The sequence below is a fragment of the Bradyrhizobium sp. SZCCHNR1093 genome (assembly GCF_032381175.1).
Taxonomy (GTDB): domain Bacteria; phylum Pseudomonadota; class Alphaproteobacteria; order Rhizobiales; family Xanthobacteraceae; genus Bradyrhizobium.
Genome location: NZ_JAUHJJ010000019.1, coordinates 1 through 55,111, shown reverse-complemented (window position 1 = coordinate 55,111; position 55,111 = coordinate 1). Strand labels below are relative to the sequence as shown.

Genomic DNA, 55,111 nt, shown 5'->3' with positions numbered 1-55,111 from the left:
CTCGTCGTGCATTTCCGGTGGCCGCTCATCATGGTGCCGGTGATGTTCGAACGACAACAACCCATCTGATTGCAGGGAGGTTCTATGACTCCACCTCCGTACCAGATCCGCTGAGTGCGACGGGACTCGCTTCGGACCATCGCATAGCGGCAAATCACGAACGGCACGCCGGGTCGCGGCTTAGTGGGCTGCATCAGCGAGGCATGGCCCCTTGCCCGCCCGGCGCTGTGCCGTCCATCTGGATCACTTCAGCGCGAGCTTGGTAGCTATCATTCGGGAGCGGCGGCTCGAGACCCAACACTCGGGCTGATACTGCGCAACGCGAACATTGGAACGTGTGATCAGCCGATCGCGTGCGATCAGGTGACCAATGCCAGCCGAGATATCGGCTCGCGGCATCGCCGCATTCCCAATGTCCCCGAAACGAAATCCATCATCGGCTGATGCGCGGCGGGCGCAGGCGTCACCCGCCGCCGACGCAATCTGCCGCAGCTACTTGCTGTAGTCGTAGAAGCCCTTGCCGGTCTTGCGGCCAAGCTGGCCTGCAGCCACCATTTCCTTCAGCAACGGCGCCGGACGATACTTCGGATCGTTGAAGCCGTTGTAGAACACCTCCATCACCGAAAGCATCGTGTCGAGACCGATCAGATCGGCCAGCGCCAGCGGACCGATGGGGTGATTGCAGCCGAGCTTCATGCCCTCGTCGATGTCGGCGGCGGTCGCGATGCCTTCCGAATATGCGAAGATCGCCTCGTTGATCATCGGGCACAGGATACGGTTCACGGCAAAGCCCGGGCTGTTCTTCGCGGTGATCGCAACCTTGCCGATCCGCTTGGCGAATTCGGCGGCGGCCGCATGGGTCGCATCCGAGGTCTGCAGGCCGCGGATCAGTTCGAGCAGCGCCATCATCGGCACCGGATTGAAGAAGTGCATGCCGATGAAGCGGTCGGGCCGATCGGTGGCGGTGGCGAGCTTGGTGATCGAGATGGAAGAGGTGTTGGTCGCGATCAGCGCCTCGGGCTTCAGGCCGGCACAGAGGTCCTTAAGGATCTTGAGCTTCAGCTCCTCGTTCTCCGTCGCGGCCTCGATGACCAGGTCACAGCTCGCCAGCTTCGCCTTGTCGGCAGTGCCGGTGATGAGCGACAACGCCCTGTCCTTGTCGGCGGCCGTCATCTTCTCCTTCTTGACCAGGCGGTCGAGGCTGGAGCCTACGGTCGCGAGCCCGCGCGCCACCGCCTGCTCCGAGATGTCGACCATGACGACCGGAACGCCCGCGGCGGCGCAAACCTGCGCGATGCCGTTGCCCATGGTGCCTGCTCCGATGATGCCGACCGTCTGAATCATTGCCGCTTCCTCTCAGTCTCGTATCCGCGGGGACCGCCCCGTCCTGCGCCGTTGCTTAACAGGCTATCGCCCGGCCGGGTAGACCCAACCACGACGAGCCAGACCGGGCCGGTTGCCCCACGGCTCGCCGGCGTCTGGAAGCGGACGCGTTGCCCGAGGTTCGTCCGCATGCGCAGGAACGGATGCAGCTTGCTCTGGTTGGTCTCGTGCTCGGCGAGATGAGCCGCGCCGGGCGCGGCAGCGGACCGCTGAACAGGAGCCACTGACCGATACGCAGGCACGGGTGACCGGGCGGTCGCCCCGCCGTCGCGTGTCACGCGGGAGCGCCACGCCAAATCCGTCGCCGTCATCGGAACGCCCGGTCAGGCCGACGGTTCTCCACGCAGCAACTGGCCGTGCCCAATCGAGGAGACCCCCGTGGCGACCGCCGAAACCACCGACCTTCCCCGCAGCCGACGGCGCAGATCGCACGGCATCCGATCCACCCGATGCTGGTGCCATTCCCTATCGTCTGCTTCATCGGAGCGCTCGTCACCGACATCGCCTATTGGCGGACCGCCGAAATCATGTGGGCGGATATCTCAGCCTGGCTGCTGCTGGCCGGACTGATCATGGGCAGGCTGGCCGGCATCGCCGGCCTCATCGACTTCCTCGAATTGGGCGCGGAGAAACGGAGGACGACATGGGACTGGCTCAATACGCCATCGTTGCAGTGAACGATCATTGGAGCGTGCTGCACGACGGCAACGCGCACGGCGACTATGCCACCAAGGAAGCAGCGTTCGAATCGGCGGCATCAGCCGCGACGCTTGCCATCAAGCAGGGTCATGAGGTGCATCTCAGCGTTCCGGGGAACGACCCAGATCGATCAAATAACTAATCAGCACGGCATCCTTGTTGTTGGTTCCAAAATGACCTCCAGGGATAGTGAATTGCACGGTAACGTGTGTTAGCGACGTCACAGGCTCGGCGCCGCACACTTCTGTTCAAAAGGAACAGGAGTTTCGCCATGAAGGTCAACCGGAACCGGCGCAAGCAGACAGCGTCGTTCGGCCAGCGGCTGCAACCGCTGCCCGCGAGGCGGCAGCGCGTCTTCCCGTGGGCCCCGAACGCGACATCATGCTGAATGCTGAAGAAGGCGATGCAGGCCGAGACGGCGGCGCATATCAACGAGCTGTTGAGTGCGCCCGTGCTGCACGCCGCGGGGCGTTAGGACACTCGCCTCGTCATCTGCCGCGACTGCGAAAGGAACCCGAACGCCGTCACGACGCTTTGCTCTCGAGTTCTTGTCTCGGCGAGAGGACGATGATGGCCCGGGTCGTGGTCGGCACATCGGGATGGCATTACGGGTCCTGGCGCGGCGCCTTCTTTCCGCAGGGCCTTCTGATCAGGCACCAGCTGCCCTACTACGCCAGCCAGTTCGAGACCACCGAGCTGAATGGCGTGTTCTACCGGACGCCGACGGAAGCCGCCGTCCGCGGCTGGCGCGATCAGACCGGCCCCGATTTCGTTTTTGCCTGGAAGGCCTCCAAGTTCATCACGCATTGGAAGCGCCTGTCCGCGCGCTCGGTCAACAGCATTGCGCTGATGGAGAGCCGGCTGTCGCTGCTCGGCGACAAGGCCGGCCCCGTGCTGTTCCAGCTGCCGCCGCAATTCGAAGCGAATCCCGAGCGCCTCGAGTCCTTTCTGCCGCTGCTGCCGAGGCACCGGCGCTACAGTTTCGAATTCCGTCACCCGAGCTGGTACACGCCGGCCATCATGCGCCTGCTGAGGGACGCGAATATCTCGCTCTGCCTGTCGGACCATCACGATGCCCCGGCGCCGTGGAAGCGCACGGCCGATTTCGTCTATGTGCGCGGACACGGCCCCGACGGCCGCTACAAGGACAACTATACCGACGCAACGCTCGCGACCTGGGCCAAACGCATTCGCGCCTGGGCGACGCACGGGATCGACGTCTACGTCTATTTCGACAACGACCGGAAGAGCGCGGCGCCCGCCGACGCTTTGCGGCTGCGCCGGTTGCTCGCGGCGTCCCCTCACCGGACACACAGCGCGGCGCGCGCGAGGTCGACAGAACATCGTGGACATCTCTCGGTTTAGGCCGCAACCAACGAGAGGAACCACCCATGCGACGCACACTCAGCACGCTTGGCTGCCTGGTACTCGCCGGCCCTGCCCTCGCCCAATCAGTCTGCGAAAAGACCGGGGTGAATTCGGCGCTCGGCATTGCGCCGAGCACGGAGGACTTCGTCAAGCAGGTCGCCATCAGCCGGCATTGCTGCGCGACGCCGCGGTCTCCTTCTCGATCAGTCCCGCTGCATTGGTGAAATACGCCTCGACCGCCTCAGACATCGCCTGCGCGACTTTCGGAGGATTGCCGAGTTGATCAATGCTCGATTCGATCCCGTTCGCGATCGACCGCGATCCGGCCTTGCGCGCGATCGATGCTGGAGTACTCGACCGCAGCCAGCGGGCGCTTGGCGCCGATCGCCGGGGCCCCGAGAACACAGGCAAGCGCCGTGATTGAGAGCATCGACACCGCAAAGAGCTGACCGACTCGCATGATGCATTTCCAGTTGATTGTTTTGATCAACTTAGGAAGCGGAGCCTGAGGGGGTCTTAAATCCGCTGACCTGGCGTGGCGCCAGATCGTCGCCGCTTCGCGTCGATTCCCGTAAATCAACGGGCTTCGACGGTGGTCCTCATCAGTTTTCATGAGAGTTCCACGACAGAGGCGCGAAGGGTTGGTCGGGATCGCGCGATGTTGCTCGTGCTTCAAGCATCGCTTGGGAGCACGGGCAGCGCAAGAAGCCGCGGCAATCTCTCCGACTCCGGGCCCGCGCTGGTTCCTCATGCAGTCCTCATGCAAGTGTAGAAAGATCCAGCGGTCAACGCGGTACAATGCTAACATAAGTTATTGAAGTCGCACCACATGGAACCCCAATAAACTAACTCGGGGGAACCGCTCTTTGAGTCATCTGGTACGCAAGCTCGAGAATTTCGTCCGCCTCTCTGCGGCCGACCGCCTGATGCTCAACCGCGCTGCGGCTCAGCGGGTAAGGACCTTCGCGCCACGCACCGACATCGCGCGCGAAGGCGAGAAGCCCAAGGACGTGCATCTGATCCTGAATGGCTGGGCCTGCCGCTACAAGCAGCTCGAGGACGGCCGCCGCCAGATCGTCTCGTTCTTCCTTCCTGGCGATATCTGCGATCTCAACATCTTCATTCTGCGCGAGATGGACCATTCGATCGGCACCATCACGCCGGTGTCGATCGCCGATCTGCCGCGCGAGTTCTTCGACGAGATCAGCGCCGGTTATCCGCGCATTGCGACGGCATTCTGGTGGGAGACGCTGGTCAATGCCGCGATCCAGCGCGAATGGACCATGAATCTCGGGCAGCGCACCGCGTCCGAACGCATGGCGCACCTGTTGTGCGAACTGTTCTTCCGGCTGCGCCTGGCGGGTCTCGCCGACGACAGCAGCTGCAGCTTCCCGCTCACCCAGGCCGATCTCGCCGAGGCGACCGGCCTGTCGAAGGTCCACGTCAACCGCACGCTGCAGGAACTGCGCGCCAGCAACCTGATCGTGCTCAAGGGCAAGATGCTGGTACTTCCGGACCTCGAGCGCCTGATGAGCGCAGGCCTGTTCAACGCGAATTACTTGCATTTGGACCGCGAAGGCCGTCAGCTCGACGCGAATGAGTGAGAGGTTCGGAGCGGCGCTTGCGCTATGCTGACCGGCTCGGCACTCTGCCGGGGAAACGGCGATGGTCGAACAGCGCATGGTTGACGGACCCTTCGAGCAGGAGATCGTGCAGCGCCTCGGGCTGATGCCCAACCTGTTCAGGTCGGCGCCGTCAGCGCCTGAGGCGACCCGACAGCTCTGGCAGTTCGCCAAATCCGCCTATCTCGACACCCCGCTGCCGGCCCTGTTCAAGGAGCGGCTCGCCGTCCATCTGTCGCGCCTCAACCATTCGCCTTATTGTCTGACCCGGCATTTCGGTTTTCTGGTCGGATTGGGCAAGCCCGCGGGCGACTCGGCATCCCGCCCCGAGACGATCGATCGGGCGCGTCAACTGCTCGCGCGGCCGCTCGCGGATCCCGTGCGCACCGCGGCGGCGCTGGGCCGGCTTGAGATTCTCCAGCCCCCGCTCGACATCCCGGAGCCGGGCAGCGACGGCGAGGCGGACCTGTTCGAGGCAGCGTCGGTGCTGTTCATGCAAAGTGCTGATTCCGACCGCTCGCGGCGCGCGATCCGACACGCGTTCGGCAACACCAGGTTCGATCTGCTGGCGGCCTTCCTCGCCTATCTGCGCACAGCGCATTTCTGGGCCGATGCTCACCTGCTCACGATCGATTCCGATGTGCTTGCCCTCGCACAGGCCGATCCTGAGCTCGCCGTCTGCCTCGGCTGCAGCGAGCTGCCGGACGCTGGGCCGCCCGCACAGCAGCCGCATTCGAATGGCGGCGATGCCAGCGATCATCGACTGCGCCGCCTCCTCGAGATCGATTCGGTCGGCGTGCTGTTCTTCGATCATGCAGCCGGCACCCTGATCGACGCCAACGAGGCCTTCTTGGCGATGACAGGCTATTCGCGCCAGGAGATCAACAGCGGCGAGCTGACCTGGAAGAGCCTGACCCCCCCGGAATGGATGCGCACTTCGAGCGACCAGATCGAGCTGCTGCGGCAGACCGGCCGGCTCGGTCCCTATGAGAAGCAGTATTTTCGCAAGAACGGCGAACGCGCCTGGATGATGTTCGCCGGCCGTGACCTCGGCGACGGCACCCTCGTCGAGCTCGTGATGAACATCGACGACCGCAAGCGCACCGAGGCCGCGCTGCGCGACAGCGAGGCGCGCTTCCGCCAATTCGGCGAAGCGTCCTCCGACGTGGTGTGGATCCGCGATGCCGAGACCCTGCAATGGGAATATCTCAGCCCCGCATTCGAGACGATCTATGGCGTCCCGCGCACCGCTGTGCTCCGCGGCGACCATCTCGCATCGTGGACCGAGCTCATGCTGCCGGAGGACCGGCCCCGCGCCCTCGAGAGCCTGGAGCGCGCCCGGCGCGGCCAGCGCGACAGCCTGGACGTCCGTATCATCAGGCAGCCGGACGGCGTCACGCGCTGGCTGCGCATCCGTAGTTTTCCCATGGTCGACGAGGTGGGACAGGTGCAGCGCATCGGCGGCATCACCCAGGACATCACGGCGCTGGTCTCGGCCTCCGAGCACCAGAAGCTGCTGCTCGCCGAGTTGCAGCACCGCGTCCGCAACATGCTCGCCGTGATCCGCTCGATCATCCGCCGCACGGGCGACTCGAGCGACAGTGTCGAGGATTTCGCCAGTCACCTCGAAGGCCGCATCACGGCGCTGTCGCGCATCCAGGCGGTCGTCACGCGCGATCCCCTCGCCGGTTTCGATCTGGCCGAGCTGATCGCCGATGAGCTGCGCGCCGGAGCCGCGCGCGAGGACAGGCAATTCTCGCTGTTGGGCCCCCAGGTGCGGCTGAAGCCGAAGGCGGCCGAGAGCATCGGGCTTGCCATGCACGAGCTCGCGACCAATGCGCTGAAATATGGCGCGCTGACGGTGCCGCGGGGCTTCATCAGGATCGAATGGCGGCTCGACAAGCACGACGCGGTCGACTGGCTGGTCATCGACTGGACCGAGACCGGCATGTCCGGACGCACGCTGAGTGCGCAGCGCCAGGGCTTTGGAACCGTGCTGCTGGAACAGATGCTGCCGTACGAGGTCGGTGCCCGCGTCGTGCGGCGCTTCGAGCCGAGCGGCCTCTGCTGCGAGATCCGGCTGCCCACCGACGACATTCTCAAGCGTTGACGGGCCGATCGAAGCTTCATTTCGCGGCACCGGTCGGCAACAATGGCCGGGATCTCGTCGGCGCGGAGAAATGCTGTCGGCATAGCCTTCGCGGTGCATTCGGGGTATGCTCCGCCTGCGGCCAGAGGTGGAGGTCGCATGGGTCGCGCAACCGCCATGTCTTCGCCTTGGTTTGGGCGGATATGACCAAGTGTCGATGAGATTGGGAATCGGCCGAGCGTCGACGCGACGGAACGATGATGGGACGTTCCTGAGCATGCGGCTCTGGCCAAGATGAATCACCGTGAACATGCAGGTGCGTGGGCACGAGGGACAACCGGTATCCAGGTTCTGTGCTGATGCGGCCGAGAGGCCGAGCGTCCTGTGGCGCCGTCGTCATCCGACGTTGGTGTCACGAAGCGTAGGTACGATGCAGCGTGAGTACGCGGAGCATTGGTGCACGAGGGCGTTGGTTAGGACGACACATCGGTACAGAGCCGAGCGCCGCCTGCGAGGCGGACGACAACGGAGGACGGAGCGTCAATGCTTGCAACGACGACCAAAGACGGCGATCAGCAGCCTCATGCCATGATCGATCCCGAGATCGTGCTGGCGGCCCGCGCGGATCGCACCGCCGCCGAAGCGGACAGGCGCAGCTCACAACGGCCGCCGGATGTCCCCTTGCCGAAGATCGACCCTGACTACAGGACGCAGGCGACGAGCGACCTCGCGGTCACCGGAGAGCGCAGCACGTTCGCCACCTGGGCCGTGCGCACCATTCTGGCGGTGCTGTTCGCCGTCGGCAGCGCGGTCGCCGCGGCGGCCTGGCAGAGCTATGGAGACCAAGCCCAGGAGATGATCGCGCATTGGATGCCGCGGATCACGCTGGCATCGAACGCCGACAAGGACGCCGCGGCACAGCCAGCCGCGACCGCGCCCCAGCAGACGGCCGCCGAAGCGCCGGCTGAGGCGCAGGAGCACGCAACGAGCGCGGTTGGCGCGACCGCGTCGCAGGAGCAGTTGCTGCAATCGATGGCCCACGACCTCGCTGCCTTGGGCCAGCAGATCGGCGAGCTGAAGACGAGCCTCGCACAGTTGAAGGCCGGGCAGGAGCAGATGGTCCGCGACATGGCGCGGGTCGCCGAGGCCAAGTCCAGCGACAGGCCCGCCGAGCGGTCGAGTGAGCGGACCGCGGAAGCGCGGTCGTTCGATCCGCGCGCCATCGAGCAGACGATCCGGCCGCGCCCGGCCCCACGCCCTGCGACCGCGGCCGTGACCCCGGCACTGCCTGGTGCAGCAGCTGTGCACCGGCCGCGCACGCCGCCGCCGGCCGCAGCCGGCATGGCTCCTCCGCCGCCTGCTCCGATGCCGCTGCCGTCGGCGCCGGTCGATCCGGACCAGCCCGTGGTGCGTCCGCCAATGCCGGTGCGCTGAGGGATCCGCACAGGCGCCCGCGCTGGTCCGCGCCGATCGACGCGGCGGTGATCGATTTCGTCGATGCACTTGTCGCGACGCGGCTTTCCGAGCTAAGGAACTGCGCCTGACAATGCGCATCGCCGAGGGGTTCATGAGCCTGACCGATCCGACCGTCCTGTCCGCCTCCGACCTCGCAGACCGCATCGCGATCCTGCGCGACAACATCCGCCAGATCACCGAGCAGGCCGCTTCGCAATCGGGTGCGGCCGACGAGGAGCGCAACGCCGACCGCCTCGCGCAGCAGAGCGAGGAGCTCGACGTTCTGCTCAAGGAGCAGGAGCGGCGGCTGAACAAATAGCCGGCCGGCCCCTTCGATCATTTCGCGCGTGCTGCACTGCGCTCGTTGTTGCCCGCGCGTCGCCCACAGGCTAGCCTCGCCGAAAACAAGCGGGAGGTAGCCAGAGGATGCGAAACGGTCTGCTTTACACGTCAACCCTTGCGGCATTGACCACTGCGGCATTGCTGGCGGCCCTGACACCGGGCAGCGCCGAGCCACGCCATATGTATACGACCATGGTGCTGGAGGCGTTCGCTACCAAGGTCGAATGTCCTGGCGTCGATGTCGTCTATCAGGATCTGGTCCAGAAGGCGCAGGACATGAAGATGCCTGACGGCACGACCGAGAAGGTGCGCAAGGCGATCGCCTATATGCACACCGGCGGCAAGATGGGCGAGAAGCAGGACGACGATCTGATGGCGGAGGTGGCCGTCGCCACGCAGGCCATCGACATGGATCAGCGCCGCCTCGGCATGACGAACTGGTGCGAGGAGCAGAAGAAGACGCTGGCTGGCTTCATCCGTCCCAAGGGCTGACCCCGGAGCGGCCTTGGGGCTGCCAACGGAGCGGAAAGACCGCACGGCACGTTTGCCGGCCATGGCCGAACGACGCGGCGTTCGTCGGTCTGCGCACCGCCATAGCGGGCACGGCACAGCCCCGCGGCGGGCAGGAGCCCGGATGACCGCTGCCGCTTGGCCTTGCAGCTGCTACGCAGCAGACATCCAGCCCGGAGCGAGCCATGCGCATCGAAACCGCTTTCCTGTTCGACCTCGACGGCACGCTGGTCGACAGCGTCTATCAGCATGTGCTCGCCTGGAAGACGGCGCTGGATGCGGAGAACATCGAGCTCTCGGTCTGGCGCATCCACCGCAAGATCGGCATGAGCGGCGGCCTGTTCACCAACCAGCTGCTGCGCGAGACGGGTTTTGCCATCGAGCCCGATCGGATCGAGCGGCTGCGGAAAGCGCATGCCGCGGCCTATCAGAAGCTCGGAGGCCAGGTCCGGCCCCTGCCCGGCGCACGCGAGCTGCTCGGCTTCTTGACCGATGCCGGCATCCCCTGGGCGATCGCGACCAGCGGGAGAATGGAAACGGCGGCCGTCAATCTCGCCGCGCTCGGCGTCGATCCCAAGACCAACGCTGTCGTGACACGCGACGAGGTCCGCTACGCCAAGCCTGATCCCGATCTGTTTCTCGCCGCCGCCGCCCGCCTCGACGCGCCGATCGAGCGCGCGGTCGTGATCGGCGACAGCATCTGGGACATGCTCGCCGCAACCCGCTGCCGGGCGCTCGGCGTCGGCCTGTTGAGCGGCGGCTATGGTTCGGAGGAACTGCGCCAGTCCGGCGCCATCCGCGTCTACGAGGATCCGGCCGACCTGCTCGGCCACATCGACGAGGTCGGCGGCCGGCGTTAGCCGGTCAACTCTGCGGGCCCGACAGCGAGATGTCGCGTTCGGCGCGGAACACGTTGGCATAGAGGTTGGCGATCCACTGGCGCCCCGTCGATGTCATGTTGAGATAGCGGATCTCGGTCTGGATGTGCGGGGCGACGCTGTTCCAATAGAACTGCGGATAGCGGTTGACGATATCGGCCGGTGACTCATAGCCGAGCTGCCGGTTGATGCCGACCTCCTCGAACTCGTAATATAGCGCGTTGGCCTTGCGGATGTAGTTGGGGTCGCCGAGCTGTCCGATCAGGTCGGCGGCGCGCACGATCGACTGCTCCTCGTCGAACTGCTGGCCGGCGAGCGGCGGAAAGCGCGTGCCCTCGATGGCGCGGGCGATGCGATCCTTGTCCAGCGGCGCCATGCCTTCGATGCGGTTGATCACGTACAGCTTCGAGCGGTCGACGTGATACGGCATCAGGCTGGCGTCGGAGGCGCCGCGCGGCAGGCAGATCTTGCGGCCGCCGCGATCGATGACGAAGCCGTCGACGTCGTCTTCCCTGAACAAGCCGCGGACATAGCCGATGTCGTGGAGCAGGCAGGCCAAGATGACGTGGACGTAGTCGTCCGCCGTCATGTGGCTGTGCAGCGCGCGGCCGCGCAGGATCTCGTGGCCGGCCAGCGTGACCAGCAAGGTGTGCTCGACGTTGTGATACAGCGCATCGCTGTTGCCGATGCATTCCAGCGCGATGCGCGCAGCCGCCGGAAGCATCTCGGTCAACTGGGTATGAGACGATCCGAAACGGCGTCGCATATAGGAGCTGAGGAAACGCTCCAACGCCGCTGCCGCGAGCTCCGGTAAGGTCATCATCGCCGCTGCCCCGCCTCAGACAGCCCAAACACAACGTCAAAAGACATAACGCCCGAAAACACAATCACGATAGCGCGGCTCGCGGCACGACTGAGACGTCAGGACGACACGGCTCAGGACGGCCAGCTTCGCACGGACACGCGCGAGATCGGCCCCCCGGAGCGTTCGAGCACCTTGACCGACGAGCATAGCCCAGGTTGCGGATATCGGCCACACCCGGACGAGCACACACCGGAAAACTGCGGGCCAAGCGACTGAATCTGACGCGATCGAGGTCGATCGCTAACGTCCCCGCACCGGCACCGGCGGCCGTGGCGGTCGTGTCTCACCGCGATAGGCCGGTCGCCGCGCAGGGGAACGGCGGGCCGGCGCGGCCGCCGGCGCATCGACCGACTGCAGATAGGTGCTCAAGGCCGACGCGGAGTCGTCGCTGCTGGTGTAGTGCTTCTGCAAGAACAAATAGAGCGTCAGGCGAAAGCGCCCCTTGGCGAGCCCACGTGCCGAGCGATGACAGGTGGCGCAGCTGTCCGCAAACAGCCGCGCGCCGGATTTGCCGGCATCGAGATCTTCCGCCTGTGCACTGCTGATGACAATCAGCAGCAGCGCGGCCGATCCAACAAGCCCCAGCCGCGCCCCGGCGCGCCCGCGCGCGTGGACGCGCTCAGGCGACATCAGCCCGCGGGCTTTCCTCCGCCTGCACACCCAGCGCATCGAGATCGACCAGCGCCGGATCGTCCGGCATCGGCTCGCTCTGCTGCTGTCCGCCGCCATGGACGTGCATCAGCGTCTGCACCCGGCGCGCGTTGAGATAGTCGACGTGCTGATGCGCGAGCGCCAGCGGCAGCAGGGCCTTCGGCAGCGCGGTCATGGTGAACGCGGCGACGCGCTTCACCTCCTCACCCTCACGCCAGGTCAGCGGACTCAGCGTGTAGATCATCTGACGGTCGGTCTCGGGCGCAGGCAGTTGCCTCACCTCGGGCGGCGCCAGCAGGGCCACATTGATGTTGCCGGCCCGCGTGCGGCTCGCGGCCGCGCGCAGCTCCCAGCAGATCAGCTCCGCGGCGGACAGCACCTCGCGTCGGATGTCATCGACATCGGACGCGAAGCGGCTGGCCTCGCTCAGCGCCGCACGGCCGCGCGTGACCGCATCGACGAGCGCCGCCGCACCGATCTCGAAGCGAGGAACCGCCTGCTCGATTGCGGTGGCGACGGCCTCGATGTCGTTGGCGGCGCGGTCGCGGTCGCGCTGTGCCACCGCGTCGGCGAAGGCGCGCTCCGCCAGGATGATCTGCTCGTCGCATTCGGCGACCGATGCGCGCAGCGCCTTGGCCTTCTGCTCGACCGCCTGCATCTTCGATTCGGCACGATCGAGCTGCCCGTTGCTGGCGCCTGCCTTGGCGAGCCGCTCCGCGGCGACGCGCTTCTCGTCCAGCGCCGCCTCGGCCACCCGGAGACGATCCGTCAGCCGCCGCCGCGCGGCCTGCTTGTCCTTCAGCGCACGCTCGAAGATCTCGACGGGGCTCAGCTCACGCTTGAAAAAGACCATGGCAATAATCCCTGGACGGCGGGCGCGCCGGCAACGTCGGTCAGCGGCGAATCCACTGCCGAATCATGTTGCCCGATTCTTGCGTGGAAAATGGGTCGGAAACCAGGATGAGATGCAGCACACGTTCCCCTTGACGAAACGTATCCACCGCCGGCTGCGGCCGGGCAGAGTCGAGCGAGGCCGCCGGAACGCGCGGCATATTCTAAAATTGGGATCCGATGTCAGCTCTGATGGGGACCGCGCATCATCCTCATGGCGTCCGAGATGTGGCGCCATTCGCGGGCCTCCTCGGCCTCGCCACTGGCCTCGCATTGCTGCGCCTTCTGCGCAGCTTGTGCGACAGCCGAGGCGCCGTGCATCTCGAGCATCTGCCGGGCGATCGCGTGGATCTGGACTTCAGACATCATGTCGAGCTCCTGTCGCCGGATCGAATGGTCCGCGACAACTTTCTCTACACCGATGCGTTCCGTGAGCTGGATCACCGCACGTCCGGTTCCACCGGCTCAGACTGCGCCCCGTAATTTACCTTACGTGATCAATCCGATTTCGCGCACGCCGCCGCACTGTTACTTCTGACTGAGATTCGCCGGATGGCGATTTGAGGAGACGGACATGACGCAGGTCTTCTTCCACTGCTCCAATCCCGATGAGTTCCTCGTCGATCGGCGTGGAACCGCGGTCATCGATCTCGCCGAGGCCTGTGATCACGCCGAGCGCGTCATGCATTCGCTGATCTCCTCCGAAAGCGACGAGGATTGGCGCGACTGGGTGCTGCACATTTCCGACGATCTCGGCGAGGAAATCATCGCCATGCCGTTCGCGTCGGTGCTCGGCCCGATGCATTGAACGGAGCTGCGCGCCCTGCCGCGGCGCTGAGACATTGTGTCCGCATTAGGGTTACTGGCTCCCTCACAGGTTCCGCTCCTCGCATTCTTATCGCCACATTTGTCCGCCATTTCGGCGCTGATGCGACGGAGGGGACATCTCATGACCAGACTGCTGGCGACCGCGGCCTTGGCGCTGACACTGACGGCATCGGCGGCGATGGCCGACGAGCACCGCGGCGGCGATGCCGCACTGGGCGCCTTGTCGGGCGCCGTCGTATTCGGACCGGTGGGAGCCGTTGCCGGCGCCGTCGTCGGCTATACCGCAGGTCCTTCGATCGCGCGCTCCTGGGGCTTCCGCCGCTCGCGTGCAGCCCGGTCGCAGCAGGTCCGGCGTCCAGTCAGGGACAGCCAGGCTGCGATGACCGAGCCTCAGCAGCAGCCGCAGGCCGCGCCGCGCAGCGCACCACCGCCTGCACGGACCATTGCTGTCGCTCCGCCGGCGCCGCGCGGCCCGGTGGCGCCGCCGGTGCAGACACTCGAGTAGACCGCTGGTAAATCAGTAGCCGCGGGCGCGATCGACGACGTTCAGCAACGTCTCTCCGCGCAGCAGACGCCGCGCATTCTCCGCCACCTGCTGCGCGATCACCTCCCAGGAGGCGATCGCCGCCATGTGCGGCGTCACCAGCACGCCCGGCTCGCGCCACAGCGCATGGTCCGCGGGCAATGGCTCATGCTCGAAGACGTCGAGCACGGCGCCGCGCAGATGGCCGCTGCGGAGCAGCGCGACCAGATCCTCCGTCACCAGATGCTCGCCGCGGCTGCACAGGATCACCGCGGCACCCTTGGGCAGCCGGCCCAGGCGCCCGGCATTGAGCAGGCCCACGGTCGAGGCCGTCAGCGGCAGCAGCGAGACCAGGATCTCCGTCTCACCCAGGAAGTCGTCGAGCGCATCGGCGCCGCTATAGGTCCGCACGCCGGCGAGCGCCTTGGGCGAGCGCGACCACGCGCTCACCGCGAAGCCCAGCTCGACCAGACGGATCGCCGCCGCGGAGCCGAGTTCGCCGAGCCCGAGAATGCCGACCCGACGGTCCTTCGCGGCACGCTGCTCGTACCGACGCCACACGCCGTTGCGCGCATTGCTGACCACGCGATCGAAGTCGCGGTGGAAATACAGCGTCCCCCACAGCACGAACTCGGTCATGGCCGCGGAGATATCGGGATCGACGATCCGGCACAGCGGCACATCCGGCACGGTCGGATCGGACAGGATGTTGTCGACGCCCGCCGCGATCGAATGGATCAGCTTCAGCTTCGGCATCGTCGCGAGCGCGCCGGGCTCCGGCTTCCAGCACACCGCAAGCTCGGCATCGCGTGCCGCCGACTCCGGCCATGACGCGACGGTCACGCCCGGCAGCTCGCGCGCGAGCAGCGCCTGCATCGGATCCATCAGTCCGGGACGGCTGAGAAGCGCGACCGTGATCATGCCGGCCGCAGTCCGCACCATTGCGCGACGAACATCGCAATGGACAGCGTGGTCTTGCGCACGCTGTCGAGATCGACACGCTCGTCGAACGCGTGCGGACCGATGCCATAGGGCCCGTAGCACAGCGCCGGGATGCCATAGTCGACCTGATAGTAGCGGGTGTCGTTGACCGCCGTAGAGAGCCGCACGTCGAGCGGCTTCTCGAATACCCGTGCATGTACCTCGGCCAGCGCGGCCTCGGCGGCGCTGCCGGGCTCGCACACCGCAGGATCGGCCTGGAAGCCGCTCCACACCAGCTCGACCGGATTCTCCGACAGGAAGCTGTCTGCGGCCTGCGCCTTCGCGAGACACTGCTCGATGCCGGCCATGGCCTGCGCCGGCGTCTCGCCCGGCAGCACGCCGAGCCGGCAATCGAGGTCGCACCAGGCCGGCGTCGAGCTCGCCCAGTCGCCGCCCTTGATGATGCCGACGTTGAACTTGATCGGATCCTTGACCGCAGCGAACCAGGCGTTCGACTTGGCACGCGCGTTGATCTCTTTCGTGTGCTCCTGGAAGGCGCGGATCAGATGCATCGCCGAGAGGATCGCATTGGTGCCGGTCTCGGCATAGGCGACGTGCACCGGCGTGCCGCGCACGCGCAGCCGGAACCAGATCGCGCCGACCTGCGCGCGGGTCAGCGTGTGGCCGGTCGGCTCCGGGATCAGGCAGGCGTCGGCCGTATAGCCGCGCATCAGAGTCGAGAGCGCGCCGTTGCCCGTGCTCTCCTCCTCGGTCACGGTCTCCAGATGGATGCGCCCGTCCGGCACGAAGCCGGCGGCCTTGATGGCGTCGAGCGCGAAGATCATCGCGGAGACACCGGCCTTCATGTCCTGCGCGCCGCGACCGATCATCCAGCCGTCACGCACGATCGCCTGATACGGTGGATCGTTCCAGAGATCGGTCGGGCCCTCGGGCACGACGTCGATGTGGCCCTGCAGGATCAGGCTGCGTCCCTTGCCCGCGCCGTCCAGCGTCGCCACCACCTGCTTGGAGCCGTCGAGTGCGATGCTGTCCATCGGCGCCGCCTTGGGATGGCGCATCAGGTCGACGTCTTCAAGGCTGAAGCGGTCGACCTGATAGCCGCGGGTCTCGAACTCGCCGGCCAGCCAGTCCTGCACCGGCGCCTCTTCGCCGCGCAGGCTGCGGAACTGGACGAGTTGCTGCAGGAAGGCGACCTGCTTGGCGAAGTTGGCATCAACAGCGGCGGCGAGCCGCTCCATCACGTCATTCGGCACAGCCGCCGCAGCGTCAGTCACGTCTCAAACCTCCAGCCTTCCCATTCACCTCGGCCGCGCGTCAGGCGGCCAGGCACTTCTCCAGGATCGCGAGCCCTTCGTCCACGATCTCGTCGGACGCGGTCAGCGGCACCAGAATGCGGATGGTGCTCGCGGTGACGCCGCAGGACAACAGGATCAGTCCGTTCTCGTGTGCGACGCGGGTCACGCGCTTGGTCATCTCGGAATCCGGCTCGTCGCTGCCGCGCTGCTTCAGGATATCGAATGCAACCATCGCGCCAGGACCGCGCGGCCCGGAAACCGGAACCAGGTTGTTGGCGCGCGAGAAGCGCTCGATCGCCGCGCGCAATCGGTCGCCGATCGCATTGGCGCGGTCGAGCAGCTTCTCCTGCTCGAACACGTCGAGCACGGCGAGCGCCGCCGCGCAGGCCAGCGGATTGCCGCCGTAGGTGCCGCCGAGGCCGCCCGGCTCCGCGGCGTCCATGATCGCGGCACGTCCGATCACGCCGGACAGCGGCATGCCGCCGGCGAGACTCTTGGCGACGCAGATCAGGTCCGGCTGCACGTCGTAGTGCTCCATCGCGAACATCTTGCCGGTGCGGCCGAAGCCGGTCTGCACCTCGTCTGCGATCAGCACGATGCCATGGGCGTCGCAGATCCGGCGCAGGCCCCGCATCAGCTCCGGCGGCGCCTGGTGGAAACCGCCCTCGCCCTGCACCGGCTCGATGATGATGGCCGCGACCTGCGAGGCGTCGATGTCGGCCTTGAAGATGAAGTTGATGTAGGACAGCGTGTCCTCGACCGACACGCTGCTGCCGGCGATCGGGAACGGCGCGTGCCAGACCCCGGGCAGCGGCGGTCCGAAATGCTTCTTGTACGGCATCACCTTGCCGGTCATGGCGTTGGCGAGCGCGGTGCGGCCGTGGAAGGCGCCGGTGAAGGCGATGATGCCGCTGCGCCCCGTGGCCGCGCGCGCGATCTTGATCGCGTTCTCGGTCGCCTCCGCGCCGGTCGTCAGCAGGATCGACTTGGCCGGCCCCCAAATCGGCGCCAGCGCGTTGAGCCGTTCGCTCAGCCGCACATACGGCTCGTATTGCAGCACCTGGAAGCAGGTGTGGGTGAAGCGGTCGAGCTGCGCGCGGATCGCGGCAACGACATGCGGATGGCAGTGGCCGGTGTTGAGCACCGCGATGCCGCCGGCAAAGTCGACATAGCGCTTGCCCTCGACGTCCCACACCTCGCTGTTGAGGGCGCGGTCGGCAAACAGCGGCGTCGCATAGCTCACGCCCCTGACGACGGCCTCGTGTCGTCGCGCCAGCAGGTCTTCGTTCGCAGCCGAAATTACAGCCATGGCTCAACTCCTCGTGGGAAAAATCGAGCAGAAGGCTACGCCGAGAGCCGTCGCGATCAATCAGCTTGTTCCCGATGACAAGTGCCTGCAATGCACCAGACCCAGCGGGATGAGCGCGCGGCTACGCGGCGAGCACCTTCTTCAGCCACGCCCGCAGCGCCACGATCGCGGGCTCGTCCCAGCGCTCCCGGAGCGCGACGAGCTGATAGGCTCCCATGTGGAGTGCCGAGGGGATCACCTCGACCAGCGCACCGCTGCGCAGATCATCGGCGACCAGCACCTCGTTGGCGAGCGCGACGCCCTGGCCGAAGCGGGCGGCTTCGATGGCGAGATGCGCGTGCCACAGCCGCTGCCCGCGCAACGTGACCGGCTCCCGATACCCCGCCAGCTCGAACCATTGCTCCCATTGCGCGGTGGATTCCTCGTGGATCAGCGAGGCCCTGGCGAGGCCCGGGAGTGTCGCGATCGCCGGAAACCTTGCCAGATAGGCCGGGCTTGCGACCGGGAATACACGTGGGCGCACCAGCTCCTCGGCGACCACGCCGCCGCCCCGGTCGATCGCCTCGGCATAGACGATCTCCGCATCCGCTTCGCCGCGCTGCAGGTCGGGGTGCGCCAGCGTCGGCTGCAGATTGATGTCCCAGTTGCGCGGCGGGCCGCTCAGCTCGGGCAGCCGCGCCAGCAGGCGGCGATTGGCGAGGCCTGGAATGCACCAGATGTTCAGGGTCGGACGCGCTGCGGGCCGCACCGAAATTGTCGCGCGGGCGATGATGTCGAAGGCCTGGCTGACCTCGGCATGAAACTGGCGCCCGGCCTCGGTCAGCGCGAGGCCCCGCCCCTCGGCACGCACCAGCGCCACGCCCAGGCTGCGTTGCAGATTCTGCAGATGACGCGAGACCACGGTGTGGCTGACGGCGAGTTCGTCGCCTGCGGCGCGCACGCTGCCCTTGCGGCCGACGGCCTCGAAGGCACGCAGCGCGATCAGGGAGGGCAATCGAGGTCTCGTCATGCTCGCACAGTTCTCAGCCTGCGCGATCCCCCTCCCCGCCCTCAAGCGGGAACCGCCACGATCCGTCTGTCGCGCGGCTGATGTCGGAGCGCCGGCTGCCTTGGCGGCGTCCGTTGACCGCACGAGGCGCTCCGGGCGGAGCGCCGCATCGCGGTCACGAGGGCGCTTGCGCGCGTCATGCCGCTCTTACCGTCAGCATCGGCGCAACGCCAGCCCAGAGAAAGCCACACTCGCGGGAGCGACCTCCGCGGACGTCTTAACGTGGCAAGCCGCGTCGCAAACGATCCTTAAGCCTGCGGCCATGGCAGTCCGCCGTTTGCCAAAAAGTTTCCACAATTCGACTTTGAATCGGCAGTGCTTCGAGCAGGAGAACCCCCAAGATGCGGATCAGCCAAATGATCTCCGTCGGTTCGCTGGCAGCCCTCGTCGCGACGGCCGCCCCCGCACTGGCGAAAAGCTCCCAGACGCCCAAACCGGATGATCAGGCCACATCGTCCCTGCCGTGCCGCGCCTACCAGCAGGCTCCCGACGGGACATGGATGGAGCGGCCCTGTCAGGGCCAGGGCGCAAGCGCGCCGGCGCGTCAGCGCGCGGTCACCAACGGGGCCGGCAGCGCGGAACAACGTTAGCGGACTTGGTTAGCGGACTTGTGGTTAGCGGACTTGTGGTTAGCGGACTTGGCACGAGAGCCGGAGCGCCTGCGCTGGTGCCGCGCTCAGTAGGGCGGCGCCCTGCGCGCCCGCTGCTCCCTGCCCGCCTCGACCCACCACAACAGATCGTCGGCAAAGCGCGGAAACGCGCGCTCCAGCGCCTGGCCGGAATCGCCGGTCGGCTTGCCGTCGGCAGATAGCGACTGACCGATCGGGCCGACGGCAAGCGTGCTCGACACCACCACCATCCCCATCTCCGACAACGTGCCGTGCCACGCGGTGGCGGCGCGTGCCCCGGAGAGCCGGCCGGCGGAATAGCTCGCGATCGCCGCCGGACGCCAGAACCATTCCTCGAGAAAGTGGTCGGTGAGGTTCTTCAGTCCCGGCTGCATGCCCCAATTATATTCGCCGGTGACGAACACGAAGCCGTCGGCGGCACGGATCTTGGCCGCAAGCTCGGCCATGGCCGCTGGCGCCTGGCCGGGCGGATATTCCTTGTACATGCGGTCGAGCATCGGGAGGCCGACCGCCCTGGCGTCGATCAGCTCGACGTCCTGGTCCTTGGCGCGCAACCCGTCCACGACGAATTGCGCGAGCCGGATGCCCATCCGGTCGGAGCGATAGGAGCCGTAGAGGACGAGGATGCGGAAGCTCATGGCGCGTCAACTCCTGGCCGGACGATCCGCGCCAGACTACCACGCCGCATTGCCATCGAGGTCATTATGGTCACGCCGCGGAACGCTGGACCGGCGGCGCGTGGTTGGCGGAAACGAGGCTTGGCACGCTCAGCGCGTCACCGTGGCCGAAGCGGAGCGCTCGGATGGCCGGCCGAACACGCTGCGGCAACCGTCGCTGAGGCTGGCGCGCTGCTTCATCATGCAGGCAATGATGCGGTCGCGATCGGGAATCTCCGACGAGCACAGCCGGAACACGTCGCCGGTGCACAGCCGCCGCTGGTCGTCCTCCGTGAAGGCATGGCCCGCGCGCGGGCTGGCGACCATCGCCAGCGCAAGCCCTGCCATTGCCACATTCCAATTCCGCATCCTGAACAGATGAGTTCGCATCGCCGTCCCCAATTCGCCCGCTGTTTGTCCGGTTCACCCGCTGCTTTCGCTGATGTCGCGAAGCAGTTGCCGCCGCAGAATCAAATGATGACACGTCGCGGCGCGCCTTCAACAAGCGCTCTCGTTCCTGCACCACAATTTTGCGGCCTGTTGCATCTTCGACTCCTTTTGCGCTGCCGGACCCCGTGAGACGCCGCCAAATTGTCATTAGGCGAACGCAATCCGGCCCAGCCGCGCTCACACTCTCACGGCGTAGTGGCGGCGTGCTGATGGTGCTTCGGACCATCACGTGTCCCGAGTTTAGGTGTGGGAGTCAGGTTCATGGCGTACACGATGGTGGCTGAGCGGGAGCAGCAGACAATCCGCAAGCAGCGCGAAAGCGCCCTCATCGTTCTCGCCAACGCACAGGTGATGGAGGCGGAAGGCTGGCAGGTCGTCATCACCGACGAGGACGGCAACAGCCTGCCGCTCGCCGAGTTCGAAGCTGGCATCTCGCAGAAATTCTCGTCCTGGTACAAGGCCAAGCAGCGGCCGGTGGTGCCCACCACCATCCCAGCCCCCAACCTGTTCTCGACGCCGGCCAATGACGACGCCGAGCCGGAGGCCATCGTGGCCGCCGAACTCGCCGCCGAGCAGGTCGAGACGGCCGAGGTCCAGGAAGCTGCGGTCCAGGAGATCGCCGAGGACGATTTCGAAACGGCCGAGACCGCCAACGCTCCGACGGCCGAGAAGGCCGAGCGCGAGGAGATCGCACTCGACGCCGCCGAGATGGCCGACTGATATCGCCGCCGCGCCGCAGCATCAGCGAGAGTCACTCGCCGCCTTCGTAGAACAGCTCCAACGGCAGCCCGACCTGGGCCTCGCCGATCCATTGACGCGCAATGATGTTGGACGGCCCCGCGCGTGCACCGCGGTATACGCATGCGATCGGCCAGCGGTGTCGACCGTAGCCACAGCGACCGCCGCATCAAAGATCAAGCCAGCCGCAGACCTTGCGCCACGATCTTGCGTCCTTGGATGGCGCGGCTTCCTTGCGCGATTGGCCTGCGCCGGGCGACTAACAAATACGCTCGCATCGCGGCTCTCGGTCGAACAACGATCATCGCAACGAAGAAACCGGTTGCCCGCCGGGCAAATCAAGCGGCATTTCCATCTGACGGCGTCGCTCCAGAGGCTGAATCGACGAGAAGCGCGATGCGCGCAGAAGCGATTTTCAGCAGGCCCATCAAGCTGATTTGGCCTGTCCAGTCCCATCGTCAGAAATATTCCGCTTTTCCTAAATCGGATTCAGTGCTTTTGTCGTGCCATCTCTCGCTCGCAAGAGGGGCGTATCGCGGTCGTCACGGACGTGGAGCGGGAGGAGCGGTGGACGCGATGGCAGCGCAGCGCATCTTTGCGCCGACGAACGCTGATGTCGCGTACGGTCAAGTCGCGTGGTCCTGGCATCCCGACGCTGATGCCCCCACGGTGGCGCGCCCAAAGCGCGTTGTCGTGCACGGTGACCAGAAAGCCCGGCGCACCGGGGAGCGCGCGAAGCAGCCGTTAAGATCATCGCGCGGGGAATGCCGGTTGCCCGGCGGAACCTGTGGTGACTGCCGCCTGCTTTTTTTCTGCAGGCGGGCCATGGGTTGCGGCCAGCATCCCGGCATTCCCCGCGCCCTCTGCCGTGCGGAGGGCAAGACGAATGGAATCACTCGGACGCAGGATGCGTCGCGAGATCGCGAGATCGCGAGATCATGGGTGGATGATGGCGGATGGCGGGAGGCGCTTGTTCGCGAGGCGCCTCAACACACACGTCATCACTCCGGGGCGCAGCGCGAGTCCGGATCCATATGCCGCAGCAGAACTTATGAAACGAGATGGAGTGACCAGCATGCCTCACATGCCCGCTCTGGATTATGGATGCCGGGCTCGCGCTACGCGCGCCCCGGCATGACGATGGAGCGAGGTCATGGCCCATCCCACGGCTGTCATGCCCCGCGCAGGCGGGGCATCCAGTACGCCGCGGCCTTTCGGTCGATCACTGCCGTCCCGGAATACTGGATCGCCCGGTCGAGCCGGGCGATGACGCCGAGCAGGAATTCTCAGCCCGGAAGGCCGCGCGAGGTCGTTGTCTCAAACGCGTCTCGTCTGCATCACAACAGCTTCGCGCTCACGAACAGCGTGCGCACGGCGTTGGTGGCCTGCACCGTCATGATCGCGTTGTCGGCCGCGGCCTGCAGCGCGGCCATGGCCTGGTCGTGCAGCGACTTGAACTCCATCCACTCGACGGCATTGAGGCTGGTGAGGAACTGATGGGCCTGCCCGACCGTCGAAATCACGACTGGCTTGCCGTTCACCTTGATGTTGAAGGTGGTACGCAGACGCGTTTCCGAGTTTGCGGGATCAATCATGGGGACCTTCCGGAAGATGCGACGGGCGTCACCGCCGAGGTCGCGCCGAGGCCCAGCAACAAAACGTCACTCGGTCTTTTGCGCGGTCCGCGTCGGGGTGCCAGCCTCGAGCCCGACGACGACAACGAGTCGGTTGAACTCGCCGTCATCATACGCCTTCAGGAAGCGATCGTAATTCTTGATCGAGACGCAGCCGTTCGAATCACCCTCCGGACCCAGCATATAGGGGTGGGTCAGCAATCCGCTCCGGCCCAGGGTCGATCCTTCCACCACGTTCATGCGCAGGGCGCGCACGCCGTGAAACGGTTTTTCGCGCGGCTTCAGGTCATAGGTGGCGGGTGGGGTCGCGCCAACCATGCGCTGATTGACGTGCTCTGGGTCGTCGCGCAGGCTGCCCATGCCGGAATGGGCCTCGAGCCCGATGCCGGACGGCAGATACACCATCCTGGCCTTGATGTCGTACACGGCGGTCTTGTCATAGCCGAGCGCGCCGAGATCGATCCCGGAGCGCACGATGCCGCTATCCGGACCGAGCGAGGCGAACTTGGTCGGGCTCGGCAACAGGTCGGACAGCTTCTGCAGGATGGAGCGATCGTCGACACGTCCGACCGCTTCAGGCGCACTGGCCGAAACCAGGCTGGTCGGCAGGTTGGCGACGGACGGGCGCGGTCGTGGCAGCGGCACGCCCGGTGCAGGCATCGTGACGGTATTGCCCTCCGTCAGCATCGGCCGCCAATCGCTGTTGCTGGGGTCGCGTCCGCCCGAATCGCGCGCTTCCATGCCCTTGACCAGCGCGGCCCGGGCATCGAGCAGTTGGCGGTCGATCGCGCCGCGAAGGGCGAAACGGTCGAGCGCGCGAATCGCGTCTTTTTCCGAATAGGCCGTGGCCGAGGCAGAGGCCGGCGCGAAACGTGTCTCGAAGGTGATGGACGGCGCGCCGGCGGCCGGCAGCGCCGCGGTCGCAAGCGACGTCTCCTCGCTGTTGGCGCCGACCCATGCAGCCGCGCCCGCCGCGATCGCAAGTGCTGCAAGCACGAATGCGATCGCTTCGGAGCGCCCGAAGCGGCCTTGCGACAACAGAACGTCTACGCTTGCTTCACTGGAAGCCATCACGTCCCCGATATACCCCCTTTTTCGGACCACCCGGGAAAGGTGCCCGACCCCAAGGGGTACGATTCGACCCGTCATGACATAGGATGGCAAGAGTGCGGCATAATCTAGACAAACGCCAGCCCGGAGTGCCACGGCGCCTCCGGGGGATTGGGCCCGCCCTGGCGCCGCCATGTCTTCCCAGAACAAGAAATTACCTCGATCATTCAAATATTTGGAGCAGCCAATGAAGGCGGATTGTGATGCTCTCGGCCGATTTGTCGACGCACAGAATTCGATTTATTCGCGTGTGACCGCCGAACTTGCGGCCGGCGCCAAGCAAAGCCACTGGATGTGGTTCGTGTTTCCGCAGGTCGAAGGGCTCGGCCACTCCGCCATGGCCCAGCGCTACGCGATCCGCTCCCGTGCCGAGGCCGAGGCCTATCTGACGCATCCCCTGCTCGGCCCGCGACTGCTCGAATGCACCCGTCTGGTGCTCGCGGTGCAGGGCAAGTCGCTGCGCGACATTCTGGGTGTCCCGGACGATGCCAAATTCCGCTCCTGCATGACGCTGTTCGATTCGATCAGCCCGAACGGGATCTTCGCTCGGGCGCTCGATCGCTATTGCGACGGTGCGCGGGACCCGGCGACGCTCGCGTTTCTGCAGCACCGCACCGCATGAGCACACGGTTACCGCAGACGCGCATCTCGGCCTCATCCGGCCGACACGGCAATGAACCAGCTCTGCCGTGCGGCCGGATTTCGGGTGACAAGCCCGAACAGGAAACTTGATCGCGCCAAGATTTGCGGCTCCCATCCGCCGCGTTGTTTGTCCCAAGGAGACACACTCATGAAGAAGTTTTTCCTGATTGCCGCGCTCGCGACCTTCGCCGCCGGATCTGCCTTCGCCCAAGACAGCTGTGAGACCAAGGCCGTGGGCAAGGACGGCAAAGTGCTGGCCGGCGCCGCCAAGACCTCGTTCATGAAGAAGTGCATGGCCGAGACCTGCGAAACCAAGGCGGTCGGCTCCGACGGCAAGAAGCTCTCCGGCGCGGCCAAGACCAGCTTCATGAAGAAGTGCGAGGCCGGCGGCTGACGCGCTGGCGGCTGACGACACTGGCGCCCCGCCATGATGCTTGGCGGGGCAAGCCATGCCGGCGGGGTCCAAGCCGTTCGACATCGAGGTGCTCGCCTCCCCGCGTCGTAGGACCGGCACACTGTTGAACCGAGGGGAACCCGCAGGACACCACTGCATGTCGCCCGCCCTGGCGGGCCCATGCGAGATCATCATGCTCACCGCATCCGCCCTGCTCTGGACCCGTGTCGCCGCCGGCATCTTCGGCTTTCTCGCCCTCAATTCCGGCTACGGACTCTGGCTTCAGCGCAAGAAGACCAGCGGCGGCCGCGACTGGCCGGTCGTCGAGGGGGAGATCGTGGCCTCGGCGGTGTCTGTCGCGGCGACGCATCGGTCCGCAGATGACACCGATGCCAAGCCTGACATCCGCTACCGTTACGAGGTGTTGGGCAAGAGCTACGAAGGTCGCCGCATCCGTTTCGGCAGCCCGAGCCGCGTCACGCGCCTGCAAGCCGACGAGATCGCCGGCAAATATCCGCAAGGCGCGAAGGTTCGCGTTTTTTACGATCCGAAACGCCCCTCGCAATCGGTGCTCGAGCCCACCAATGCCAGCGGCACGGCGGCGCTTGTGGCGCTGTTCGTCGTGCTGTCGGCCGTGACCGCCGTGTTGGTGGCGCATTCGCTCGCCGGCAAGGTGCTCACGACCGAGGCTGGCGTGCCGTTGTTCGCCTTCCTGATGCCGTTCGCCCTGTTCGGCTTCGGAGCCGTCGCACTCGCCTCCTATTGGAAGCTGCGGCAGGAGCGCCTGGCGAGCCGCTCCTGGCCGACTGCGCCGGGGCGCATCACGCGCTCCGGCGTGACGATGGAGATCACACGACGTGAGGACGATCGCGGACGAGAAACGGAAGAGGAGCGTTTCCGGGTCACGATCGAATACAGCTACACGGTGAATGGTCGCTCTTTCCACAGCACGCATTGGAACTGGGGCTGGACCGCGCTGCATTCCGACAGGTCGAGCGCTGAAGCCGTCGCCGCCAAATACCCGGTCAACACCGACGTCACCGTCTACTACGATCCGTTACAACCCGAGACGGCCGTGCTCGATCCCACAAACAAGAGCGGCGTCACGGCGCCGCTCTGGGTCGGCATCTTCGTGATCGCGATCGGCGCGCTGTTCCTGTTCGTCTTCACCCACGTCCAGATGAGCTAGCTTGGGATGATGCGAACAAAGCGCAAGCAGAGCACGAACGACGAGTATGGCCGCGTCGTCAGCTGCGCAGGCCCGGCGCTTCGTGGCCGCTGCGGGCGACATACTCGGTATAGCCGCCGCCATACTGATGGAGGCCGTCAGGGGTCAGCTCGAGCACGCGGTTGGAGAGCGCGGCGAGGAAATGACGGTCGTGCGAGACGAACAGCATGGTGCCCTCGAAGCTCGACAGGGCCGCGATCAGCATCTCCTTGGTCGCCATGTCCAGATGGTTGGTCGGCTCGTCCAGCACCAGGAAGTTCGGCGGATCGTAGAGCATCTTCGCCATCACCAGCCGCGCCTTCTCGCCCCCCGACAGCACCCGACATCTCTTTTCGACGTCGTCGCCGGAGAAGCCGAAGCAGCCGGCCAGCGCCCGCAGCGAGCCTTGACCAGCTTGCGGAAACGAATGCTCGAGCGACTCGAACACGGTCTCGTCGCCGTCCAGCAGGTCCATCGCATGCTGGGCGAAGTAGCCCATCTTGACGCTGCCCCCGATCGCCACCGAGCCGTCATCGGGCTCGGCGGTGCCGGCAACCAGCTTCAGCAAAGTCGACTTGCCGGCGCCGTTGACGCCCATCACGCACCAGCGCTCGCGGCGCCGGATCATGAAGTCCAGCCCGTCGTAGATGCGGCGGCTGCCATAGCTCTTGGACACGTTCTTCAGCGCCACCACGTCCTCGCCCGAGCGCGGCGCGGGCAGAAAGTCGAACGCCACGGTCTGGCGCCGCTTCGGCGGCTCGACCCGCTCGATCTTGTCGAGCTTCTTGACCCTGCTCTGCACCTGCGCCGCGTGCGAGGCCCGCGCCTTGAAACGCTCGATGAACTTGATCTCCTTGGCGAGCATCGCCTGCTGGCGCTCATATTGCGCCTGCTGCTGCTTCTCGTTCAACGCCCGCTGCTGCTCGTAGAAATCGTAGTCGCCGGAATAGGTCGTGAGCTGGCCGGCGTCGATCTCGATCACCTTGTTGATGATCCGGTTGATGAACTCGCGGTCGTGCGAGGTCATCAGCAGCGCGCCCTCGTAGCCCTTGAGGAAATGCTCCAGCCAGATCAGGCTCTCGAGATCGAGATGGTTGGACGGCTCGTCGAGCAGCATTACGTCGGGCCGCATCAGGAGAATGCGCGCCAGCGCGACGCGCATCTTCCAGCCGCCGGACAACAGGCCGACGTCCTTGTCCATCATCTCCTCGGAGAAGCCGAGGCCAGCCAGCGCCTCGCGGGCGCGGCTGTCGAGCGCGTAGCCGTCGAGCTCCTCGAACCGCGCCAGCACCTCGCCATACCGCGCGATGATGTCGTCCATCTCGTCGGCACGGTCCGGATCGGCCATGCCGGCCTCGAGCTCCTTGAGCTCGGCCGCCACCGACGACACCGGCCCGGCGCCGTCCATGACCTCCGCCACGGCGCTGCGACCGGACATCTCGCCGACATCCTGGTTGAAATAGCCGATCGAGACGCCGCGATCGATCGAGACCTGCCCCTCGTCGGGCTGCTCGCGCCCCGAAATCATCCGGAACAGCGTCGTCTTGCCGGCCCCATTCGGGCCGACCAGTCCGATCTTCTCCCCCTTCTGAAGGGCGGCGGAGGCTTCGATGAAGAGAATCTGGTGGCCGACTTGCTTGGAGACGTTATCGAGGCGGATCATGAGGGCTCAGGCGGTGGACAGGTTGCCGCCGCTCTTAGTCGATGCGCGCCGCCGGTGGAAGGCGCAATTTTGCAGCGCAACTCACGCCTTGAGCGGAGCCGGTCAGCGGCCTGGAGGCCGAAAATCCTGGTTGCCGAACGGCTTGTCGGTCGGAATGCGGATCGCGACGTAGCCCCGATCCATCGACGCGTGGCATGCGTTGCATCCCGACGTCAATTCGGTCACGGCGGAAGCGAAGCGCTTGCCATCCTTGGCGGCTATGGCGTCCGAGATCGACTGGATCGGCTGGCCGAGCGTGGTGACGTTGTCCACCGGCAGGCCTGAATAGAAGACCGCAGCGTCAGTCAGGCTCTGCCTCAACTGGGCAAGCTCATAGGACGCGAGATCCCAATTCTTGGACTGTCCCGCGAACCAGAGCTTCGCGTGTCTGACCTGAATCAGATTCATGATGTCGCCGAGCCGCGGCAGATATTGTTCTGCATTGGACTGCGACTGCGCTGCAGCCAGGGAGATGGCCGAACAGGCGACCAGAACGCCTGAAACCCACTTGCGATAGCTCATTCCATGCCCCGCTTCCAAACAAACCGCTACGGAAGACATACCGCTGCGATCGAAACCGGACTTGCGATTGATCAAGGCCAAGGCCGCCTCCGATCGTTCGAGCCCGCCAGACGAATGATCCGCCGAAGCGGCTGCCTCGGCGGATCATCATATCAGCCCCCGGCCCCGGGGTGTTGTGTTCGGCGTCTTAGGCTGCGGCTTTCGCGCCGGTCGGAACCATCGCGATCGTCTTCAGGACCTGAGACGCGATCTGGTAGGGGTCGCCCTGGGAGTTCGGACGGCGGTCTTCCAGATAGCCCTTGTAGGCGTTGTTCACGAAGGAATGCGGCACGCGAATCGAGGCGCCGCGGTCGGCCACACCCCAGCTGAAGGTGTCGATCGAGGCGGTCTCGTGCTTGCCGGTCAGGCGCATGTGGTTGTCCGGACCGTACACCGCGATGTGGTCGGCACGAGCTTCCTTGAAGGCGTCCATCAGCTTCTCGAAATACTCCTTGCCGCCGACTTCGCGCATGTACTTGGTCGAGAAGTTGCAGTGCATGCCCGAACCGTTCCAGTCGGTGTCGCCGAGCGGTTTGCAGTGGAACTCGATGTCGATGCCGTACTTTTCGGTCAGGCGCAGCATCAGATAGCGGGCCATCCACATCTGGTCAGCAGCCGTGCGCGAGCCCTTGCCGAACACCTGGAATTCCCACTGGCCCTTCGCCACCTCGGCGTTGATGCCTTCGTGGTTGATGCCGGCCGCGAGGCAGAGGTCGAGATGCTCTTCGACGATCTTGCGGGCGACGTCGCCGACGTTCTTGAAGCCGACGCCGGTGTAGTACGGGCCCTGCGGGGCCGGATAGCCGTATTCCGGGAAGCCGAGCGGACGGCCGTCCTTATAGAAGAAGTACTCCTGCTCAAAGCCGAACCACGCGTCTGGATCGTCCAGGATGGTGGCGCGGGCGTTCGACGGATGCGGGGTCTTGCCGTCCGGCATCATCACTTCGCACATCACCAGCACACCGTTGGTGCGGGCGGCGTCGGGATACACGGCAACCGGCTTCAACACGCAGTCGGAGCTATGGCCTTCGGCCTGCATCGTCGACGAGCCGTCGAAGCCCCAAAGAGGCAGCTGTTCCAGGGTCGGAAAAGAGGAAAATTCCTTGATCTGTGTCTTGCCGCGCAAATTCGGCACCGGCTTGTAGCCGTCGAGCCAGATGTACTCGAGCTTGTATTTCGTCATTGAGCCTCTCTGTCTTATCGAAAGGTGGGAGCCCAGCAATCGAAGGCTCCCCGCTTACCCGGCCACGATCGGCCAGCGCACTCTTAAGCATGGAACGTGCCAAATCCCGCGACGTCCCGTCGCGTGGACGGAGACCAATCGGGGCGGAGCCGGCGGCGGATTTTGCACGTCAGGGGTGCGGCAAAGCAGCGCGACCGGGATTGCACGGAGCGCATGGCGGAGAAAAGAGCCTGTCGAAAACCCGCTTGATTCCTTAGCATTTGCGGCGATGCGCAAGAGAGGCCGAACAAGCCGTCAGCACCTCCCGGACATTTTCGAAAAGACTTGAGCTCCGCTTCGCAACCTTTGGTCCAGCCCAAGTGTTGGTCAGCGGCACGTTGCTGCGGAGGGAGCACAAGAAAAAATGCCTGTAAAACGCGCAACATGTGATTTCGTTTTGATCATGTTGCATTCCCTCCGGGCAGCACTGATATCGAGACTGGTCACCACAAGACAACGAGTCGGGCGCAACCTGATGTGTGGCCCGCTGGAAGGAGACTGAGGAATGGACACAAATGTGGACGAGGGATCCGCCAGGATCTACCAATTTCCGCGCGGAGGGCGAGCGGGTCTTGCGCCCCGCCAATCCGGATCATCGCCCGCGCCGCTGATCGCGCCGTCGATCCAGCCGACGATCTATAGCGGCAGCTGGTATCATGACGAGGCGATCCAGGAAGCCAAGCCGGCGTGGGATCGCTGATGTCAGTCCGTACCGTGACGCCATCACGCCTTTGCTGAAGGGTCGGACCGACAAGGTTCCGGCCCTTTTTCTTGCGCTGCCGTCTGCATGTCTCTCGCCGCTCCTGACGGTCGCCGGCGGACTCGACCTGCCGGGTTAAACAAGCCGCCGTCGTGACCCGTTTCATGGTCTTCCCTGTCCTGTCGAAGGGCTGTGCCTGCGGCGTCGCGTCCGTCGATGAAACAGCGTTTCACATCGAAGCCCGCGTCCCCTAGAACAAGACGATGTCCGCCTATCCACTTCGCCATCTCGGCCTTCACGGCGCCAGCAACTTCAGAGATCTCGGCGGATATCCCAGCAGGGATGGCCGGCACGTGCGATGGCGGCGGCTGTTTCGGTCGAACCATCTCGGACAGCTGACCGAGCCCGACGTCGCGGTCCTGCGGGAGCTCGGCATTCGCGCAGCGTTCGATTTACGCGGTCGCAACGAGCGCGCGGCCGGCCTCTGCACGATCGCCGAGATCACCGTGCACTCCGTGCCGATCGAGCCGAGCGTCGTGCCGGCGCTGCGGGCCCTGGCGACACGAGGACAGCTCACGACCGACCATGCCTTGGAGCTGATGCGCGAGTCCTACCGCAACTACATCCGCAACTACACGCCGCGCTTCCGCGCGCTGTTCCAGCATGTTCTCAATGAGGACGTCCCGTTGGTGATCCATTGCACGGCCGGCAAGGACCGCACCGGTGTGGCCTGCGCGCTGGTCCTACACGCGCTCGACGTTGCGGATGACGTCATCCTGGAAGACTACCTGCTCACGAACCAGCTCTATCGTCGCGAGACCGCGGCTCACCCAGATCTTCCCGCTGATGTCGTCCAGACGATCGGGATGGTCCAGGCGTCGTTCCTCGCAGCTGCGTTCGACGCCATGCGTGATGACTTCGGCGACGTCGACACCTACCTGCGCGACGGTCTCGGCATCGACGACGCAGCGCGGAAGACGTTACAGGAGCGCTATCTCACGCCGTAAGTCGGTGTGGCGCGAATACGCTTGAGCCCGATCAGGCCGCTTCGATATCGGCTGTCTCGGCGGCTTCCATTGCGTCGAGATCGGCAATCACCTCCTCGAATGCGGAAATCGCCTGCTGAACCGCCGCGATCTGCATCAATTCCCAACCGGTCACCGGACCTGCCCGGTTCTGCAGGGCGACCACCAGATCCCGCCGCTGCTCCTTCAGTTGCACCAGCGGCAAACCATGGTCCGGCAGATGTCTCATCATGTCAAAGCTCCAACGCCCCTCAAGCGGCATAGCGACAGGCTAGCGGGCTGCGCTGGCAATCCACTTACGAAAGTCCGGCAAATTTTATCGATCAGGCCAGCGCAACCGGCACCGTCAGGATGGCGCTGGCCAAAACGTCGCTGATCTTCGCGGTGGCGGCTTCGCTCACATGCAAGCGGTCACCGTGCCCGTCGTCGAGCGCCGACAACGGAATCTGGCCGGCCTCATACCAGCTCTTCATCAAATTCCAGCGCCCGAAGAGGTTGACGTTGGCCGCAGACGTGACCTTCTCGATCCGTCGCTGAATGTCCTCGGCACGCGCCAGCCTGTTCGGCACCGTCACGATCGCAGCCGTGTACTGCAGGTCGATCACGATGACGTCGATGGACAGCGCCGTCAGCCATCGAACGCCGACGCGCAGCGCCGCCTCGACGTCATCGGGACTGTAGACCTCGGGTCTGTAGGCGGCGTTGGTGCCGACCTGCCAGATGACGAGCGAGGGCTGCTCCGCAATCACGTCGCATTCGAAGCGCGAGAGCTGGTCCGGGGATTCCTGTCCGCCCACACCCCGATTGAGGACGTCGATCATGCAGCCGAAATTGGCCTTGCGCAGCGACTGCTCGATCCGGGCCGGAAAAGCGATGATTCCGTTGGTGCCCGCGGTGGAAGATGAGCCCAGCGCCACGATCCGGGTCTTGCGCTGCGCATCCAGACTCTGTCTGAAACGTTTGATTGGACAAGAAAAACTGGTGGGGACGTCAGGAAATTCGAGAGAGCCTGTCGCGGTCATGGTCACCTCTGACGAACCACGCCTTCTGATTGCAATTCCATGCCCCGGCCGCCCGGCCATTGCAACTCATCGGCAGGATCATAGTATAGCAAGCGGCGCTGTGGGGCGCGTCAACGGAGACCAGGGACGGAATGAACGGAGCAGTGATTGTCATAACGGGTGCGCAAGGGGCGCTCGGGCGCAGCGTGGCCGATCTCGCGCTCGCACGGGGCGCACATGTGGCCGGGATCGACCATGCCCAGGCCGAAATCCCGGCGAGTGACGACCGCATCGAGCTCGGAGGCGTCGATCTCTCCGACCCCGAGCAGGCAAAGGTCGCGATCGACTCCGTCGCCGCCCACTTCGGCACTCTGGATGCGCTGATCAACATCGCCGGCGCGTTCGCGTTCGAGACGACCGCCGATGGCGACGATTCCGTCTGGGAGACGATGCATGCGCGAAACCTGATGACCGCGCTGCACGCATCGCGCGCGGCTATACCGCATCTCGTCCGCTCCAACACGGGCCGCATCGTCAACATCGGCGCCATGGGCGCGCTCCAGGCCAGTGCCGGCATGGGCCCCTATGCGGCCTCCAAGTCGGGAGTGCATCGCCTGACGGAAGCGCTCGCGGCCGAATGGAAGGGCAAGATCACCGTCAACGCCGTCCTGCCGTCGACGATCGATACGCCGGCCAACCGCGCCAGCATGCCCAAGGCCGATTTCGACAAATGGGTGACGCCGCAGGAACTCGCAGAGGTCATTCTGTTTCTAGCCAGCGACGCCGCGAGCGGTGTGACCGGCGCACTGATACCGGTTATCGGCCGGGTGTAGCGAAGCCAGCCGGTTACCCCGACTTGGCGCTGACATCACGGGACTCGGCGGGCTAGACTCGCGCGCGCGCTGAGTCGCACACATCGGACGGCCCCTTGGAAACCGCGCTCTACCTTCCCGTCAAACGCTTCCTCGAAAACCTCGGCTTCTCGGTCAAAGGGGAAGTCGGCGGCTGTGACGTGGTGGCGCTCAAGGGCGACGACCCGCCGGTGGTGGTCGTCTGCGAGCTGAAGCAGGTCTTCAACTTGGAACTGCTGCTGCAGGCGGTCGACCGGGCCGGTGCCTGCGACGAGGTCTGGATCGCGGCGAAGCTGTCGGCACGCGGCAAGGGCCGCGAGAGCGACGCACGCTATCGCAATCTGTGCCGCCGGCTCGGCTTCGGCATGCTGACCGTGACCTCAGCCGGAGACATCGAAGTGCTGGTGCAGCCGCCCACCACCGCGCCGCGCAAGAATCCCAAGAAGCGTTCGCGTCTTGTGATCGAGCATCAGCGGCGCAAGGGCGACCCCGTCGCGGGCGGCTCGACCCGCGCACCCATCATGACGGCCTATCGGCAGCAGGCGCTGGCCTGCGCTTCGGCGCTGTCGGACGGGCCGAGACGCGTCCGCGACCTCCGCGCGGACATTCCGGATGCGCCGAAGATCTTGCAGCGTAACGTCTATGGCTGGTTCGACCGCGCCGAGCGCGGCGTCTATGTCCTCACGAAAGCCGGGCTCGCGGCCTTGCGCCGCTGGCCCCAGGATATCCACATGACGCAGGCAGCGTTGCCCGATCGCGACATGGTGAACGCATAGCTGGGCTGCCTCGCGGAATATATATTGCAATGCAACAATCCTGCTTCTAGGTATCCGGGACGATTCACGAGGCCCCCATGAGCGAAGATTGGAACACCAAGTACGGTCCGCGTCGCGTCAGGCGTGATCCCCCGACTCTGGAGGAGGCGATCTTCGCTGCGTCAGGGATCACCGACGACGTCCAGGCTCAGGCCGAGATCGCGTCGGCGCTGATGGGTCTGCCGCTCGAGCAGGTGCTCCCCGAGGTCAAGAAGGCAGTCCGCGTTGCCGCGCGCACCAACACGCGCGTCATCACGGCCGACCAGGGCACGCAGCAGCGCGCCGTCGTGGTCGAGCGCCGCACCGTGCGCCGCTTCAATTTCGACAAGCGCACCGGCACCTGAACGCCCTCCGGGGCGCATCGGCCAATGCAATCAAACGAAAAGGCGCGGCAGCGGTGATCGCTGTCGCGCCTTTGTCGTCGCAGCAACGGCTCGGCTCAGGCGGCGCGCTTGTCGCCGTACATCCGGGTCACGAGCTTCCAGCAGGCGCGATTGAGGGTGAAGAACGCCCGCGCTGCCGCGATGGGTGCTTCGATCACGAGCTTCGCCAGCTCATCCTGGGGCTGCTCGGTCAGATCGATCGTGCCGGTCGATTCGCCGTGACGGAACGCCAGATGCGCACCGAACTTGGCTGCCAGCGCCCGCATCGCATGGTTCTGCGATCCGGTCGTCACGCGAAGCTTGCGATAGCCCTTCCACCGCGCCTCCGAGATCACGCGCTGGAATAGCAGGCTGCCGACCCCACGGCGACGCACGCAAGCCTCCACGCTGAACGCAATCTCCGGAAGCCCGTCCTCGGACTGCTCCGGCGGATGCAACTCGGCGGCGCCGCGCACCAGGCCGTTTTCCATGTAGGCGACGACGATCGTGCCGTCGGCCGCACAGCGGGCCGCGTAGCGTTCGATGAAACTGTCATCGAGGAAGCCGTTGAATCGATCGTGCCGGCTTTCCGCATCGAGCCGCAACAGATGATCGCGCAGCAACGGCAGTTCCTCGTGCTGGCTGAGCGTCCGCACATAGCCGAAGCCCGGCCGGGGACGAAAAGTATCTACCTGTGACACTGCCTGAGACTCCTCTCGAGAGCCCTCGCACAGACGTCTTTCCCTAGACAGGAGCTATATTGTGCATCGCAACATTCATTTCAAGCCCCATGCTCTACGGAGAGAACATGCGGCCATGCAAGGATCGCGTGAGTTAACGATTCGTTTGTGTACGAATCATCACAGCACGAGCTGAGTCTGGGTCACGATCGCGACCAGACGCCCGTCCTCGGTTTCCACCCGGGTCTGCCATACCTGGGTGCGGCGGCCGCGATGCACGGGCGTGGCGGTTGCCGTCACCACGGTCCCCTCCTTGGCGCCGCCGATGAAGTTGGTCTTGCTCTCGATCGTGGTGGTGCCCTTGGCATCCTGCGGCAGGTTGATCACGGTCGCGGCCGCGCCGACCGAATCCGCCAGCGCCATGACGGCGCCGCCATGGATGGTGTGATGCAGGGTGCAGAGATCCGGCCGCACCTGCATCTGCGCCACGACGCGATCGGCGCTGGCCTCGGTGAAGGTGACGCCCTTCAAGTCCGCGAACGGCATCTTCATCGCATTGATCTTGTCGAGTGGCGTCATGCCTTCCCTCCCCCGTTTGATCGGACGACCCGTCTTCGCGGGTCAGCGCCGCATCTGGATGCGCCGGGCTTCGAACCCGAAGCAATGACCTGAAAGGTCATTGCTTCAGTCCGATCGTACCGCCGCTCAGGCCTTCTCGACCCCGCACCACTCCGCGATGAACAACGCCATGGTCTTGGTGGCCCGGCGCAGCGAGTCGAGCTCGACATATTCGTTGAAGCCGTGCATCGCGGCGCCGGTCGCGCCGAAGCAGAGACTGGGGATGTTGTAGTTGAGCCCGTAGAAGCGGGTATCCGTGAGCGCCGTGAAGACGAGATCCTGGACCTCGCCGCCGTACACGGCGGTGAAGGCCTTGCCGAACGCCGCCTCCGGCTCAGCCGAATTGGTCAACTCGTAGCCCTCGGACAGAAAGCCAGACCACTCGACCACTGGCGGGTTGTTGGAGAGAAAGCGGTGATCGCGCGAAGCCGCGGCGACGCAGGCGAGGATCTCGTTCTGGCAGTCCTTGACCGACCAGCCCGGCAGGATGGCGATGCGGCAATCGACGTCGCACCAGGCCGGCACGCTCGAGGCCCAGTCGCCGCCTTTGATGATGCCCGGATTGAAGTTGATCGGATGATTGAGCGTCTTGAAATGACGGTCGCTCTTGGCGCGCTTGTTCCAGTCCGCCTCGAGCTTCTCCAACGCATGGATCAGATGATAGCTCGCCTGGATCGCATTGGCGCCGACGCCGGCCTCGAACACATGCGCCGGGAAGCCGCGCACCTTCAGGCGGAACCAGATCACGCCCACCTGCGAACGCACCATCTTGCCGCTGGTCGGCTCCGGGATGAAGCAGGCATCCGCGCGGTAGCCGCGCTGCAGGGTCGACAGCGCGCCGACGCCGGTGCTCTCCTCCTCGATGACGGATTGGATGTGAATGCGCGCCGTCGGCTTGAAGCCGGCAGCCTTGATGGCATCGAGCGCATAGAGCGCGCCGATGGTGCCGGACTTCATATCGCAGGCGCCGCGGCCATACATCCGGCCGTCGCGGATCACTGGCGAGAACGGCGGCGTCTCCCACATGTCGAGCGGACCGGCCGGCACCACGTCGCAATGCCCCTGCAGGATCAGCGACCGCCCGGCCGACGTCGCCGGCCGGTAGGTTCCGACCACGCTGCGTGCTCTCGAGAAATCGTGCTCGATCGGGCCGTAGCCGCGCATCTCCTTGAGATCGTCGAGATCGATGTGCCAGTCGTCGACCTCGTAGCCGCGCGAGCGCAGGAGATCGCTGAACATGTCCTGGCACGGCCCTTCGGCGCCGCGGGTCGAGGGGATGGCGACGAAGTCGCTCGTGGTCGCAAGCTGCCGGTCGAAGTCGGCATCGACGGCGTCGACGATGCGCTGCGTAATGTCCTGGGTGATCATGCCTGTCGAGGTTCCAATTGCCGATGACTGCAGCAAATCACAATCTCATGCAGAGTTGCACCGGATTCGCCGCTGCTTTCAGAATCGCAAGGCCGCCCGTACATTCGCGCATACGAAAATGACCGCAACATACTTTGGAATTTGGCATGTCGGATCACCGCAATATCCTTTATTTCCTCCTCGGCATTCTCAGCGCGGCGATCATCGTGCTCGGCTACAATTTCTATCAGGCCAAGAAGCAGCCGGAGGGTGTCCAGATCAATATCGGGCCCAACGGCCTGAAGATCGAAGGAAAGTGATGCGTTCTCAAATCTCCTCGTTCGCGAATGCCGCAGCGCGCCCTCTCGGCGTCCTCGGTCTCCTGCTTTTGGTTGCCGCACCCGCGCAGGGGCAATATGTCGGGCGCGAGCAGGACGTCACCGATCTCCGGCTTGGCCAGCGCGTCCTGGTCGATGACGGCACCTGCCCCGCTGGCCAGGTGAAGGAGGTCTCCGGCTCCAAGATGGCCGAAACCGGTATTGTCCGCACCACGAAATGCGTGCCGCGCTTCGGGCCGAAGAAGAAGTAGCTGATCTCGTTTGATGCGGCTCTCGCCGCCGACCTCCGGCGCGTGACCTTCCGCACAGTCCCGTAGCCGCGCATCGATGATGCTCCTGCCCGTGGACAAGCGGGGACGCAGCATGTCGATGTCAGCGGTGCAGGATCACGGCTTCTTCGAACCGGCCGACCGGCCGCAGCCGGTCAAGGCCGATTTCAGCCGCTACGCCCTGCTCGGCTATCTCTCGGTGGCGCTGGTGTTCGGCGGCTTCGGCGTATGGGCCGCCTACGCCCCCCTCGATCGCGCGGCGATCGCACCGGGCACCGTGTCCGTCTCCGGCGATCACAAGGTCGTCCAGCACCGTGAGGGCGGAATCATCCGGGACATCCTGGCCAAGGAGACTCACGCCGTGCATCGCGGCGACCTGCTGTTCCGGCTGCAGCCGACCGAGGCCCAGGCCAACACGGATCTCCTGCGCAAGCAGATGGATGCCGCACTCGCCGAGGAGGCGCGCCTGCTCGCCGAGCGCGGCAATGCGCGGATGATCACGTTTCCCGACGCGCTGCTCAACCGCCAGAACGTGCCGGAGGCGGCGCTTGCCATCGCCGACCAGCAGCGGCTGTTCGTCGAGCGCCGCAACGGCCTGATCAGCCAGATCAACATCCTCAACTCGCAGATCGCCCAGCAGCAGCAGGAGCTCGCCGGCCGCGACCGCCAGCGCGCCGCGCTCTCCGCGCAGCTCGCAAGCTTCGAGACGCAGATGAACAATGTGCGCCCGGCGGTCGCCGCAGGCTACTATCCGCGCAACAAGTTCCTCGAACTGGAACGCGAGCGCGCCCGCGTCGAAGGCGATCTCGGCCAGGCGCAGGCCGACGTGGCGCGGCTGACGCAGACGGCGGCGCAGACGCGCCTGCAGATCGATCAGACGCTGCAGAAATATCTGACCGAAGTCGGCCAGCAGCTCGACGGCACCCGTGCCAAGCTGTCGGACCTGCGCGAGAAGCTCGTCATCGCCGAGGACGTGCTGCGCCGGGTCGACATCCGCGCCGAGCGCGACGGCATCGTCATGAACATGAAAGTCCACACCGTGGGCGCCGTCGTGAAGCCCGGCGATACGCTCGCCGAGATCGTCCCGGTCGGCGAAGGCGTCGACGTGATGGCGCACGTCTCGCCGCGCGACATCGAGAGCGTCGCCATCGGCCAGAGGGCCGAGGTGCGCTTCTCCAATTTCTCCTCGCGCACGACACCGACGATCTTCGGCAAGGTCTCGAGCGTCTCGGCGGATGCGATGTCGGACGAGGCGAACAAGCAGAGCTACTACTCGGCGCGGGTCGTGATCGACTATTCGACCATCCCGCCCGAGATCGCCGAGAAGATTCTGCCGGGCATGCAGGCCGACGTCATCATCTCCACGGGAGAGCGCACCGTGCTCGAATATCTGGTCGGGCCGCTGCTCAACACGCTCGCCAAGACGTTCCGTGAGAAATGAGCCGAGAGCACCTAGGCCGACGGCACCGGTGGCGCGCCCGCGACGACAGCAAGGTCGCGGGCACGCCGCACGCCGATGGCGTCCAGCTCGCTGCCCTGCTCCGGATCGGCAAGCCTCTCACGTATCGCTCCATCCAGATCAGCAAGGCCGGCTGCAGTCGCCACGCCCCCGGACATCGCGAGCTGCCAACCTCTGGTCTCCGCCAATTCAGCCAGACGCGCCGGCCACTCCGTCCCGAGCCCGAGCACAGCCACCTGCGACGTGCGTCCAAGGGTCAGTTGCCCGACGACGATGTCGCCAAGGTGAGCACCAATCGTCAACTCGACGGGCCGACCGATCTCCGCAGCGATCTTTTCGTTGACGCGATCCATGACCACGTCCATGGCGCTGATCGCCTGCAGCGCATCGCGGCAGCCTTGTTCTGCTCCCTGCTCCTCGCCGAAGATGGCGAGCACGCCATTGCCGAGGAAGCGATCGATGCGCCCGGAATGGGCTTCGATCGCCCTGCCAATGGCGCCGAAGATCTCGTTCATCATGAACCCGAGGTCGGCGGGCAGCCGGTCGCGCGCAATGGTCGCAACCGGACGGACGCGGACGTGGACCAGGCATACCGCACAGCGCTCGGCGGGAAGGTGGTCGACGAGGGGCGCCCTCTCCGCTTGATCGCCGCCGAGGAGACGCGTGATCGTCAGCGGCGCCACCGGGCGAATCTGGCAGGCCAGCCGCACATTCGCCGGTGCCGCCAAGTCGGCGAGCATGACGCGCTCCGCGTGGCCGGGCGGTGCCAGCGTCTCCGCACCTTCATCAACGCGGACGCGACAAAGACCGCAGCGGGCACGGCCGCCGCAGTCGGACCGCTGCGAGAGCTCGTTGCTGCCGATGATCTCCAGCAGCGTCGGACCGACCGCGGCCCGCACCGTCGCGCCGCCCGTGAACGCAATAACGATCTTCGGCGCCGCGAGCGACGCGACGTGGCGGAACACGATGATCGTCACGCCTGCAACGAGCAGCGCGACGACTGTGATCTGCGTCGAAATTTGCAGCAAGGCGATCCACCTCCCGTCGAGTTCGCTCGGCCAATGGGTGACCTGGCGCATCTGCTCGGCCATGCCGGGATTGCCGAGCAACGCGGCGACGGCGCGCCCGGACACCACGAAACCCATCAGCGCCGCCATCGGCAGCGCGACGGCGAGGACAAACAGCAGCGGCTGGACGAGGCGGTACCAGCTCCGGAATTTCAGCCAGTGATGCAGGCCGACGCAGCCGTGGATCCAGACCAGCAGCAGCAGAGCGGTCTGAATCCAGGCCGCCTTGGGCCACATCAACGCCAGCGCATAGAGGTAGCCATCCTGAACGCCGAACAGCGCATGAGCGATGTGGGTCTCGATGACGTGCGGCAGCAACAATAGCGGGATCGCAAATCCCGTGGCGATCTGAACAAACTCCCAGGAGGACAGCCGCCACGTGCCGCGCTGAACCGTCTTGACGAAAGCAAGCACGGCATGCGCGAGCAATGCCGCCGCCAGCACGATCATCCCCGGCCACGATCGGGTGACGACCAGCCGCCATTCCTGCACCGCGTCCATCGCCTCGAGGCTGAACAGACCCACCGCATGGTTGAGAAAATGCGTCGCGGCGAACGCAAACAGGACGAGGCCCGACACGAGCCGGATGTTCTGGGACGTTACGGCAGGCATGAGGTCACTGTGATTCAGGCAAGCTGCGAAATCTGAGCACGGCTGATCCATCCGGTAGCGGCTGCAACCGGCCAACTCAAGCGCTGGCAGATCAGCCTCGAGCTATGTGAGGTCAATCACGGTCGACGACGGGCGCCCCAGGCGAAGTTCTCCAGCACCATCGCAAGGGGATCCGACATGACGAGCACCACCCGAAGCCCGCTGGGAACCGCGCTCCGCGCCTGCTTTCCCGCGCTCACCGCGACCTTCGTGCTCAGCCTCTTCATCAATGCGAGCATGCTCGCCTCGCCCCTCTATTCCATGCAGGTCTACGACCGCGTCCTCACCAGCCGCAATCTCGGCACGCTGGTCATGCTGACGCTCATCGTCGGTGTCTTCCTGGTGCTGTATGGCGTCCTCGAATTCGCCCGTTCCGGCGTTCTGGCCCGGGCCGGCGTGCAGTTCGAAGGCACGCTGCGCCACCCGCTGTTCGAGACGATGATGAAGGCGGAGCTGTCGCCGCGGCATCGCTTCGGCCAGCAGATCATCCGTGACGCCGAGACCATCCGCGACTGCATCTCCAGCGGCACCGCCGCCATCGCCTGCGATCTGCCGTGGACCCCGGTGTTCGTCGCGCTGTGCTTTCTGCAGCACGCTTATCTCGGCATCCTCTCGCTGCTCGGCGCGATCGTGCTGTTCTCGCTGGCGCTGCTCACCGAATTCTACACGCGCGCCAGCGTCGAGCGCACCAACGCGCTGGCCAACGAGGCCTCGCGTTTCGTCGCGGCGGCGCTGCGCAACGGCGAGGTCGTGCGCGGCCTCGGCATGGGCAACATCGTCATGGACCGCTGGAGTTGCCGTCAGTCAGCGATGGTCGAAGCCCACAGCACCCTCGTCGAGCGTGGCGCGGCGATGCATTCCGTCACCAAGTTCGCGCGCATGGCGGTGCAGACCTCGCTGCTGTGCATCGGCGCCTGGCTCGCGATCGAGCAGCAGATCTCGCCCGGCGCGATGATGGCGACCTCCATCATCATGGGCCGCGCCCTGGCCCCGGTCGAGCAGGTCGTTGGCCAGTGGAAGCGCATCATCGCATTCCGCTCCGCCTATCGCAGGCTGGAGGAGCTGTTCCAGGCCTTGCCGGTCACGGCTGCACCGACGGCGCTGCCGACGCCGCGCGGCGAGATCGACGTCGAGAACGCCGTGGTGTGGCCGCCGGCGGCTGGCCGCCCCTCGGTCAAGGGCGTCAGCTTTTCGCTCAAGGCCGGCGAGAGCCTCGCGATCGTCGGCGCCTCCGCCAGCGGCAAGTCGAGCATGGCGCGCGCCATGGCCGGGGTCTGGCCGCTGCGCGAAGGCGTGATCCGTATCGACGGTGCCGCCTACAGCCAGTGGGACCCAAACCGGCTTGGCAAGCATATCGGCTACCTGCCACAGGACATCGAACTGTTCTCAGGCACCGTCGCCGACAACATCGCCCGGCTCGCGAAGGTGGATGAGGCCGCCGTCGTCGCTGCCGCCAAGGCCGCCGGCGCGCATGAGGTCATCCTGCGCCTGCCCAACGGCTACGACACTCCGATCGGCGAAGGCGGCGTGGCGTTGTCCGGCGGCATGCGCCAGCGCGTCGGCCTGGCCCGCGCGCTGTACGGCGATCCGCGGCTCTTGATCCTCGACGAGCCGAACTCGAACCTCGACGAGGACGGCGAGCGGGCGCTGGCGCAGGCCATGGCCCAGGCGAAGGCCGCCGGCCGAACCGTGATCGTCGTCACGCACCGTCCGCAGCTTCTGGCGCATGTTGACCGCATCATGGTGATGGCCTTCGGCAAGACGCTGGCATGCGGCCCGCGCGACGAGGTGATCGCCAAGATGCGCGGCCAGCGTGTCGTCGTCGCCCACGACCGGGCGACGGCCAGCGCCGCGGCCTGAACGGACCGCAATGCAGATCGCACACCGCAAGGAGCCAGCCATGATCAAGTTCACATCGCACGCACGGACACTCCAGCTGGCGCTCGCGACCGCCGTCCTGCTGCCGATGTCGGCTTCGGCGGAGACACCGATGACCGCGCGTCAGATGCTGGCCCACGCGCAAACTCAAGCTCTCAACGTTCCCAGCGATATCAGGAAGCCCGAGCTGGACCGCAGCGAAAAGATCACCAGCGAGGCCGCCTCCGCAGGCAATGCCGCCATCGCCGCCCCGCTTCCGGTGATCGAGCCGCCGGCGCCGATCTCGCCGCCAGCCCCGGCGCTCACCGCACTGGCTGCGCCCGTCCCGGCGCCTGAGGCAGCTTCGTCGCAGACACGTACCAACTCGCTCACGGCCGCCGTGCCCGTTGCTGAAGCTGCCAAGACGTCGAATCCAGTGCTCGCAACTCCGCCCGTGGCGGCCACCACTGAAACACGCCCTGTGGCACCGGCCGCGACGCCGCCCGCCACGGCCGCAGCTTCACCGGCCGTCGTCCCCGCAGTCGCTCCTGCTGCCGCGCCGACCCAGCCCGGTCTGACGGCCGCGGCGCCCACGCAGACGACGCGGACGAAAGCGGCGACCTTGCCATCCGCCGAAAAGACTGCACTTGCGCGGCATCAGCCGACGAGTGCCGATGCGTCAGCGGGCCGCCCTGCTCCCAAGCCGCGTGCGAGATCGTCAAGGCACAGCGACGACGACGCCATCAGCACGCGGATCTCGCGCATCATGCGCCGGCCCGAGGTGCAGTCATTGATGTCGCAGTATGGCCTGGACTGACAACCAGCACCGCCGGACGATGGACGCCGATCGACGTCAGGTCCGGCGGCTGATCAGTTGGCCGGATCGAACATGCACTGCAGGGCAGGCTTCGCGATCTTGGTGAACGTAGGACCGATCTCGGCCTGCTTCGGTGCGGGCAGCCAATCGGTCTCGATGGTCGGCACGCCGGTCTCACTGATGCCGCGCAGCAGCGCCTCTCGCAAGTCGGCATCCTCCACCATCGCGGCCGCATGATCATGCAGGCAGGAGCAGACAGCTTCAGGATGCGCCCACCGGTCAAGCATATGAGGCGCACATTGCCGTACGAACTCGCTGCGCAGATCGGACAATCGGGTCGTTGTCCGCGCCTCGACGGAGGACCAGAAGAGGCACGACAGCACGGCAAGCGCCGCAGCACCCAGTCGAAAACGCATGGTGGACCGCTGGTATTTGTTTTTCGTCATGTCATCCACGCGGGCCCGGACGACACGATTCGCATGTCGCTGACGCCAGCATCGGTTTCATATCCGCTTCACGTTTCAAGCGGCCTGCGGCACAGGCCCAAAATGGTTTCATGGCCCCGCCGCTTCGTTTCATCGCGACCGACCCGACGACACAAAATACAATCAAAACGAGAGTGATCTAAAACCCCAAGCAGAAGAATGTTTCACTTGCCTTGGGCGAGCCAGCGCCCTCCGGGGCAGCCGTCAATTCTGCCGATGGCGAGCTTCTTAACGACCTTACATTAACTGTGGCAGGGAGAACCTCCCAGCTCACCACGGCAACCCAGCAGCGCGCGGCGCGTTGGGAGACGACGTTGCTCCCTCAGGGTCACCATGGACAAGCGCTCGCACACACCCAAACCGAAGGTATCACGCCGCAGCTCCCTGGCTGCACCGATGGCGCAGCAGCGAACCGAGAGCTACGCCGGCTCGACGCCACAGAGCCTGGTGCGGCTGATCGGCTGCCACGATCCTGCCAAGCACAAATTGCCCGGCAAGGCTTTCGGCAGCCGATCGTCTCTTGGCAGGTCCCTTATTGAATGAAATCGCCGCACTTCTGGACCACGCCGTCGTCGGCTTTGCCCCAAGGCATGACCGGAACGGAGGAGGTCGAGTTCTTCGGCGATCCCTCGATCAGCCTGTCTGAGTAAACCATGTAGACGAGCACGTTGCGCTTGGCGTCGCAGCCGCGAACGATCTGCATCTTCTTGAAGAACAGCGACCGTCGCTGCCGGAACATGTCGTCGGCCTGTTCGAGCTTGCGTTTGAACCTGATCGGGCCGATCTGCCGGCATGCGAGCGAGATGTCGGAGACTTCCTCGGCCAGGCCCAGCCAACCGGCATAGCCGCCCTTCTGCGGCACCGTGAAGTGGCAGGCGACGCCCTCTACCTCTGGATCATCAACGCCATAGGTCGCGAGCTTGTCATTCGGGCTGAGCAGTTTGAACACGGTCGACCGACGGAAGATCAGATCCGGCTCGTCTGCGGCGTATGCTGAGATCACAGGCGAGGACAATCCGATAAGCAGTAGGCAAACGAGGGTTTTCAGCCACAGATCAAACCGTTTGGTGGCTCTGAACGACATGTCGGTCTCCGTTATACCGCCGATGCTCGGCATACCGCCCATGTAGGGACACAAATGCCTGCAAGGAAGGCGCTCCAGCCCCTGACCTTCCACTACCCGTTTAACGGGATGTGAGGCTTTTCTGCTACGATTGGAACGAAATCACGCAGGGCAGAAGCCCAAGCTGGTGAACGCAGACTCCGTCTGCGACACTAAAGACCAGATGGTTCTTGAGGATTTGCCGGAATGCTCTGCGTTCGTGCAGCCGCCAGGGGGCGGTTCTATTGTGCCGCAATCGTTTCAGTCCCGCTTGCCATAGCAGTGACCTCACAGGCTGGCGCAGCGTCTTATTACTACTGGAACGACGCGCAGCCCATCACCATTGCTCCGACCGTACGCCCGGCCGCTCCGCGCAAGCCCAAGGCGCGCCACCTTGAGATGCTGACCAAGACCGAGAAGGAGGCTGCCAAGCCGCAAGCGCCGCTCACGATCGCGGTGTCGATCAACAAGCAGCAGCTGAAGGTCTACGACGCAAACGGCCTGTTCGCGGAAGCACCCGTCTCGACCGGCATGAAGGGGCATTCCACGCCGATGGGCGTGTTCAGCGTCATTCAGAAGCAGAGATACCATCGCTCCAACATCTACAGCGGCGCCCCGATGCCGTTCATGCAGCGCATCACCTGGTCCGGCGTCGCGCTCCACGCGGGCGTGCTGCCGGGCTACCCGGCGTCGCATGGCTGCATCCGCATGCCGGCAAGCTTTGCAACCCGCATCTATGGCTGGACGCGGATGGGATCCCGGGTCCTGGTCACGCCGAGCGAGGTGGCTCCTGCGAGTTTCTCGCATCCGATGCTCGCTGCACTGAAGGCGCCGCAGCCGAGCGCATCGGTGCACCCCGATGCGACTGCGCCCGCAGCGATCAAGTCGGACAAGGGCACCGCCGTCACCACCGCGATCACAGTCGCGACGACGGATCTGCGCGCCACGATCGGTCATGCCGAGAATCCGCGCTCCGGCGAAGGATCGCCAACCGCGTCGGGCCAGGTGCGGACCGCCGATGCCAGCAACGCCAATGGGCTGCCACCGAAGATCTCGGACGCTTCGCCAAGCGCCGAACCACCGCGTTCACCCGCGGCGGAGGTTCGGAGCGATGCTGCCGATCTGAAGCCCAGTGTCGCCGAGACCATGATTGAGCACGCGACCGCCGAAGCAGAGGCCAAGCCAGGCGCTCCGGCCGCGGCCAGGATCGAGCAGCAGGACGAGGCCAAGTCTGCCCCCAGCGACGTCGCTCCGGCGGGTCAGCCCACGACTGCTGCGCAGGTGGCCGCTCCGGCTATCGAGAAGCCGGCTGAGGCGTCGGCGAATGCCGAAGCCACCGGTTCAACCGAACTCAAGCCTGCTGAGTCCAAGTCGGCAGAGTCCAAGCCTGCCGACGCCGCGATCGCGGACCAGCCTGCGTCGCCGCCTCCAGTGGCAGCAGAGGCACCGGCGAAGCCAGTCGACCCCAACGATCTCGCCAAGGATCAGTCGCGTGTTGCCGCGCCGGACAAGCCGATTGCGCCCAAGCCCGAATTGAAGCGCAACAGCCAGATCGCGATCTTCATCAGCCGCAAGGATTCGAAGCTGTACGTGCGGCAGAACTTCGCTCCGGTGTTCAACACCCCCGTCACCATCGCACCGGGCGACAAGCCGCTAGGCACCCACGTGTTCACCGCGACGGCTGACAAGGCCGATCCGGCGACGATGCGCTGGTCGGTCGTCTCGCTGCCCTCCTCGGCGCGGAGCGCCGCGGCGACCGATGTCGCGGCCAAGGCGGCCCGGCGCGGTAAGAGGTCCGCGGGCGCCGATGCCGAGCTGAAACAGGTCGTTCCGCTGAGCAGCGCAGCCGAGGCGCTCGATCGCATCACCATTCCCGCCGACGTCATGGCGTGGCTCGGCGAAGCCCTGTCGACCGGAAGTTCGCTGATCGTCTCCGATCAAGGCATCAACCAGGGCGAAACCGGCGAGGGCACGGAGTTCATCCTTTCGCTGCGCTGACGACCGACGACGTCCCTCTTTCCGCCCCACGGCAGGGGTATCCCGTGCCGGAACGCAGTCTGATCCAGCGCCACGTCGCGGCCGTTCAAGCAGCGGCCGGTCGAGCGCGGGCACATTCATGCTGACGGGGCTGGCTCTGCTCAGGGAGATTCACAATGATCGATCGCAGGATGGTTGTTCTCGGCATCGGCGCCTCGTTGTCGGGCGCGACGCTCACGTCGCAGGCCGCTCATGCCGACAATGCGGTGAGCAAGATGACCGCCTATCGCTTCTCCTTCCCCGCGCTGGCCGGTGAGCCGATCCGGCTCGCCGATTTCGCGGGCAAGCCGGTGCTGGTGGTCAACACGGCCTCCCAGTGCGGCTACACCCCGCAATACACCGGCCTCCAGAAGCTGTGGAGCGAGTTCCATGAGCGCGGGCTGACGATCGTCGCCGTGCCCTCCAACGACTTCAACCAGGAGCCCGGGATCGCGGGCGACATCGCCGAGCTGGCCAACAAGGAGTACGGCGTCACCTTCCCGATGACCGCAAAAGCGGTGGTCACCGGTTCCAACGCCCACCCATTCTACCGCTGGGCCGCCGAGGCGCGGCCCAAGGAAACGCCGCGCTGGAACTTTCACAAATATCTGATCGGCCGTGACGGCTACATCGCCGACGTTTTCGCCTCCTCGGTCGAGCCGACGGATACGCGGGTCAAGACCGCGGTCGCCCGGCTGCTGGCGGACGGCTGAGCAACACTCGGCAGGAATGCGGCGGAAGCCGGCAACTTCCCCCGTGTTTTTGCCTCGTTTCCTTTTGGCGCCCATCCGGCAGCTGGGCTAGTATCCCCAACCGGATAACGGAGCGACTCTCGACGCTGGCGCTCCCGTTGCAACAACCCCGAGGAAACACGATGCGGATTGCAGCAGGATTGGTGTTCGCGAGTTCTTTGGCGGCTTCGCTGTTGACGTCTGGCGCGGCCTGGTCGCAGGCGCAGCGCACGGCGGCGGCGCCGACCCCGGCTGCTGCTGGTCCCGCACCGGCCCCTGTTCCCGCCGTGGCCGCCCAGACGCAGCCGCCGCGCGCACCCTGCATGAACCCCGAGGCGCTCGGCGTCGGCCGCACCGTCGAGATCGACACGACAGGCGGTCCGGGATTCGGCTTCGAGCACTTCAAGGACCTCGACTTCCTCAAGGATCATGAAGTGGTCCTGACGTTCGACGACGGCCCATGGCCGGAGAACACGCCCAGCGTGCTCAAGGCGCTCGCCGACCAGTGCACCACCGGCATCTTCTTCATCATCGGCAAGCATGCGACCTATTATCCGGAAATCCTGAAGCAGGTTTACAATGCCGGCCACACGGTCGGCACGCACACCTGGTCGCACGCGGCGCTGACGAACAAGAAGCTGACCGAGGATCAACGCAAGGAAGAGATCGAGCTCGGCATCAGCGCAGTGAAATGGGCGCTCGGCGGCAATTCGCCGGCGCCGTTCTTCCGCTTCCCGGCATTGCAGCATCCGCCGGAGATCGTAACCTATCTCGGCACCCGCAACATCGGCATCTTCTCCTGCGATCTCGACTCGTTCGACTTCAAGGCGCGCAATGCGCAGGCGGTGATCGACGTCACCTTCAAGAAGCTCGACAAGCTCGGCAAGGGCATCATCCTGATGCACGACTTCCACAAGCACACCGCCGAGGCCCTGCCCGAGCTGCTGCGCCGCCTGAAGGCCGGCGGCTACAAGGTGGTCGCGATGCGCGCCAAGGCGCCGGTGCAGTCGCTGCCGCAGTATGACGAGCAGCTCAGCAAGGTCGCGAAGCTGCCGACGGTGAGCCAACGGCCGGTCTCGAGCGTTGTGACGACAGTGTCCGAATGAGACAGGATTCCTTTCGTCAGTGACCAAGCTTCGTCTCGAAGGTTACGTGATCGTGTCGGCCGACGGGATGTTGGCCGACGCGAGCAATGCGATGCCGCCCGCCCTGAAATTTCCCGGCGACGCCGCATTCTTTTCCCAGGCCCTCGATGGCGCCGATCTGATCGTCCACGGCCGCAACTCCTATGAGGACCAGCCGAATTCGCCGAAGCGCCGGCGCATCGTCGTGACCGGCAAGGTCGCGGGGCTGGCGCCGGATCCGGAAAAGCCGCTCTCCACCCTTTGGAATCCGGCGGGTGCCTCGTTCGAAGCCGCCTGTGAAGCCGCGGGCGTCGGCTCTGGCACGGTGGCGGTGATCGGCGGCCCCGTCGTGTTCGAGATGTTCATGGACCGCTACGAGACCTTCTTCCTGTCACTGGCGCCCCACGTCTCCCTGCCCAGCGGCGTGCCGTGCTTTCCCGGCGTCGGTCCCGACCGTTCGCCGCAGCAGGTGCTGACGGCCCACGGCTACACGCCCGCCAATCAGCTGATGCTCGATCCCGCCCACGACGTCAGCGTGACCGCCTGGAAACGCACCGCTTAGAGCTCCCTCTAGATGTCTCCATACGCGCTCTGCTCCGGCGCTTTCGGGCCCTTGCCGTAGCCGAGGATCATGAACAGCGCGCCGATGATCGACAGGTTCTTCAGCGCGTCGATCAGGGTCTTGGCGTTGTCGGGCGGGGCCTGGTTCCAGAAGTCATGGAAGTAGAAGATGGTCGCGCCGACGAACACGATCATCAGAGCCGCGAAGAAACGCCCGAGAAAATTGAGCGCGATCATCACGCCGGCGAGCACCTCGAACGCACCGGCCGCGATCGCCAGGATCTGCGGCATCGGCATCTTGGCGGCGGCCTCGAGCTGCGCCGCATAGGGCGCGAGCATCGTGGGAATCGTGACCTTGGCGGCGATGAGATCGGCGGTGGCGGGAATGCCGAACAGCTTGGTCGCGCCCGTGTAGATGAAGATCACGGCGAACAGAACGCGCCCGAATGTAATGAAACCCGGCATTCTCGCCCTCACGGATCAACTTCAAACGATGTGTCGTCGGCCCACCGGGCCGGATATGTGACGTCGCGAACGCTTTTCAACAATAAAGGCGGGCGGAATACGACCGAAACCGGACGAATTCCGCCACACTTCGATCACGCCAACAACGTCACGCAAACAGCGTCGGCTGCGCCCTCCCCGCCCGTTCCTGGGCTTCGACCGCGGCCACCGCCGTCATGTTGAGAATGCCGCGCGCCGTCACCGACGGCGTCAGGATGTGCGCCGGGCGCGCCGGGCCGATCAGGATCGGCCCCACCGGGACCGCATCCGCCAGCACCTTGATCATTTGATAGGCGACGTTGGCGGCGTCGAGATTCGGCATGATCAGGACATTGGCCGAGCCTTCGAGATCCGAATGCGGCAGGATCGCCTTGCGCGCAGTCGCCGACAGCGCGGTGTCGCCCTGCATCTCGCCGTCGGCCTCGAGGTCGGGACGATGCTGCTTCAGCAATGCCGTCGCCTGCCGCATCTTGCGCGAGGACTCGGTGTCGTAGCCACCGAAATCGGAATGCGAGACGAAGGCAATCTTCGGCTTGATGTTGAATCGCGTGACGTGGTTGGCCGCGAGCGACGCCATCTCGGCGAGCTCTTCGGCCGTGGGATCCGGCCGCACCTGGGTATCGCCGATGAAATAGGCGCCCTTGCTGGTGATGGTGAGCGCCAGCGCCGCGTAGTCGCTGACCCCCGGCATGAAGCCGATGATCTCACGGACGTGGCGCAGATGGCTCATGTAGCGCCCTTCGACGCCGCAGATCATCGCATCCGCCTCGCCCCTGACGACGGCGAGCGCCGCGATCACGGTGGCGTTGGTGCGCACCACCGTGCGCGCCGCATCCGGCGTCACGCCGCGCCGTCCCGCGACCTCGATGTAGCTCTGCACATAGGAGCGGTAGCGCGGATCGTCCTCGGGGTTGACGAGGTCGAAATCACGCCCGGCCTTGATCGACAGGCCGAAGCGCTTGATGCGGGCCTCGACCACGCTGGGACGACCGACCAGGATCGGCCGCGCCAGCTTCTCCTCCAGCACGACCTGGGTGGCGCGCAGCACACGCTCGTCCTCGCCCTCGGCATAGATCACGCGGACCGGCTGCGTCTTCGCCTTGGCGAACACCGGCTTCATGACCAGGCCAGAGCGGAACGCAAAACGTTCCAGCAGCGCGGTGTACTCGTCGAAATTGGTGATCGGCCGCGTCGCGACGCCGGACTCCATCGCCGCCTTCGCCACCGCCGGCGCAATGCGCAGGATCAGGCGCGGATCGAATGGCGAGGGGATCAGCGAACCCGGACCAAAACCCTGCGTCTCGCCGGTGTCGAAGCCGCGGCTGACCGCGTCCGACGGCGGGTCCTGGGCAAGCTGCGCGATCGCGTCGACCGCCGCCTGCTTCATCGCCTCGTTGATGGCGGTGGCGCCGACGTCGAGCGCGCCGCGGAAGATGAACGGGAAGCAGAGAACGTTGTTGACTTGGTTCGGGAAGTCCGAGCGCCCGGTGCAGATCATCGCGTCCGGCCGCGCCGCGCGCGCCTCCTCCGGCATGATCTCCGGGTTGGGATTGGCCAGCGCCATGATCAGCGGTTTCTCGGCCATCTGCTTGAGCAGCTCCGGCTTCAGCACGCCGCCGGCGGACAGCCCGAGGAAGATATCCGCGCCGCCGATCACCTCGGCCAGGGTCCGCTTGTCGGTCTTCTGCGCATAGACCGCCTTCCAGGGGTCCATCAGCGTGTTGCGGCCCTCATGGACGACGCCGTCGATGTCGCAGACCCAGATGTTCTTGCGCTGCGCACCCATCGAGACCAGCAGATTGAGGCAGGCGATCGCGGCGGCGCCGGCGCCCGACGTCACGATCTTGACCTCGGAGAGCTGCTTGCCGGCCAGCGACAGCGCATTCTTGATCGCGGCGCCGACGATGATCGCGGTGCCGTGCTGGTCGTCATGGAAGACCGGGATCTTCATGCGCTCCTTGAGCCGCGCCTCGATCTCGAAGCACTCCGGTCCCTTGATGTCCTCGAGGTTGATGCCGCCGAAGGTGGGCTCCAGTGCCGCGACCGTCTCGACCACCCGATCGATCGTGTCGGCCGCGATCTCGATGTCGAACACGTCGATGCCGGCGAATTTCTTGAACAGGACCGCCTTGCCCTCCATCACCGGCTTGGACGCCAGCGGGCCAATATTGCCGAGGCCGAGCACGGCGGTACCGTTGGAGACGACGGCGACCAGGTTGGCGCGCGCAGTCAGCGTGGCGGCCTCGGCCGGGCTGTTGGCGATCTCGGTGCAGGCGGCGGCAACGCCCGGCGAATAGGCCAGCGCCAGGTCGCGCTGGTTGGCGAGCGGCTTGGTAGCCTGGATCTCCAGCTTGCCCGGCCGTGGCAGCCGGTGATAGGCCAGGGCTGCGGAACGAAGATCTTCAGAATAGGACGACGACATACGTGCTCCAGCGTTTCCGACCCGGATTTTTGGTCTCTTGAGTCTCGGTCAGACGTCGGTTTTTCCGGCCGGTGGAAGTGCATGTGATGCACGTTGGGCGGCTTTCATGCAACATCCGAAACCATGTTCGCCGGCATCCCGGGCCAGCGATTCCCCAGTTCGCAGAAGCACATCCCTACTCCATCGATTTCATTGAGACCATCATCACTTGCTGCCTAAGCCTTGGGCGGAGCACATCAAATGACCCGTATCCTGATCGGAATTCTCACGGCTGTTGCGCTGGCCGTCGCCGGCTTCGTCGGCGTGCCCTGGTACGCCCAGAGCCGCGCCGAGCGCGAGGTCGAGGCCGGCTTTGCCCAGATCCGGCAAAGCGGCGCCACGGCGACCCATGGCAAGGTCGCCTTCGACCTGTGGAGCCGCAAGTTGACCATCGCCGACGTCAAGCTCGAATCGGCCGCCCAGCCGCCGGCCAGCGTCACGCTCGGCACCATCACCGCGACCGGGCTGAGCCAGCCTGATTCCGAGCATGTCACGGCCGCCAGCATCGAGATCAGCGACATCGCCATGGCCGGCCAGATCCCCGGCCCGTCGCCGCTCCGGCTGAGCTACAAGCTGCCGCAACTGCTGGTGAAGGATTATGCCGGCCCGGCGCGGTTCGCCGCGCTCCCGGCCGGCGCCGGCATGCTCGAGACCTCCCGCGCGCTCGCCCAACAGCTCGCCACCATCAGCGCCACCTCGGCCACGGTGCCGCGGGTCACCGGCACGATGGAAGGCGGCCCCTCGGTCGGGCCGACCGAGTTCGGCTATTCCGGGCTGGTGGTGGACGACATCAAGGGCGGCCGCATCGGCAACTACAAGATCCAGGAGGTCACCTTCAGCACCGCGGCGCAACCGCCGAACGGCAAGGTCGAGACGGTGCGCGGCCGCATGCTCGACGTCGTGACCAAGGACATCGACGTCAACGCCATCGTCGCTCTGCTCGCGCCCGAGTCCGCCACCGACGATCGTGTCGTCCGCCTGAGCGGCGTCGCCGGGGCAGGCCTCTACGAGATCACGTCCGATCTCGGCATGCGCATGCACATCGACAGCCTCACGATGGACCAGTTCGGCGTGCGGCCGTCGCGCATCCAACTGCCGGCGCTGGTCGCCGCCTTGACGCCGACCTCGCCGCGAACGAGCGCCATGACGCCGGACCTCATCGACAAGGTGGCCAGCATCTATGACGGCGTCCTGTTCAAGAACGTCGAGGTCCGAGGCCTCGCGGTCGAGACTCCCGACGGCCCGGTCAAGGTCGCGCTGACGCGGTTCGACCTCGACGACGGCAAGGGCGACGTCGCGTTCGAGGGCTTCGACGGCCGAACCCCGAACGGACCGGTCAAGCTCGGCCGCTTCGCCGTGAAGCGCTTCGACATGGGCGGCCTGCTGCGCCACACCGCCAAATTCGCCGTACCGGGAGCCAAGCCCGGTCCGGCCGAAGCCCTGGCGCTGTTCAAGCTGATCGGCGGCATCGAGCTGAAGGCGCTGACGACGTCCTACAAGGCGAGCACCAAGCCGGTCCAGATCGACAATTTCAGCCTCGACTGGGGCCAGTTCGTCGGTCCCATCCCGACCCAGGCACACCTGGTCGCCAAGATGGCCGGACCGCTCGATGCGTCCAATCCGGCCTTGCTGCCGCTTCTGGTCGCCGGCATCGACACCGCCGCTTTCGACGCCGATCTCGGCCTCGGCTGGACCGAGAGCTCGGGCGCGTTCGCGCTTCAACCGTTCAAGCTCGAGGTCAGCAACCTCATCGCAGCCTCGGCCAGCATGTCGCTGTCGCAGGTGCCGCGCGACGTGTTCACGATCGATCTGCAGCAGGCGACGACGGCCGCGGCGCAGATCGAGGCCAGCGGGCTGGAATTGACCCTGCGCGATCTCGGCGCAGTCGACGTGCTCGTCGCCAATTATGCGCGCGGTCATGCGATCACGCGGGACGCCGCGCGCAAGGCGCTGGTCGACAGCATCAAGGCGATCGGCGCGCAGGTCGCGGCCGACAACGTCGATGTCGCCGGTGCCGTCGATGCCATCAGCCGCTTCGTCGAGCGGCCGCACCAGACCTTCACGCTGAAGCTCTCGCCGCGCGCCAAGGTCCCGGCCCTGCAGCTCGCCCAGCTCATCGCCATCGACCCGCCGAGCGCGCTGGCGCAGTTCAAGATCGAGGCGCAGACCGCGCCGTAACTTGAGCCGTGACGTGGAAGGAGGAGCGAGTACCCGCCTCTCTCCTCCGTCATTCCGGGGCACGCGCAGCGCGAGCTCGGAGTCCATAGTCCCGACTCTGCGCGAGGATCGAGACGCCTGAACGCACGACATTCTTCACCAACTACTGTTCGGGAGTATGGATTCCGGGCTCGCGCTGCGCGCGCCCCGGAACGACGACGGAGGGATTCCGCATGGGCTGACATCGGCGCCGACGGTGAGGACCGCGCGGGACCCATGACGTCCGCTCTCACCATGTCGTCGATTCATGCGCATGAACTCAACCCGCGCCTCCACGATCTCGCGGCTTTCTCCGCCCGAGTTCGTCCGGTCGTTCGGCCCTCTCTCATTCGAAGAGGGCGCAGGGAATGCCGGGTGAAGGCCTCACCCATGGCCCGCCTGCGAAAAAAATGCAGGCGGCAGGTACCACA

General features: G+C 65.6%; 58 protein-coding genes and 2 pseudogenes. 33 read left to right on the top strand and 27 right to left on the bottom strand.

Annotated elements, in window-relative coordinates; genetic code table 11:
- Positions 1-492: 492 nt before the first annotated feature.
- Positions 493-1,344, bottom strand: coding sequence for a 3-hydroxybutyryl-CoA dehydrogenase (locus tag QX070_RS32155; protein ID WP_315741150.1), 852 nt, complete (start codon positions 1,342-1,344; stop codon positions 493-495).
- Positions 1,345-1,739: 395 nt separating this feature from the next.
- On the opposite strand from QX070_RS32155, the pseudogene QX070_RS32150 reads away from it, so the two are divergent.
- The 4 genes and pseudogenes from QX070_RS32150 to QX070_RS32135 all read left to right on the top strand — a co-directional run.
- Positions 1,740-1,997 (top strand): annotated as a pseudogene (locus tag QX070_RS32150) (DUF2231 domain-containing protein); the annotation flags it as partial.
- 29 nt (positions 1,998-2,026) lie between these two features.
- Positions 2,027-2,224: a hypothetical protein gene (locus tag QX070_RS32145; RefSeq protein WP_315741149.1), complete on the top strand. Its 198-nt coding sequence runs from the start codon at positions 2,027-2,029 to the stop codon at positions 2,222-2,224.
- A gap of 428 nt (positions 2,225-2,652) precedes the next feature.
- On the top strand, positions 2,653-3,447 hold the full coding sequence (locus QX070_RS32140) for a DUF72 domain-containing protein (protein WP_315741167.1): 795 nt from the start codon (positions 2,653-2,655) through the stop codon (positions 3,445-3,447).
- A 26-nt stretch (positions 3,448-3,473) separates the two neighbouring features.
- Positions 3,474-3,617: pseudogene (locus QX070_RS32135) on the top strand (DUF305 domain-containing protein); the annotation flags it as partial.
- 116 nt (positions 3,618-3,733) lie between these two features.
- Here the strand turns inward: QX070_RS32135 and QX070_RS32130 are convergent.
- A complete protein-coding gene (locus QX070_RS32130) occupies positions 3,734-4,063 on the bottom strand; it encodes a hypothetical protein (RefSeq protein WP_315741148.1) in 330 nt (109 codons plus the stop codon).
- A 253-nt stretch (positions 4,064-4,316) separates the two neighbouring features.
- Here QX070_RS32130 and QX070_RS32125 point away from each other — a divergent pair, with 253 nt between their 5' ends.
- From QX070_RS32125 to QX070_RS32100, 6 genes are all read left to right on the top strand, one after another.
- The gene (locus QX070_RS32125; protein ID WP_315712288.1) at positions 4,317-5,054 is read left to right on the top strand and encodes a Crp/Fnr family transcriptional regulator; all 738 of its coding nucleotides are present in this window, start codon (positions 4,317-4,319) and stop codon (positions 5,052-5,054) included.
- A gap of 61 nt (positions 5,055-5,115) precedes the next feature.
- A complete protein-coding gene (locus QX070_RS32120) occupies positions 5,116-7,182 on the top strand; it encodes a PAS domain S-box protein (protein ID WP_315741147.1) in 2,067 nt (688 codons plus the stop codon).
- 522 nt (positions 7,183-7,704) lie between these two features.
- The gene (locus QX070_RS32115) at positions 7,705-8,595 is read left to right on the top strand and encodes a hypothetical protein (protein WP_315741146.1); all 891 of its coding nucleotides are present in this window, start codon (positions 7,705-7,707) and stop codon (positions 8,593-8,595) included.
- A gap of 133 nt (positions 8,596-8,728) precedes the next feature.
- A complete protein-coding gene (locus QX070_RS32110) occupies positions 8,729-8,935 on the top strand; it encodes a hypothetical protein (protein WP_315712292.1) in 207 nt (68 codons plus the stop codon).
- A 107-nt stretch (positions 8,936-9,042) separates the two neighbouring features.
- Positions 9,043-9,450: a hypothetical protein gene (locus QX070_RS32105; protein ID WP_315741145.1), complete on the top strand. Its 408-nt coding sequence runs from the start codon at positions 9,043-9,045 to the stop codon at positions 9,448-9,450.
- A 203-nt stretch (positions 9,451-9,653) separates the two neighbouring features.
- On the top strand, positions 9,654-10,328 hold the full coding sequence (locus tag QX070_RS32100; RefSeq protein WP_315741144.1) for an HAD family hydrolase: 675 nt from the start codon (positions 9,654-9,656) through the stop codon (positions 10,326-10,328).
- Between the two features lie 4 nt (positions 10,329-10,332).
- On the opposite strand, the gene QX070_RS32095 is transcribed toward QX070_RS32100, so the two are convergent.
- The 4 genes from QX070_RS32095 to QX070_RS32080 form a co-directional block, all read right to left on the bottom strand.
- Positions 10,333-11,169 (bottom strand): HD domain-containing protein, encoded by an 837-nt coding sequence (locus tag QX070_RS32095; protein WP_315741143.1) that lies wholly within the window; start codon positions 11,167-11,169, stop codon positions 10,333-10,335.
- Between the two features lie 282 nt (positions 11,170-11,451).
- The gene (locus QX070_RS32090) at positions 11,452-11,841 is read right to left on the bottom strand and encodes a cytochrome C (protein ID WP_315741142.1); all 390 of its coding nucleotides are present in this window, start codon (positions 11,839-11,841) and stop codon (positions 11,452-11,454) included.
- On the bottom strand, positions 11,831-12,715 hold the full coding sequence (locus tag QX070_RS32085; RefSeq protein WP_315741141.1) for a hypothetical protein: 885 nt from the start codon (positions 12,713-12,715) through the stop codon (positions 11,831-11,833). The genes QX070_RS32090 and QX070_RS32085 overlap by 11 nt, the downstream gene beginning before the upstream one ends.
- Positions 12,716-12,936: 221 nt before the next feature.
- The gene (locus tag QX070_RS32080; protein ID WP_315741166.1) at positions 12,937-13,119 is read right to left on the bottom strand and encodes a hypothetical protein; all 183 of its coding nucleotides are present in this window, start codon (positions 13,117-13,119) and stop codon (positions 12,937-12,939) included.
- Positions 13,120-13,327: 208 nt separating this feature from the next.
- On the opposite strand from QX070_RS32080, the gene QX070_RS32075 reads away from it, so the two are divergent.
- Positions 13,328-13,561: a DUF6894 family protein gene (locus tag QX070_RS32075; RefSeq protein ID WP_315741140.1), complete on the top strand. Its 234-nt coding sequence runs from the start codon at positions 13,328-13,330 to the stop codon at positions 13,559-13,561.
- 141 nt (positions 13,562-13,702) lie between these two features.
- On the top strand, positions 13,703-14,086 hold the full coding sequence (locus tag QX070_RS32070; protein WP_315741139.1) for a hypothetical protein: 384 nt from the start codon (positions 13,703-13,705) through the stop codon (positions 14,084-14,086).
- Between the two features lie 12 nt (positions 14,087-14,098).
- Here the strand turns inward: QX070_RS32070 and QX070_RS32065 are convergent, their stop codons facing one another.
- From QX070_RS32065 to QX070_RS32050, 4 genes are all read right to left on the bottom strand, one after another.
- Complete coding sequence (locus QX070_RS32065; RefSeq protein WP_315741165.1) at positions 14,099-15,025, bottom strand: glyoxylate/hydroxypyruvate reductase A; 927 nt, start codon at positions 15,023-15,025, stop codon at positions 14,099-14,101.
- Positions 15,022-16,320: an ArgE/DapE family deacylase gene (locus QX070_RS32060; protein ID WP_315741138.1), complete on the bottom strand. Its 1,299-nt coding sequence runs from the start codon at positions 16,318-16,320 to the stop codon at positions 15,022-15,024. The genes QX070_RS32065 and QX070_RS32060 overlap by 4 nt, the downstream gene beginning before the upstream one ends.
- A gap of 40 nt (positions 16,321-16,360) precedes the next feature.
- Entirely contained in the window at positions 16,361-17,650 is a 1,290-nt protein-coding gene (gene gabT, locus QX070_RS32055) for a 4-aminobutyrate--2-oxoglutarate transaminase (RefSeq protein ID WP_315741137.1), read from the bottom strand.
- 121 nt (positions 17,651-17,771) lie between these two features.
- Positions 17,772-18,659 carry a LysR substrate-binding domain-containing protein gene (locus QX070_RS32050; RefSeq protein WP_315741136.1) on the bottom strand — a complete coding sequence of 296 codons (888 nt, stop codon included), beginning with the start codon at positions 18,657-18,659 and terminating at the stop codon, positions 17,772-17,774.
- Positions 18,660-19,039: 380 nt separating this feature from the next.
- Between QX070_RS32050 and QX070_RS32045 the strand changes: the two genes are divergently transcribed.
- Positions 19,040-19,288, top strand: a complete 249-nt coding sequence (locus tag QX070_RS32045) for a hypothetical protein (RefSeq protein WP_315741135.1) — start codon at positions 19,040-19,042, stop codon at positions 19,286-19,288.
- Between the two features lie 86 nt (positions 19,289-19,374).
- Here QX070_RS32045 and QX070_RS32040 read toward each other — a convergent pair whose 3' ends face one another.
- Both QX070_RS32040 and QX070_RS32035 read right to left on the bottom strand, forming a co-directional pair.
- The gene (locus tag QX070_RS32040; protein WP_315741134.1) at positions 19,375-19,965 is read right to left on the bottom strand and encodes an NAD(P)H-dependent oxidoreductase; all 591 of its coding nucleotides are present in this window, start codon (positions 19,963-19,965) and stop codon (positions 19,375-19,377) included.
- A gap of 129 nt (positions 19,966-20,094) precedes the next feature.
- The gene (locus tag QX070_RS32035) at positions 20,095-20,331 is read right to left on the bottom strand and encodes a hypothetical protein (protein ID WP_315712310.1); all 237 of its coding nucleotides are present in this window, start codon (positions 20,329-20,331) and stop codon (positions 20,095-20,097) included.
- Positions 20,332-20,694: 363 nt separating this feature from the next.
- On the opposite strand from QX070_RS32035, the gene QX070_RS32030 reads away from it, so the two are divergent.
- Entirely contained in the window at positions 20,695-21,153 is a 459-nt protein-coding gene (locus tag QX070_RS32030) for a hypothetical protein (protein WP_315741133.1), read from the top strand.
- Between the two features lie 1,355 nt (positions 21,154-22,508).
- Here QX070_RS32030 and QX070_RS32025 read toward each other — a convergent pair.
- The gene (locus QX070_RS32025) at positions 22,509-22,766 is read right to left on the bottom strand and encodes a hypothetical protein (protein WP_315712312.1); all 258 of its coding nucleotides are present in this window, start codon (positions 22,764-22,766) and stop codon (positions 22,509-22,511) included.
- A 66-nt stretch (positions 22,767-22,832) separates the two neighbouring features.
- Positions 22,833-23,876 (bottom strand): DUF2778 domain-containing protein, encoded by a 1,044-nt coding sequence (locus QX070_RS32020; RefSeq protein WP_315741164.1) that lies wholly within the window; start codon positions 23,874-23,876, stop codon positions 22,833-22,835.
- A 226-nt stretch (positions 23,877-24,102) separates the two neighbouring features.
- Here QX070_RS32020 and QX070_RS32015 point away from each other — a divergent pair, with 226 nt between their 5' ends.
- The 3 genes from QX070_RS32015 (at position 24,103) to QX070_RS32005 (ending at position 26,140) form a co-directional block, all read left to right on the top strand.
- Positions 24,103-24,537 carry a DUF1810 domain-containing protein gene (locus QX070_RS32015; RefSeq protein WP_315741132.1) on the top strand — a complete coding sequence of 145 codons (435 nt, stop codon included), beginning with the start codon at positions 24,103-24,105 and terminating at the stop codon, positions 24,535-24,537.
- Between the two features lie 168 nt (positions 24,538-24,705).
- On the top strand, positions 24,706-24,951 hold the full coding sequence (locus QX070_RS32010) for a hypothetical protein (protein ID WP_315741131.1): 246 nt from the start codon (positions 24,706-24,708) through the stop codon (positions 24,949-24,951).
- 193 nt (positions 24,952-25,144) lie between these two features.
- Complete coding sequence (locus QX070_RS32005; RefSeq protein ID WP_315741130.1) at positions 25,145-26,140, top strand: DUF3592 domain-containing protein; 996 nt, start codon at positions 25,145-25,147, stop codon at positions 26,138-26,140.
- A 58-nt stretch (positions 26,141-26,198) separates the two neighbouring features.
- On the opposite strand, the gene QX070_RS32000 is transcribed toward QX070_RS32005, so the two are convergent.
- The 3 genes from QX070_RS32000 to QX070_RS31990 all read right to left on the bottom strand — a co-directional run bounded on the left by QX070_RS32000 (position 26,199) and on the right by QX070_RS31990 (position 29,604).
- Positions 26,199-27,821, bottom strand: a complete 1,623-nt coding sequence (locus tag QX070_RS32000) for an ABC-F family ATP-binding cassette domain-containing protein (RefSeq protein ID WP_315741129.1) — start codon at positions 27,819-27,821, stop codon at positions 26,199-26,201.
- Between the two features lie 102 nt (positions 27,822-27,923).
- Entirely contained in the window at positions 27,924-28,382 is a 459-nt protein-coding gene (locus QX070_RS31995) for a hypothetical protein (protein ID WP_315741163.1), read from the bottom strand.
- Positions 28,383-28,569: 187 nt separating this feature from the next.
- Positions 28,570-29,604 (bottom strand): glutamine synthetase beta-grasp domain-containing protein, encoded by a 1,035-nt coding sequence (locus QX070_RS31990; protein WP_315712320.1) that lies wholly within the window; start codon positions 29,602-29,604, stop codon positions 28,570-28,572.
- Between the two features lie 544 nt (positions 29,605-30,148).
- Here QX070_RS31990 and QX070_RS31985 point away from each other — a divergent pair.
- Positions 30,149-30,343, top strand: coding sequence for a DUF2735 domain-containing protein (locus tag QX070_RS31985; protein WP_315741128.1), 195 nt, complete (start codon positions 30,149-30,151; stop codon positions 30,341-30,343).
- 263 nt (positions 30,344-30,606) lie between these two features.
- Positions 30,607-31,350, top strand: a complete 744-nt coding sequence (locus tag QX070_RS31980; protein WP_315741127.1) for a tyrosine-protein phosphatase — start codon at positions 30,607-30,609, stop codon at positions 31,348-31,350.
- A gap of 31 nt (positions 31,351-31,381) precedes the next feature.
- Here the strand turns inward: QX070_RS31980 and QX070_RS31975 are convergent, their stop codons facing one another.
- Both QX070_RS31975 and QX070_RS31970 read right to left on the bottom strand, forming a co-directional pair.
- Positions 31,382-31,600: a hypothetical protein gene (locus tag QX070_RS31975; RefSeq protein WP_012044361.1), complete on the bottom strand. Its 219-nt coding sequence runs from the start codon at positions 31,598-31,600 to the stop codon at positions 31,382-31,384.
- 91 nt (positions 31,601-31,691) lie between these two features.
- Positions 31,692-32,390: an SGNH/GDSL hydrolase family protein gene (locus QX070_RS31970; RefSeq protein WP_315741162.1), complete on the bottom strand. Its 699-nt coding sequence runs from the start codon at positions 32,388-32,390 to the stop codon at positions 31,692-31,694.
- 131 nt (positions 32,391-32,521) lie between these two features.
- Here QX070_RS31970 and QX070_RS31965 point away from each other — a divergent pair, with 131 nt between their 5' ends.
- The 3 genes from QX070_RS31965 to QX070_RS31955 all read left to right on the top strand — a co-directional run bounded on the left by QX070_RS31965 (position 32,522) and on the right by QX070_RS31955 (position 34,379).
- A complete protein-coding gene (locus QX070_RS31965) occupies positions 32,522-33,202 on the top strand; it encodes an SDR family oxidoreductase (RefSeq protein ID WP_315741126.1) in 681 nt (226 codons plus the stop codon).
- Between the two features lie 95 nt (positions 33,203-33,297).
- Entirely contained in the window at positions 33,298-33,996 is a 699-nt protein-coding gene (locus QX070_RS31960) for a DUF2161 domain-containing phosphodiesterase (protein WP_315741125.1), read from the top strand.
- A gap of 77 nt (positions 33,997-34,073) precedes the next feature.
- A complete protein-coding gene (locus tag QX070_RS31955) occupies positions 34,074-34,379 on the top strand; it encodes a hypothetical protein (RefSeq protein WP_172109527.1) in 306 nt (101 codons plus the stop codon).
- A gap of 95 nt (positions 34,380-34,474) precedes the next feature.
- Here the strand turns inward: QX070_RS31955 and QX070_RS31950 are convergent, their stop codons facing one another.
- From QX070_RS31950 to QX070_RS31940, 3 genes are all read right to left on the bottom strand, one after another.
- On the bottom strand, positions 34,475-35,131 hold the full coding sequence (locus QX070_RS31950) for an N-acetyltransferase family protein (RefSeq protein ID WP_409998061.1): 657 nt from the start codon (positions 35,129-35,131) through the stop codon (positions 34,475-34,477).
- Between the two features lie 126 nt (positions 35,132-35,257).
- A complete protein-coding gene (locus QX070_RS31945) occupies positions 35,258-35,656 on the bottom strand; it encodes a PaaI family thioesterase (RefSeq protein ID WP_315741123.1) in 399 nt (132 codons plus the stop codon).
- Positions 35,657-35,782: 126 nt separating this feature from the next.
- Positions 35,783-37,063 (bottom strand): ArgE/DapE family deacylase, encoded by a 1,281-nt coding sequence (locus QX070_RS31940; RefSeq protein WP_315741122.1) that lies wholly within the window; start codon positions 37,061-37,063, stop codon positions 35,783-35,785.
- Between the two features lie 146 nt (positions 37,064-37,209).
- Here QX070_RS31940 and QX070_RS31935 point away from each other — a divergent pair, with 146 nt between their 5' ends.
- From QX070_RS31935 to QX070_RS31925, 3 genes are all read left to right on the top strand, one after another.
- Complete coding sequence (locus QX070_RS31935) at positions 37,210-37,362, top strand: hypothetical protein (RefSeq protein ID WP_315712328.1); 153 nt, start codon at positions 37,210-37,212, stop codon at positions 37,360-37,362.
- Positions 37,362-37,631, top strand: coding sequence for a DUF6719 family protein (locus QX070_RS31930; protein WP_315741121.1), 270 nt, complete (start codon positions 37,362-37,364; stop codon positions 37,629-37,631). The genes QX070_RS31935 and QX070_RS31930 overlap by 1 nt, the downstream gene beginning before the upstream one ends.
- A 112-nt stretch (positions 37,632-37,743) precedes the next feature.
- Positions 37,744-39,090: an HlyD family type I secretion periplasmic adaptor subunit gene (locus QX070_RS31925; protein WP_315741120.1), complete on the top strand. Its 1,347-nt coding sequence runs from the start codon at positions 37,744-37,746 to the stop codon at positions 39,088-39,090.
- An 11-nt stretch (positions 39,091-39,101) separates the two neighbouring features.
- On the opposite strand, the gene QX070_RS31920 is transcribed toward QX070_RS31925, so the two are convergent.
- Positions 39,102-40,838, bottom strand: coding sequence for an adenylate/guanylate cyclase domain-containing protein (locus QX070_RS31920; protein WP_315741119.1), 1,737 nt, complete (start codon positions 40,836-40,838; stop codon positions 39,102-39,104).
- A gap of 126 nt (positions 40,839-40,964) precedes the next feature.
- Here QX070_RS31920 and QX070_RS31915 point away from each other — a divergent pair, with 126 nt between their 5' ends.
- The gene (locus QX070_RS31915; protein ID WP_315741118.1) at positions 40,965-42,686 is read left to right on the top strand and encodes a type I secretion system permease/ATPase; all 1,722 of its coding nucleotides are present in this window, start codon (positions 40,965-40,967) and stop codon (positions 42,684-42,686) included.
- Positions 42,687-42,726: 40 nt separating this feature from the next.
- Entirely contained in the window at positions 42,727-43,500 is a 774-nt protein-coding gene (locus tag QX070_RS31910) for a hypothetical protein (protein WP_315741117.1), read from the top strand.
- Between the two features lie 53 nt (positions 43,501-43,553).
- Here QX070_RS31910 and QX070_RS31905 read toward each other — a convergent pair whose 3' ends face one another.
- Positions 43,554-43,916 (bottom strand): hypothetical protein, encoded by a 363-nt coding sequence (locus QX070_RS31905; RefSeq protein WP_409999190.1) that lies wholly within the window; start codon positions 43,914-43,916, stop codon positions 43,554-43,556.
- Positions 43,917-44,318: 402 nt separating this feature from the next.
- Between QX070_RS31905 and QX070_RS31900 the strand changes: the two genes are divergently transcribed.
- Positions 44,319-44,528 (top strand): hypothetical protein, encoded by a 210-nt coding sequence (locus QX070_RS31900; protein ID WP_315741116.1) that lies wholly within the window; start codon positions 44,319-44,321, stop codon positions 44,526-44,528.
- Here the strand turns inward: QX070_RS31900 and QX070_RS31895 are convergent.
- Complete coding sequence (locus tag QX070_RS31895) at positions 44,518-45,069, bottom strand: CreA family protein (protein ID WP_315741115.1); 552 nt, start codon at positions 45,067-45,069, stop codon at positions 44,518-44,520. The two genes, QX070_RS31900 and QX070_RS31895, sit on opposite strands and share 11 nt — an antisense overlap.
- A 225-nt stretch (positions 45,070-45,294) precedes the next feature.
- Between QX070_RS31895 and QX070_RS31890 the strand changes: the two genes are divergently transcribed.
- The 4 genes from QX070_RS31890 to QX070_RS31875 all read left to right on the top strand — a co-directional run bounded on the left by QX070_RS31890 (position 45,295) and on the right by QX070_RS31875 (position 49,520).
- The gene (locus QX070_RS31890) at positions 45,295-47,085 is read left to right on the top strand and encodes a L,D-transpeptidase (protein ID WP_315741114.1); all 1,791 of its coding nucleotides are present in this window, start codon (positions 45,295-45,297) and stop codon (positions 47,083-47,085) included.
- Between the two features lie 155 nt (positions 47,086-47,240).
- Positions 47,241-47,816 (top strand): glutathione peroxidase, encoded by a 576-nt coding sequence (locus QX070_RS31885; RefSeq protein ID WP_315741113.1) that lies wholly within the window; start codon positions 47,241-47,243, stop codon positions 47,814-47,816.
- Positions 47,817-47,977: 161 nt separating this feature from the next.
- On the top strand, positions 47,978-48,940 hold the full coding sequence (locus QX070_RS31880; protein WP_315741112.1) for a polysaccharide deacetylase family protein: 963 nt from the start codon (positions 47,978-47,980) through the stop codon (positions 48,938-48,940).
- 19 nt (positions 48,941-48,959) lie between these two features.
- Positions 48,960-49,520: a dihydrofolate reductase gene (locus tag QX070_RS31875; RefSeq protein ID WP_315741111.1), complete on the top strand. Its 561-nt coding sequence runs from the start codon at positions 48,960-48,962 to the stop codon at positions 49,518-49,520.
- Positions 49,521-49,528: 8 nt separating this feature from the next.
- Here the strand turns inward: QX070_RS31875 and QX070_RS31870 are convergent, their stop codons facing one another.
- Positions 49,529-49,984 carry a DoxX family protein gene (locus QX070_RS31870; RefSeq protein WP_315741110.1) on the bottom strand — a complete coding sequence of 152 codons (456 nt, stop codon included), beginning with the start codon at positions 49,982-49,984 and terminating at the stop codon, positions 49,529-49,531.
- Between the two features lie 148 nt (positions 49,985-50,132).
- Positions 50,133-52,445 carry an NADP-dependent malic enzyme gene (locus QX070_RS31865; protein WP_315741109.1) on the bottom strand — a complete coding sequence of 771 codons (2,313 nt, stop codon included), beginning with the start codon at positions 52,443-52,445 and terminating at the stop codon, positions 50,133-50,135.
- Positions 52,446-52,685: 240 nt separating this feature from the next.
- Here QX070_RS31865 and QX070_RS31860 point away from each other — a divergent pair, with 240 nt between their 5' ends.
- Positions 52,686-54,662, top strand: a complete 1,977-nt coding sequence (locus QX070_RS31860) for a hypothetical protein (protein WP_315741108.1) — start codon at positions 52,686-52,688, stop codon at positions 54,660-54,662.
- Positions 54,663-55,111: the final 449 nt, after the last annotated feature.

Bases quoted from the DNA above. Each gene is read 5' to 3' on its own strand.
- QX070_RS32155 (WP_315741150.1), bottom strand. From the start codon at position 1,344: ATGATTCAGACGGTCGGCATCATCGGAGCAGGCACCATGGGCAACGGC.
- QX070_RS32145 (WP_315741149.1), top strand. From the start codon at position 2,027: ATGGGACTGGCTCAATACGCCATCGTTGCAGTGAACGATCATTGGAGC.
- QX070_RS32140 (WP_315741167.1), top strand. From the start codon at position 2,653: ATGGCCCGGGTCGTGGTCGGCACATCGGGATGGCATTACGGGTCCTGG.
- QX070_RS32130 (WP_315741148.1), bottom strand. From the start codon at position 4,063: ATGAAAACTGATGAGGACCACCGTCGAAGCCCGTTGATTTACGGGAAT.
- QX070_RS32120 (WP_315741147.1), top strand. From the start codon at position 5,116: ATGGTCGAACAGCGCATGGTTGACGGACCCTTCGAGCAGGAGATCGTG.
- QX070_RS32115 (WP_315741146.1), top strand. From the start codon at position 7,705: ATGCTTGCAACGACGACCAAAGACGGCGATCAGCAGCCTCATGCCATG.
- QX070_RS32110 (WP_315712292.1), top strand. From the start codon at position 8,729: ATGAGCCTGACCGATCCGACCGTCCTGTCCGCCTCCGACCTCGCAGAC.
- QX070_RS32105 (WP_315741145.1), top strand. From the start codon at position 9,043: ATGCGAAACGGTCTGCTTTACACGTCAACCCTTGCGGCATTGACCACT.
- QX070_RS32100 (WP_315741144.1), top strand. From the start codon at position 9,654: ATGCGCATCGAAACCGCTTTCCTGTTCGACCTCGACGGCACGCTGGTC.
- QX070_RS32095 (WP_315741143.1), bottom strand. From the start codon at position 11,169: ATGATGACCTTACCGGAGCTCGCGGCAGCGGCGTTGGAGCGTTTCCTC.
- QX070_RS32090 (WP_315741142.1), bottom strand. From the start codon at position 11,841: ATGTCGCCTGAGCGCGTCCACGCGCGCGGGCGCGCCGGGGCGCGGCTG.
- QX070_RS32085 (WP_315741141.1), bottom strand. From the start codon at position 12,715: ATGGTCTTTTTCAAGCGTGAGCTGAGCCCCGTCGAGATCTTCGAGCGT.
- QX070_RS32080 (WP_315741166.1), bottom strand. From the start codon at position 13,119: ATGTCTGAAGTCCAGATCCACGCGATCGCCCGGCAGATGCTCGAGATG.
- QX070_RS32075 (WP_315741140.1), top strand. From the start codon at position 13,328: ATGACGCAGGTCTTCTTCCACTGCTCCAATCCCGATGAGTTCCTCGTC.
- QX070_RS32070 (WP_315741139.1), top strand. From the start codon at position 13,703: ATGACCAGACTGCTGGCGACCGCGGCCTTGGCGCTGACACTGACGGCA.
- QX070_RS32065 (WP_315741165.1), bottom strand. From the start codon at position 15,025: ATGATCACGGTCGCGCTTCTCAGCCGTCCCGGACTGATGGATCCGATG.
- gabT (WP_315741137.1), bottom strand. From the start codon at position 17,650: ATGGCTGTAATTTCGGCTGCGAACGAAGACCTGCTGGCGCGACGACAC.
- QX070_RS32050 (WP_315741136.1), bottom strand. From the start codon at position 18,659: ATGACGAGACCTCGATTGCCCTCCCTGATCGCGCTGCGTGCCTTCGAG.
- QX070_RS32045 (WP_315741135.1), top strand. From the start codon at position 19,040: ATGCGGATCAGCCAAATGATCTCCGTCGGTTCGCTGGCAGCCCTCGTC.
- QX070_RS32040 (WP_315741134.1), bottom strand. From the start codon at position 19,965: ATGAGCTTCCGCATCCTCGTCCTCTACGGCTCCTATCGCTCCGACCGG.
- QX070_RS32035 (WP_315712310.1), bottom strand. From the start codon at position 20,331: ATGGCAGGGCTTGCGCTGGCGATGGTCGCCAGCCCGCGCGCGGGCCAT.
- QX070_RS32030 (WP_315741133.1), top strand. From the start codon at position 20,695: ATGGCGTACACGATGGTGGCTGAGCGGGAGCAGCAGACAATCCGCAAG.
- QX070_RS32025 (WP_315712312.1), bottom strand. From the start codon at position 22,766: ATGATTGATCCCGCAAACTCGGAAACGCGTCTGCGTACCACCTTCAAC.
- QX070_RS32020 (WP_315741164.1), bottom strand. From the start codon at position 23,876: ATGGCTTCCAGTGAAGCAAGCGTAGACGTTCTGTTGTCGCAAGGCCGC.
- QX070_RS32015 (WP_315741132.1), top strand. From the start codon at position 24,103: ATGAAGGCGGATTGTGATGCTCTCGGCCGATTTGTCGACGCACAGAAT.
- QX070_RS32010 (WP_315741131.1), top strand. From the start codon at position 24,706: ATGAAGAAGTTTTTCCTGATTGCCGCGCTCGCGACCTTCGCCGCCGGA.
- QX070_RS32005 (WP_315741130.1), top strand. From the start codon at position 25,145: ATGCTCACCGCATCCGCCCTGCTCTGGACCCGTGTCGCCGCCGGCATC.
- QX070_RS32000 (WP_315741129.1), bottom strand. From the start codon at position 27,821: ATGATCCGCCTCGATAACGTCTCCAAGCAAGTCGGCCACCAGATTCTC.
- QX070_RS31995 (WP_315741163.1), bottom strand. From the start codon at position 28,382: ATGAGCTATCGCAAGTGGGTTTCAGGCGTTCTGGTCGCCTGTTCGGCC.
- QX070_RS31990 (WP_315712320.1), bottom strand. From the start codon at position 29,604: ATGACGAAATACAAGCTCGAGTACATCTGGCTCGACGGCTACAAGCCG.
- QX070_RS31985 (WP_315741128.1), top strand. From the start codon at position 30,149: ATGGACACAAATGTGGACGAGGGATCCGCCAGGATCTACCAATTTCCG.
- QX070_RS31980 (WP_315741127.1), top strand. From the start codon at position 30,607: ATGTCCGCCTATCCACTTCGCCATCTCGGCCTTCACGGCGCCAGCAAC.
- QX070_RS31975 (WP_012044361.1), bottom strand. From the start codon at position 31,600: ATGATGAGACATCTGCCGGACCATGGTTTGCCGCTGGTGCAACTGAAG.
- QX070_RS31970 (WP_315741162.1), bottom strand. From the start codon at position 32,390: ATGACCGCGACAGGCTCTCTCGAATTTCCTGACGTCCCCACCAGTTTT.
- QX070_RS31965 (WP_315741126.1), top strand. From the start codon at position 32,522: ATGAACGGAGCAGTGATTGTCATAACGGGTGCGCAAGGGGCGCTCGGG.
- QX070_RS31955 (WP_172109527.1), top strand. From the start codon at position 34,074: ATGAGCGAAGATTGGAACACCAAGTACGGTCCGCGTCGCGTCAGGCGT.
- QX070_RS31945 (WP_315741123.1), bottom strand. From the start codon at position 35,656: ATGACGCCACTCGACAAGATCAATGCGATGAAGATGCCGTTCGCGGAC.
- QX070_RS31940 (WP_315741122.1), bottom strand. From the start codon at position 37,063: ATGATCACCCAGGACATTACGCAGCGCATCGTCGACGCCGTCGATGCC.
- QX070_RS31935 (WP_315712328.1), top strand. From the start codon at position 37,210: ATGTCGGATCACCGCAATATCCTTTATTTCCTCCTCGGCATTCTCAGC.
- QX070_RS31930 (WP_315741121.1), top strand. From the start codon at position 37,362: ATGCGTTCTCAAATCTCCTCGTTCGCGAATGCCGCAGCGCGCCCTCTC.
- QX070_RS31925 (WP_315741120.1), top strand. From the start codon at position 37,744: ATGTCGATGTCAGCGGTGCAGGATCACGGCTTCTTCGAACCGGCCGAC.
- QX070_RS31920 (WP_315741119.1), bottom strand. From the start codon at position 40,838: ATGGATCAGCCGTGCTCAGATTTCGCAGCTTGCCTGAATCACAGTGAC.
- QX070_RS31915 (WP_315741118.1), top strand. From the start codon at position 40,965: ATGACGAGCACCACCCGAAGCCCGCTGGGAACCGCGCTCCGCGCCTGC.
- QX070_RS31910 (WP_315741117.1), top strand. From the start codon at position 42,727: ATGATCAAGTTCACATCGCACGCACGGACACTCCAGCTGGCGCTCGCG.
- QX070_RS31905 (WP_409999190.1), bottom strand. From the start codon at position 43,916: ATGCGTTTTCGACTGGGTGCTGCGGCGCTTGCCGTGCTGTCGTGCCTC.
- QX070_RS31900 (WP_315741116.1), top strand. From the start codon at position 44,319: ATGGACAAGCGCTCGCACACACCCAAACCGAAGGTATCACGCCGCAGC.
- QX070_RS31895 (WP_315741115.1), bottom strand. From the start codon at position 45,069: ATGTCGTTCAGAGCCACCAAACGGTTTGATCTGTGGCTGAAAACCCTC.
- QX070_RS31890 (WP_315741114.1), top strand. From the start codon at position 45,295: ATGCTCTGCGTTCGTGCAGCCGCCAGGGGGCGGTTCTATTGTGCCGCA.
- QX070_RS31885 (WP_315741113.1), top strand. From the start codon at position 47,241: ATGATCGATCGCAGGATGGTTGTTCTCGGCATCGGCGCCTCGTTGTCG.
- QX070_RS31880 (WP_315741112.1), top strand. From the start codon at position 47,978: ATGCGGATTGCAGCAGGATTGGTGTTCGCGAGTTCTTTGGCGGCTTCG.
- QX070_RS31870 (WP_315741110.1), bottom strand. From the start codon at position 49,984: ATGCCGGGTTTCATTACATTCGGGCGCGTTCTGTTCGCCGTGATCTTC.
- QX070_RS31865 (WP_315741109.1), bottom strand. From the start codon at position 52,445: ATGTCGTCGTCCTATTCTGAAGATCTTCGTTCCGCAGCCCTGGCCTAT.
- QX070_RS31860 (WP_315741108.1), top strand. From the start codon at position 52,686: ATGACCCGTATCCTGATCGGAATTCTCACGGCTGTTGCGCTGGCCGTC.